The sequence below is a fragment of the Curtobacterium sp. VKM Ac-2887 genome, assembly GCF_015350935.1.
In the GTDB taxonomy this organism is placed as follows: Bacteria; Actinomycetota; Actinomycetes; order Actinomycetales; family Microbacteriaceae; genus Curtobacterium.
The window spans coordinates 1-55564 of the sequence record NZ_JADKSB010000010.1 but is presented as its reverse complement, the minus strand read 5'-3'; the positions used below and the strand labels follow the sequence as shown (position 1 = coordinate 55564).

Below are 55564 nucleotides of genomic sequence, written 5' to 3'. Positions count from 1 at the left end.
GTCGCGCCCCCGGCGTCGAGGGAGCGGCGCACGATGCGGTCCTTCGCGCCGTCGGCTCCCGGCACGAGGGCGAGGACGTCGGTGCTGCCGGTCCGGATCGCGGCGGTGAGGTCCGCGGTGGCACGCTGCCCCGGAGCCCGGACGTTCGCGACCGTCACCGTGTAGTCGCGGTCGTAGGCCAGGGGTCCGGCGAACTCGACCGCGATCGTGTTGCCGCTCGAGGTCACGGTGTGCGCGGCCGCGGGGCTGACCCGGACGTCGTCGGCGGACACCTGCTGCAGTGCCTGGTTCGCCGTCAGGATCACCCGCTGCGCCGGACGGGACACCAGGCCGGTGGCGTCGTACGACACGTCGCGCAGGCGCGGCCCCTGGTGCGACCCGACGACGGCGGCGAGCGCGGCGACGACCGCCAGGACGAGCACGACGGCGAGGTACCGGCGGTGGAACCGGCGCGTGACCGGGCGGCGGTCGGTGCGCTCAGTACTCGTGCCCGTCTCAGTACTCGTGCCCGTCTCAGTACTCATACGGGTCCTTCGGCTGCGCGATCTCGGTGACCTTCGCGGCCTTGATGACGATGCGGGCGTCGGCGGACTGGTCCGGGTTCGCCGCGAGTGCGCCGGTCACCGTGACCCACTGCCCCTCGTCGGGCTCCGCCTCGGTACGGTCGCCGCCCTCGGTCACCACGCCGAGGCCGACTGGCTGGGCGTCCACGGCGCAGCAGCTGATCACGAACCGGGTGAGCGTGAACGAGCCGTCCTGGCCGGGGACCACGAAGCCGGACAGCCGCACCTGCTTGCCGACGAGCGCAGTGGTGTCGGTGGTCTGCCGGATCAGCGCCGCCCAGTCCTTGACGCCGTACTCCGAGGTGTCGACGCCCTCGCTGCCGAGCAGGGAGACCGCCGCCTCGGAGCCCGTCGCGTTCGACAGGGTCGCCGAGTCCACGCTCCGCTGCTGCGCGGTGCGGGCGGACAGCGTCGTCGGGGGCAGCACCAGCATCGACACGGTGACCCCGACCGTGACGATCGCGGCCGCTCCGCCGAGGGCGAGGCGGACAGCGCGACCACGGCCGGGCCTGCGCCGCCCGTGGTCGTGGTCCGGCTCGTGCTCGTGCTCGTCCGCGTCGTCACCGTGCGTGTGGCCGTGGCCGCGTGCGATGACCACCAGGCCCGCGATCGAGGCGGGCACCGCGACGGCGGCGAGCACGATCGTGAACACCGAGTAGCGCGGGTTGATGTACAGGTCGAGGTGCCCGACCAGTGCCAGCCACAGCGTGCAGAGCGCCACGGCCAGCACCGACCCGAGGCCCAGGTACGCGGGCGCGTTGCTGCGTGCATCAGACGAGGACATTCATCACCAATCCCACGGCGCCGGCGAACAGGACGCACACGACGGCGAGCAGCACCAGGAACCGGACCCGGAACGTCGTGCGGAGCAGGGCGATCATCTTCACGTCGATGATCGGCCCGATGATCAGGAAGGCCGTGATCGACCCGGGCAGGAACGTCGAGGCGAACGACAGCGCGAAGAACGCGTCGACGTTCGAGCAGAGCGACACCGTCATCGCGAGCAGCATCATCGCCGCGACGGAGAGCACCGGGTTCGAGCCGATCGCGACGAGCGTGGAACGCGGCACCGCGACCTGGATCGCCGCAGCGAGACCGGCGCCGACGAACAGGGCCGGCATCATGGTTGCGGTCTCGCCGCCGAACTGCGCGGCGCTCTCCCGCCAACGGTTCCGGCTCCGTGGTGCGCCGATCGCAGCGCGGCAGCGGGCCTCGAACGCAGGCAGCAGCAGGTCGGCCGGACGGCGGTGTGCGGCGACGATCCAGCCGACCAGGTTCGCGATCACGAAGCCGCCGACGATCCGGACCGGCAGGATCCAGCCGGACCAGCCGAACGCCTGCGCGGTGCTGATGATCACGAGCGGGTTGAGGATGGGGGCGGCGACCAGGAACGTGACGGCCTCGGCAGGGGTGAACCCGCGCATCATCAGGCCGCGGGCGAGGGGCACGTTCCCGCACTCGCACACCGGGAACAGCATGCCGATCAGCGAGATCACGGCGCGGCGGCCGAAGGCGTTCTGCGGCAGGACCTTCTCGAGCGCACCGACGGGCACCCACACCTCGACGACGATCGACAGCACGATGCCGAGCACCACGAACGGCAGCGACTCGACCACCACGCTGATCGCCAGCGTCAGGAAGTCCTGCACGACGTCCGGCAGGCCGGCGGTCCCGATGCTCGGGGACAGCAGCCGGATCCCCAGGAGCACGACGACGGCGAGCAGCACGAGGCCCGGGCCCGTCAGGGAACGGGAGCGGGAGCGCTGCTGCGGCGGCGTGGTCGTCGTCACCCGGAAAGGATAGGCGACGCGTGCTGCGTGGCGGTCCGCGCGCGGCCGCCTGCGCACCGTGCGAGCTCGTTCACCCCGTGCAGGGTTGCTCGCTCGGTGCAGGCCTGGAGCGCCGCACGGAGCCACCAACAACGCACGGGTTCGCGAACCCAGCACCGTGCACGTGCTCCACCGCCAGCCACAACGCCGCACCGGCCCGCGAACCCAGCACCGTGCCGCAGTCAGACCCGGGCGATGCCCGCCACGTGCCGGTCGAGCGTGTCGATCGCCCACGAGGCGTCACCCCCGGGATCGACCCGCACGATGTGCATCGCGAGCCCGTCCACCAGGGCGTGCAGCCGCCGGGTCTCGTAGGGCACGTCGGCGTCCGGCACCCCGAGCGCCCGCAGGATCCGCCCGCACCACTCCCGCATCTCGTCGACGACCCGGTCGTGGAACGGCCGCAGCTCGGTGTCGGTCAGCGCCGCCGTGCCGAGGCCCAGGTAGACGTCGAGCTCGATGCGTCGCTCCTCGTCGAGGGGCAGGAGCTCGAGCAGGACCGCGTGCGCGTACGCCGTGCCCCGCAGGTCCGCGGGCACGGCGTCGATCCGGGCCGCGGTCGCGTCGAACACGAGCTCGAGCGCGTGCGACCGGACGCTCGCCTGGGTCGGGAAGGTGTAGCGGACGGTGCTCGGCGGCAGTCCGGCCTCCGCCGCGACGTTCCGGACGCTGAGCGCCCCGAGTCCGTCGCGGGCGAGCACCCGGCACGCCGCTTCGGACACGGTGCGGCGCCGCCGCTCGACGTCCATGCTCCTGGCCACGACGCCATACTCGCACAGTCGTACGAACTCGTGCTACCGTCGAAGTCGTTGTCGCACAGTCGTGCGACTATGCCACCGAAGGAAGGGAACATCGTCATGGCCTGGGTCATCCTCGTGCTGAGCGGCGTGCTCGAGGCCGTCTGGGCCACCGCCCTGAGCGCCTCGAACGGCTTCAAGAAGGTCGTGCCGACGATCGTGTTCATCGCCGGCATGGCGCTGAGCATGGTCGGGCTCGCGTTCGCGATGAAGTCGATCCCGGTGGGCACCGCCTACGCCGTCTGGGTCGGCATCGGCGCCTCGCTGACGGTCGTCGTGTCGATCCTGCGCCGGCAGGAAGCCGCGTCGCTCGCACGCCTCGGCCTCGTGTTCGGCCTGGTCGCCTGCGTCGTCGGCCTCAAGGTGGTGAGCTGAGGTGGCCTGGATCGTCCTGTTCCTCAGCGCCACGCTCGAGACCGTGTGGGCGACCGCCCTCGGCGAGAGCGACGGCTTCACCCGACCCGGCCCGACCGTCGTGTTCGCGATCACGATCGTGATCAGCCTCGTCGCCTTCGGCTACGTCCTCAAGCACATCCCGATCAGCACCGCGTACGCCGTGTGGACCGGCACCGGTGCAGCACTGACGGTGCTGTGGGGCATGGCCACCGGCGCCGAGCCCGTCACCCTGCTGCGCGTGCTGTTCATCGCCGGGATCGTCGGCTGCGTCGTCGGCCTGAAGCTCGTGCCGGCCCGCCCGGTCGCCGAGCCCACCGCCCCTCTCGCTAAAGCGACAGATCTCCGCCGATGATCGGCGGGCAACTGTCGCTTTCGCGAAGGTGACGGCAGCGCCATCCGCAGGACTGTCGCTTTCGCGATTGGCGCTCTGGACGCGCGCCGGGACGGACGGGAGGCCCGGTGCCAGCTGGCGCCGTGCCTCCCGTCCGCATGTGGTCGCGTGAACCCCGCATCGTGAGCAGAAAAGGTCGGGTCACCTCGCGGGACCCGACCATTCCTGCTCACGAACCGAGCGCTGAGAGCGTCAGACGGAGGCGCCCGTCCACTCGTCCTCGGCGGCGACGTGGTCGCTGCCGACCGTGCCGGCGGCGAGCGCCGCGGCGGCGCGCTCCGTGTGGCTCGGCGGGTTCGACGGCACGTCGGACGGACGGCCCTCGTCGTTCAGCTTGCGGAGCTCGGGGACGATGTCCGTGGCCAGGATGTCGATCTGCTCGAGCACCGTCTTGAGCGGCAGCCCGGCGTGGTCGACCAGGAACAGCTGGCGCTGGTAGTGGCCGACGTGGTCCTTCATGGCCGCGTACCGGTCGATGACCTGCTGCGGCGAACCGACCGTGAGCGGGGTCTGGGCGGCGAAGTCCTCCATCGAGGGGCCGTGCCCGTAGACCGGGGCGTTGTCGAAGTAGGGCCGGAACTCGTTGACCGCGTCCTGCGAGTTCTTCCGAGCGAAGAACTGCCCGCCCAGACCGACGATCGCCTGGTCCGCACGGCCGTGACCGTAGTGCTCGAAGCGCTGGCGGAACAGCCCGACCATCTGCTCGGTGTGCTGGATCGGCCAGAAGATGTTGTTGTGGAAGAAGCCGTCGCCGTAGTACGCGGCCTGTTCCGCGATCTCGGGCGTGCGGATCGAGCCGTGCCAGACGAACGGGGGCACGCCGTCGAGGGGGCGCGGCGTCGAGGTGAAGCCCTGCAGCGGCGTGCGGAACTTGCCCTGCCAGTTGACGACGTCGTTCTCCCAGAGCTGGCGGACGAGCGCGTAGTTCTCGATCGCCAGGTTGACGCCCTGACGGATGTCCTGCCCGAACCACGGGTAGACCGGGCCGGTGTTGCCGCGACCCATCATGAGGTCCATGCGGCCGTCGGAGATCACCTGGAGCATGGCGTACTCCTCGGCGATGCGCACCGGGTCGTTCGTGGTGATGAGCGTGGTGCTCGTCGAGAGCGTGATGTCCTTCGTCTTCGCCGCGAGGTAGGCCAGCAACGTGGTCGGCGACGATGCGACGAACGGCGGGTTGTGGTGCTCGCCGGTGGCGAAGACGTCGAGTCCGGCCTGGTCGGCGTGCTGCGCGATCGTGAGGATGTCGCGGACGCGCTGCGTGTCGTCCGGCGTGGTGCCGGTCGTGGGGTCGGTCGTGACGTCACTGACCGTGAAGATGCCGAACTGCATGTTGCGCCGCCTTTCGCGATATCGATGCGTTTGCATCGACTTGCTGGGTACAACGTAGCGTACGCCGGTGCATTCCCACCAGACGTCAGCGAGCTGCGGACAGCGCTGCGGGGTCGGTCCGGGCCGCGTGGTGCATGCCGTCGAGGAACCACACCGCGGTCACCACCGCCAGGACGCTCGCGCTCGAGGCCAGTCGTCCGGCCATCAGGATCGCGGCGTGGTCGTGAGCGCCGTCCCCCGTCAGGCCGACGACGAGCGCGGCGACGCCGACGGCCAGCGTGACCCCGGTGGCGACGAGCAGGACGACGCTGACCACCCGGCGCGGACCCCGACGGCCGTCCCGGTCACCTCGGAGTCCCCGGTCGACCCTCGGCCCGAACGCCCGGACGACGCCGAGCCAGAACATCGCGATCGCGCACGCCCCGATGATGTCGCTCACCCGGTGCCAGCCGTAGACGACGGTCTGGTTGGCGACGAAGACCGCGTAGGCGGCACCGAGCAGCGTGACGATCGGCCGGAAGCGACGGGGCGTGACCATCAGGACGGCGAACAGTGCGGCCAGCGCGATGGTCGCGTGGCCCGAGGGGAACGAGTTCGGCGTCGTCGACTGGGCGATCTCCGGGCGCTCGGCGATACGCTTGACGAGCGTCGAGGTGGCCGCCGACGCGAGCACCACTGCACCCGCGCCGAGCCCCACCGAGAGCCGTCGCCTGGCGAACGCCACCGCGACGATCACGACAACGAGCAACAGGATCACCGGCACCGAGATGACGTTGAGCGCAGTGTCCGAGCTGAACAGGTCGGACTCACGGACCCCGCCGAGCGCGGCGTCCTCCATGCGCTGCCCCACCGGCGTCAGCACCGCGGCCGCGTAGACGGAAGGCACGATCACGAACCCCAGAGCCGCCAGCACACCCCACCGCAACCGCCGCGAGACGCTCGGTCCACGCGACTCCGGTGCATTGCGCTCGGGTGTCAAGGTCACCGGGCTGGTCCTCCTCGGAGTGGTCGTCGTCGGTCTCGTCGCACGCCTGGTGACGGCGCTGCGATTCGGACGGTCGGGGTCGGACACGATACCGTTGGCTCACCGGCCGGAGGCTGGGAACCGCGCGGCCGTCACCCGCGGATCCCGCGCTGTGCCGCTCAGTGCCGCGCCGCTCAGTCCGGCGGGCACCGCCGGACTGACGCACGTCGCGTCGGCAGTGTACGAGGAGGAGACCGAAGTGGCCATCAAGGAACCGGGCATCACCGCCTCACCGAACCGCGGGCTCGCGCTCACGGTCGGTGGCGTCCTCGCACTCTGGGGCATCCTGGGCTTCTTCTTCGCCGCCGACGGCGACCCCGGCTTCTTCAGCCGCCAGGGCGGGATGCTCTGGAACGCCTTCGGGGTGAACCCGCCGCTCGCCCTCATCTGGGTGCTGCTCGCCGCGGTCCTGCTCATCACCGGGCTCGGCACCACCATCGGTTCGCGGAACGGCAACCTGGTCGTCGGCGCCGTGCTCGTGGTGCTGGCCGTCTACGGCTTCGTCTTCGTGAACACCTCGGCGAACATCTTCGCGCTGAACACCACCGACAACGTGTTCCACGCGATCGTCGGGGTCATCCTGCTGCTGACGGCGCTCGGTGCCGACAAGGAGAACCTCCGCGCGCTGCGTGCGGCGGCTCGCGCCTGACGCACCGACACGCTCCCCGACGCCCGTCTGCCGCTCCGGCAGGCGGGCGTCGTCGTGTGTGCGTCAGGCGTCGTCGCCGGAGTCGGGGTCCGGCGCAGGCTCCGGCTTCCGGGCTTCGAGTGCCGTCGCGACGATGCGCGGCGCCTCGGACATGAAGCGTCGGACGTCCGTGTCGACGATGATGTCCTGCGGCCGCAGCGGCCGGGTCAGGTACAGCCCCTCGAGCGACGTCAGCCGTGACAACGCGACGTACGTCTGTCCGGCGCTGAACACCCGGTTGCCCAGGTCGACCACCGCGCGGTCGTAGGTGCTGCCCTGCGACTTGTGGATCGTCACCGCCCAGGCGAGCCGCAACGGGAACTGCTGGAACTCACCGACGGTGTCCTTCTTGAGTTCCTTCTTGTCGGCGTCGTAGGAGTACTTGAACTTCTCCCACACCGACGGCTGGACCTCGAAGGACTCTCCGTCGACGTCGACCCATACCGTGTCGCGGATCGCCGTGACGATGCCGAGGGTCCCGTTCACCCACCGCTGGTCGGCGTCGTTGCGCAGGAACATCACGTGCGCGCCGGGCTTGAGCTCGAGGGCTTCGTCGGCCGGGAAGTTCCGCCCGCCGAAGTCGCCGTTGACGTCGGCCTTCGCGGTCTTCACCTTGCCGGGCAGCCGTTCGAGCGCCGCCTTGTTGATGCGCGCGACGGTGTCGTTCCGGGTGGCGAGGGTGATGGCGTCGTCGGGCGAGGGTCGTGCGCCCGCGGTGTTCAGCTGGTCGGCGATCTCGGCGGTGACCCGGCCGTGCCGCACCGCCGTGAGCATGGCGGCGAAGGCGTCGTCGCGCTGGCGGTGCACGGTGGCGAGCTCGATGATGTTCAGCTTCGCCTCGAGCCACACCTTGGCGTCGAAGAACCACATCGACCGGTAGTGGTCGGTGAAGTAGGCGCGTTCGTCGGCACCGCCCGGGACCGGCGGCAACTGGTACGGGTCGCCGAACATGACCACCTGCACTCCGCCGAACGCCTCGAACTGCCGCCCGCGGGCCTTGCGGAGCGAGCGGTCCATCCCGTCGAGCAGGTCGGCGTTCACCATCGAGACCTCGTCGATCACCAGGGTGTCGATGGTGTTGAGGAGCTTGCGGGTGTCCGGTCCCTGGCGCAGCTCGGCATCGGCGATGAGCCCGATCGGCAGGCGGAACAACGAGTGGATCGTCTGGCCACCGACGTTCAGGGCCGCGACCCCGGTCGGTGCGCAGATCACGACCTGCTTCTCGGTGTTCCACGACAGGTGGTTGAGCAGGGTCGATTTGCCCGTGCCGGCACGACCGGTGATGAAGACGTGGTCGCGGGTGTGCTCGATGTACTCGAAGACGGCCCGCTGCTCGCCGCTGAGCTCGACGCTCATCGTGCGTCCTGCTCGAGGGTCCGCGCGTCCGCTCCGAGCGTGCGCGCCGCCGATCCAGCGCGCCGCAGCTGCACGAGCACCACCACGACGACCGCCACCAGGAGCAGCACTCCGGCGGCCGCGAGCACGAGCCCACCACGGGCCTGGTCGACGAGCGGATCGGGGCCCCACGTCCGCCCCATCGCCCCGAACCACGACGCCTGCAGCAGTCCGAGCGGCCCGCGCATCGCGACGCCGAGCGACACCGCTCCGGCGGCGACGACCGCGGCCCCGACGATCCGGACGACCGCCGCACCGCGGGTCGGGTACCGCTGGCCGGCCGCGACCGGTGTGAAGAGCGTCGGCATCGCCAGGAGCCCGACGAGCAGGAAGCCCACGTCGATGACCGTGCGCCCCGTGGAGTCGCTCACCGACCAGCGGACGGCATCGGTGGCAAAGTACGCCCACCACACCGCTGCGGCGAGCAGGAACGCCGGGAAGGGCTGCACCAGGTAGCGGACCGCGGCGTTGTCGACCAGCACACCGGTCCACTCGCGCACGCCGGTGCTGTCATCGTCGCGCGGGTGCACCGCGGCCCGGATGAGCACCACCGGAGCCGCCGCCCACACCAGCGCCGGCACCACCAGGCCGAGCAGCACGTGCGCGCCGACGTTCGCCGACACCAGGAACCGGTCGTACTGGTGCAGCGAACCGGACGTCGCGACCACGAGCGAGATGATCGCGAGGGCCGCCGCCACCGAACGGCGCACCGGCCAGTGGACCCCGGCGCGGCGCAGGCGCACGACACCGGCCGCGTAGGTCGCAGCGAGCAGCACGGCGGCCATCAGCCAGAACAGGTCGATGTTCCACTGCGTCAGCCAGCCCCAGGCCCCGGGCGCGTGCGGCAGCAGGTCGTCGGTGAGCAGCTCGGCGGGGCTCGGGTCGGTCGTCTTGCTCAGCGCGATCTGGTCGACCGGGGTGGCCGTGCGTCCGAGCGCCGCGGCGAAACCCGATGCGACGCCCATCACGGCGAGCTCGACCACGATCAGGGTCCAGAACGGGCGGTGCCGTGCCGGCGCCTCGGTCAGGGAGCGGATCGCACGCCGACGCTGCACGGCACCGAGGACCCCGATGGCGACGATCGCGCCGATCTTGACCAGCACGAGGGTGCCGTACGGCGTGAACAGGTTCGACAGGGCACCCACGCGGATCTGTGCCGAGGCGACACCCGACACCGCCACGAGCACGAAGCACCCGAGCGCGATGCTCGAGTACCGCGCGACGACCACGGCCAGGCGGTCACCGGGCAGCACGCCGCGCAGGAGCACGAGCATGGTCAGGCCACCGACCCAGAGCGCGGCGCCGACCAGGTGCAGGCCGAGCGCGGTCACGGCGGCGTCGTGGCTCGCGGTGCCGGCGGCGTGGCCCTGCTGTGCGAGCGGGATGAGGCCGATCATCGAGACACCGGCGGTCAGGGCGACCATGCCCCGGGAACGGACGGCGAAGCAGAGCACCGTGACGGCGGCGGCGACGAGCACCGTCACGAGCCAGGCGAGCCCGAGGTCCGTGCCGGTGAGGAACACGCCCATCGACTGGCCGAACTGCTCGTCGATGCTGATCTTCGAGCCGGCGACGCTCAGGAACGTGAAGAAGGTGGTGACCGCGGACGACACCGTCCAGAGCCCGCTGGCGGCGGCCGCGACGTCGATGGCGCGGTTCCACTCCGGGCCGGAGCGCGAGAGTCCGACGGTGGCCAACGCGAGGCCGCCGATCGTCGCAGCGGCGGACAGGTCCACGACCAACCGGGAGATCGGCAGACCGAACCGGACCAGGGCACCAGGGTCGGCGATCAGCGCTGCGTTCGCACCACCGCCGATGACGAGTGCCGTGAGCAGCGCCACGAACCCGACGAGCAGGAGCACGGCGGGACCGGCGATGCGCGCGATCCGATTCACCCGTCAAGCCTAGGCGGTGCCCACCCGGCCACCGAACCGGCGGGGCCGACCTGTGGGAACCGGCACGGGCCTCCCGGTCGACGCGACAGGACGAACGCGACCCGACGCACCGAACGCACCCCGGGAACGACGAAAGGGACGGCCGAAGCCGTCCCTCCCGATGCGCGGAACAGTCTTACTTGACCGCAGCCTTGAGCTTCGAGCCGGCGCTGACCTTGACCGAGTCGCTCGCGGCGATCTCGATGGCCTCACCCGTCTGCGGGTTGCGGCCGGTGCGGGCGGCGCGGTGCGTCTTCTCGAAGGCGATCCAACCGGGGATCGTGACCTTCGTGCCGTCCGCGACGGACGACGAGACGACGCTGAAGAGCGCGTCGACGACGCCGTTGACGGTGGCCTGGCTCTGGCCGGACTCGGCGGCGACGGCAGCGACGAGCTCGGTGCGGTTCAGTGACTTGTCAGCCATGGATGTCCTCCTCGGACTTCTTGCAGTATCGGTCGGACGGACGTGCCGTCCGGCGCCCGGAGCGGTTGCCCCGTGCCACGGTGCCAGTGGGCCGAGGGCCCGGCGGAACCGGAGTTGAACCTACCAGCCACATCGGACGTTTTCAGCCGACTCGCCCGGATTTCCGGGCTTGTCGCGGGTCCAACGGGGCAGATGTGACCCCTGAGGCACCCTTGTACCCCGGACACAGCGAACGCCCCGCCACCAGGAGGTGACGGGGCGTCGGGTACTGCGAGTGCTTACCAGGAGCTCTTCGTGATGCCGGGGAGCTCTCCACGGTGGGCCATGTCGCGGAAGCGGACACGGCTGATGCCGAACTCACCCAGGTGGCCACGGGGGCGGCCGTCGATCGCGTCGCGGTTGCGGTAGCGGATCGGGGATGCGTCGCGGGGCAGCTTCTGCAGGCCCACGCGAGCGGCCTCACGCGACTCGTCGGAGCCGTTCGGGTCCACGAGGGCCTTCTTCAGCTCGAGACGACGCTCGGCGTAGCGCGCGATGATGACGGCACGCTGGTTGTTCTTCGCGATCTTGCTCTTCTTCGCCATGCTTAGCGCTCCTCACGGAAGTCGACGTGCTTGCGGATCACCGGGTCGTACTTCTTCAGCACGAGACGGTCGGGGTTGTTCCGACGGTTCTTCTTGGTCACGTACGTGAACCCGGTGCCCGCCGTCGAGCGGAGCTTGATGATCGGACGGATGTCCTGACCCTTTTTCGCCATCAGATCTTCTCCCCACGGGCGAGGACGTCCTTGACGACGGACTCGATGCCCCGTGCGTCGATGACCTTGATGCCCTTAGCGCTGACGTTGAGCGTCACGTTGCGACGCAGCGACGGCACGTAGTACGTCTTCTTCTGCACGTTCGGGTCGAAGCGGCGCTTCGTCCGGCGGTGCGAGTGCGAGATGTTGTGACCGAAGCCGGGAACGGCGCCGGTCACCTGGCACACTGCTGCCATGGTTTCCTCCTGAGGTACCGTGCGACCGGACGGCCGCACCCAAGTTCACTTGCCTGGTGCGCACGCGCAGGACCACCGGAGTGGTGCATGCGAGGGGGTTGTGCACACCGCCCAGGCCCGCAGCCCCTGTCGAAGGGGGAACGGACACCACGCGACCGCGGCGTTCGCGACGGTCGGAGGGCTTGGAACAACGGGTCCGCCACGCGGACGTGGAGGACCAAGGGAAGAGCTTACGCGAGCTCCGGGCGTGTCGCAAGCGCACGCACCATGAGCTCCCCGAGTTCGCGCGGCGCCGTGAACATCGGCCAGTGTCCGGTCTCGAGTCCGACGATGCTGAGCTCCTCGGTCGCGACGAGTTCCGCGGCCCAGGTCTGGTGGTCGGCCACCATCGTCGCGAGCTCGGTCGCCGGGATCTCACAGGTGATCACCGTCGCGGGGATCGTGTGCCGGGCGGCGTCGGCGTAGTGGAACCGGTCGGACGGCACGGCGGCCGGCTCCGGGATCGCGCGGTGCTCGAAGGACTCCCGCAACGCCGGCGTCATCCCGCGCACCGTGGCCGGCTCCCAGACGTCCCACGAGGGCAGCGGCACCACACCGTCCACCACGGGCAGTTCGTCGTTCACGCAGCCGCCGGCGGGACCGGGGAACGTGTCGACGTAGAGCAGGTGCGCGACGAGCGAGGGTCGCTGGTCGGCGGCCATGTACGCGATCGGTCCGGCGCCGGAGTGTCCGGCGAGCACGACGGGCTCGTCCGGGCTGGCGACGTCGTCCAGGCGCTCCACGAGCGCCGCGACCTGCTCGTCGAGCGTGTCGCCGTCGCGGGTGATCGCCTCGACCGTGTGGCCCGCCTGCAGCAGCACCGGGGCGACGTCGTCCCACGCGCTCGCATCGAGCCAGAACCCGGGGACCAGGATGACGTGCATGGCGCGGACGCTACTCGCCGTCGGCGTCGCCGGTCCGCGGTCCGGCTGCGGCGGCAGATGCCGTGCACACCGCGCACTCGCCGAAGATGTCCACGACGTGGCTGGCATTCGTGAACCCGTTCGCGGCGGCGACGTCCTGCGCCCACTGCTCGACGGGGTCCGCCTCGATCTCGACGGTCCGGCCGCAGTTCCGGCAGATCAGGTGGTGGTGGTGCGCGTCCGTCGTGCACGCCCGGTACAGCGATTCGCCGTCCTGCTGCAACGAGTCGGCGTCACCCTCGGTCGCCAGGTCGGCGAGCGCCCGGTAGACGGTGGCGAGGCCGATGGTCGAGCCCTCGTCCCGCAGGTGCTGGTGCAGCGCCTGGGCGCTGACGAACCCCTCGGTGGAGTCGAGGGCACCGCGCACCGCTTCGCGCTGCCACGTGTTCCGCTTGACCTTCTGCACGGCGTTCATGCTGGTGCACCCACCTTCGTTTCGGCTGACGTTCCGGACGGGAGGCCCGGTGTGCCCCCGCCACGCTGGTCGCGGCGGACGACCCGGTCGCGTCCACGGCGGTCGCGCCGGGCCCCGACGATCCGGCAGACCACCCAGATCGCGAACGAGATGGTCGTCACGTAGGGGCTGATCGGCAGGCCGCCGCCGAGTGCCAGCAGGATGCCACCGACGACCGACACCACGGCGAACACCGTGGAGAGCACCGGCACGACGACCGGGTGCGAGCTGAGCCGCAGGGCCGCGGCGGCCGGGGTGACGAGCAGCGACAGCACGAGCAGCGCGCCGACGATCTGTACCGACACCGCGGTGGCCAGGCCGAGGACGAGCATGAACACGATCGCGAGCGTCCGCACCGGGATGCCGGCGGCCGCGGCCACGTCGGGGTCGACCGACGCGAACATCAGCGGCCGCCAGATGACGAGCAGGGTCGCGACCACGATGGCGGCGATGACGATGAGGAACGTCAGCTGCGGGTTGTCCACCGACACGATCTGGCCGGTGAGCAGCCCGAACTTGTTGGCCGCACGTCCCTTGTAGAGCGCCAGGCACAGGATGCCGAGCCCGAGACCGAACGGCATGAGCACGGCGATGATCGAGTTGCGGTCACGCGCCCTCGAGCCGAGCACCCCGATGAGCAGCGCCGCGATCACCGACCCGACGAGCGAGCCCGTGACGACGTTGACACCGAGCAGCAGGGATGCGCTCGCGCCGGCGAACGACAGCTCCGAGATGCCGTGCACCGCGAAGGGCATGTTCCGGGCGACGACGAACGGGCCGATGAGCCCGCCGACGATGCCGAGCACCGCGCCGGCCCAGATCGAGTTCTGCACCAGGGCCACGAGCTCGCCGTAGTCCTGGAACGAGAAGACCGTCGACAGGACGTCCATCAGATCCGCCCTTCGTCCGACGCCGGGGCGTGCGGGTCGACCTCGCCGTGGTGGTGGTCGTGCGCGTCGTTCGCGCCGACGATGACGATGCGTCCCATCGTGCGGACGACGTCGACGGGGGTGCCGTACAGGTCGCTCAGGACGTCGGCGCGCAGGACCTCGTCGGGGGAACCGATCCGGAACCGGCCGCCGGCGATGTACAGGACTCGGTCGACGACGTCGAGGATCGGGTTCACGTCGTGCGTCACGAAGAGCACCGCGGCACCCTGCTGCCGACGCTGCAGGTCGATGAGCTCGGTGACGCCGCGCTGGTGCCGCAGGTCGAGTGAGATGAGGGGTTCGTCGCACAGCAGCAGTGCCGGGTCGGCGGCGATGGCCTGACCGACGCGGGTGCGTTGCTGCTCGCCGCCGGACAGCTCGGCCACCGGGGCGTCCGCGAACGCGGTGGCGCCGACCTCGTCGAGGATGCGGTCGATGCGGGCGCGGTCGGCCTTCGACGTCGGCAGGACGCCCCACCGGTGGCCCGTCACACCCTGCGCGATCATGTCCCGCGCGCGCAGGGGGGTGCCGGCCTCCATGAGTCGCTGCTGCGGGATGTAGCCGATCTTCCGGTGCCCACGACGGACGGGCTGGCCGAGGAACGACATCGTGCCGCTCGTCAGGCGCTGCTGCCCGAGCACCGTGCGCAGGAGCGAGGTCTTGCCGGCGCCGTTCGGGCCGAGGACCGCGACGAACTCCCCCGGCGCGATGTCCAGGTCCAGGTGTCCCCAGAGCTTCCGTTCGCCGAAGGACAGCCCGGCGTCGCGCAGGGCCAGGACCGGACGGGCCGCAGCCCGGTCGTCCACCGAGGTGGTCGCCGGGCTGTCGGTCGCCGCTGCTGCGGTCGAGGTCGTCACTTCTGGAGCGCTGCCTTCACCGCGTCGATGTTCGCCTGCTGCCACGAGACGTAATCCTGCCCCTTGGGGAGCGTCTCCGTGACACCGACCACCGGGACGTCGTCCTGGTCGGCGGCCTTCTTGACCTGTTCGGTCTCGGCGCTCGAGGTCTGGTCGTTGTAGGCGAGCAGCGCCACGCTCTTGCCGCTGAACAGCGCGAGGGTGTCCTTGAGGGCTGCCGGCGGGACGTCGTCGCCCTCCTCGATCGCCTCGGAGAACGCTTCGGGGGTGACGTTGTCGAGACCGATCGCGTCGAAGAGGTAGCCCGGCACCGGCTCGGTGTACGCCACCTCCTCGCCGTCGTACGTCTTCTTCAAGTCGGCGGTCTGGGACTCGAGGCCCTCGAGTTTCGTCGTGAGCGCGTCGGCGTTCTGCTCGAACGTGGTCTTGTCGCCCGCGTCGAGCGCGGACAGGCGCTTCGTGACGTCGTCGACCAGCTTCACCATCGTCGGGTAGCTGTAGAACACGTGCTCGTTGAAGTCGGCGTCGCCACCCTTGTCCAAGCCGGACAGCTTCACGACGTTGATGGTGTCGGCCTTGGTGTCCGAGGCGTCGGCGAGCGTGGTCATGAAGTCGTCGTACCCGCCGCCGTTCTCGATGAGCAGGTCGGCCTTCGACACCGCGAGCTGGGTGCGGGCGCTCGACTCGAACGAGTGCGGGTCCTGCGAGGGGTCGTTCAGGATGCTCGTGACCGACACCTGGTCGCCGCCGATCGACTGGACGATCGAGCCGTAGACGTTGGTCGAGGCGACGACGGCGATCTTCCCGTCGCTACTGGCGTTGCCCGAGGCCGAGGAGGTCGCGCAGCCCGTCAGAGCGAGCGCGGCGGCGCCGGCGACGAGCGGGAGGGCGAGGAGGCGGTTGTGCATGCTCCGACGGTAGCGCTTGCTGATAACGATTGTCAAAACCGGTATCAGCGCTCTGGTGGTGACGACAGACGGACAGGAGGCGCGGTGCCAGCTGGCACCGCGCCTCCTGTCCGTCACGTGGTGACGTCTACGGCTTGGTGGCCGCGTCGATCGTGTTCTCGGCGATCGTGTCCTCTTCACGCCCGGGCGTGCGGAGGTTCCACTTCTTGATCACGAAACTGAACAGGAAGTAGTACACGACCGCGTAGCCGAGGCCGATCGGGATGAGCCAGATCGCTCCGTCCGCCTTGCCGAAGTTCAGCACGTAGTCGATCGCACCGGCCGAGAACGAGAACCCGTCGTGGATCCCGAGGGCGTTGACCAGCGCCAGCGAGGTCCCGGTGAGCACCGCGTGGATGATGTACAGCGGGAACGCCACGAACATGAACGAGTACTCGAGCGGCTCGGTGATGCCGGTCACGAACGAGGTGAGCGCGGCCGAGATCATGATGCCGCCGACGAGCTTGCGGTTCTGCGGCTTGGCGTTGCGCCAGATCGCGAGCGCACCGGCCGGCAGCGCGAACATCATGATCGGGAAGAAGCCGGTCTGGAAGATACCAGCGGTCGGGTCGCCGGCGAGGAAGCGCGGGATGTCGCCGTGCACGATGTCGCCGGCCGCGTTCGTGAAGCTGCCGAGCTGGAACCACGGGAAGAAGTTGAGCAGCTGGTGCAGGCCGATCGGGATGAGCATGCGGTTCGCGAACCCGAAGATGCCGCCACCGATCACGGCGTTGTCCGCAACGGCGGTACCGGCTGCCGTGAGCGCGATGTCGAAGTAGCGGTAGACGAATGCCATGAGCACGGCGATGACGAGACCAGCCGCAGCGGTCAGGATCGGGACGAGGCGACGACCGGAGAAGAAGCCCAGGAAGTCGGGCATCTTCGTGCGGTGGAACTTCTCCCACATGACCGCCGAGACGAGCCCCATCACGATGCCGCCGAGGACGCCGAAGTTGATGGTCGCCTGGTCGCCGTTCGCGTCCTTGACCCCCGCGAGCACAACCGGGGACATGACTGCGAACACCTGGTACATGACCATGTAGCCGACGACGGCGGCCAGAGCGGTCGTGCCGTCCGACTTCTTCGCCCACCCGATCGCGATGCCGACCGCGAAGAGGAGCGGCAGCCAGGTGAAGATGGCCTGGCCGGCAGCTGAGATGACCCCCGCGCCCGTCTCGAAGCCCGGGATCGCGCCGAGCAGATCGGGCTGCCCGATGCGGTTCAGGATGCCCGCGGCCGGCATGACCGCGATCGGCAGGAGCAGGCTCCGTCCGAGGCGCTGGGCGTTGGCGAACAGCCGGGACTGCTTCTTCGGCTTCTTCTTCTCCGGCACGTCCGTGGCAGTGGTGGCGCTCATCGGAGGTCCTCTCGTCATTGGGTGGAGCTGTCGGGGTGAGTTGAGTCGTGCAGCCAGCGCAGGTAACCTCGGCGGTGTCGCCAGGTCCGGTCCTGTCCGGTCATGACCAGTTCCGTAGTCTGAACCGAGACCGGTCCCGTGTCAACCTGGTACGAGAACCCTTAACGAGGAGGAAACGATGGCCGACATCAAGGCAGCCGACATCATCGCCGCGCTCGGCGGTGCCGACAACATCGAAGAGGTCGAGGGCTGCATCACGCGCCTCCGTGTCGAGGTGGAGGACGGCGACCTCGTCGACAAGGCCGCGCTGCAGGCTGCGGGCGCCCAGGCCGTCGTCGGCGGCGGCACCGGCTGGCAGGTCATCGTCGGCACCATCGCCGACAACCTCGCGCAGGACATCCAGGACGAACTGTGACGGCGGTCCGCACGCCGTTCGCCGGCCCGGTCGTCGCCCTCGCTGACGTGCCGGACCCGGTGTTCGCCGGCCAGCTCGTCGGCGCCGGTGTGGCCGTGGACCCGACGGGCGTCGAGGGCGCGGTCACCGCGGTGGCCCCGGTCGACGGCACCATCGTGAAGCTGCACCCGCACGCGTTCGCGCTGCAGGGCTCGGCGGGCACGGACGTCCTCGTGCACGTCGGCATCGACACCGTGAAGCTCGCGGGCGAGGGCTTCGAGCTCCTCGCCACCGAAGGCTCGACGGTCACGGCCGGCGACCCCGTCGTCCGGTTCACCCCCTCGGTGATCTCGGCCGCCGGCTACTCGCCGATCTGCCCCGTCGTGGTGCTCGGCTCCGCGCCGGACACCGTCGACCAGGGCACGGTGGGCACCTCGGTGCTCGACGGCGACACCCTGTTCGAGGTCTGACCCGGGCCTCCCCGGTTCTTCCTTGCCGAAGCGACTCTGTGCTGCGGAACGTTCGCAGCACAGAGTCGCTTTCGCGTTCGTGCCGGACTACGCGACCGCCGGGGTCGCGGTGACCTCCATCTGCACGCGGTAGCGGTCCGAGCGGTACCAGCTGCGGGTGTGCTCCACGGGGCGCTCCCCCGCGTACGACACCCGGTCGAACTCGAGCACCGGGGCACCGGTCTTCGTGCCGAGCAGGGTCGCGACGTCGTCGGCGGCCGGGTTCGCAGCCACCGTCTGCTGTGCCCGGTCGATCGGGGTGCCGTACTCGTTCGCGATGATCGAGTACACCGACCCGGACAGGTCGTGGTCGAGCAGCCCCGGGAACGCATCGGCCACGAGCCAGGCGTCGTCGATCGACACCGGAGCGCCGTCCGCCATCCGGAGTCGCTTCACGTGGAAGGCCGACACCTCGGCGTCGAGTCGCAGTGCCGCCACGGTGTCGCTCGGCGGCACGCGTTCCTCGCGCACCAGGACCACCGTCGTCGGGACGTGGCCCATCGCGCGCATCTCCTCGGTGAACGACGCGAGGTGCAGCGTCGACTGCACGGGGCGGTGCGCCACGAACGTGCCCTTGCCGCGCACGCGCTCGAGGTAGCCCTCGTTGACGAGCTGTCCGAGGGCTTCGCGCACGGTGATCCGTGAGACGCCGTACTCGGCGATGAGCTGGCGTTCGGACGGGATGGCGGCGCCGGGGGCCAGGCGGGCGGTGGCGAGGTCGAGCAGGATGCGCCGCAGCTGCTGGTGCTTCGGTTCGGCACCCTCGGTGATGCGGCTCGTCATGCGTCCCTCGTGCTCCGTTGCTGGTCCTGGGTGGTGGTCATGCGCGGACATGACCAGTTCCCATCACAGTAGCGAGTCGACCTCGGAACGCCAACGTGCGTGACGTTCCGCGTGGACCGGCGGGAGGGTTCAGGCGTTGCGGACGAGCCAGGCGAACTGTTCGTCGGAGAGCAGCCGGTCGGTCCAGACCTGCCCCTCGACCCCCGCGGCGGAGGACGTCTGCACCCCGGGAGCCCCCTGCCACACGAGTGACAGCCCGGCCCGACGGAGCACCGCAGCCGACGCCGGGTTGTTCGTGAGCACGCGACCCGTCACGGGGACGTCCGGCGCGGTCTCGGCGGCGGCTCGCACGGCAGCGAGGGCGATCTCGGACGCGAAGCCCTGCCCCCAGGCCGCGGGAGCCAACCGGTACCCGAGGTTCCAGACCCCACCGGCGGTCATGTCGACCCCGCCGACCCCGCCGAACGCGTGGTCTGCAGCCGTGCGGACAGCCCACGAACCGAGTCCGTGTCGGGCCCGACCACCGATCTTCCGCTGCACCAGGTCCACGCTCGAGCTCCGGGCGACGTGCCGACCACTCGGCAGGTGCTGCCAGGTGCGGGCGTCGGCGAACACCGCGTGCACGTCGTCGATGTCGGCCGGCGTGAGCGGGGTGAGCAGGAGGCGATCCGTTCGGATCTCCTGCGAGGGGGTCAGGAGCTGGTGGACCATGCCCCGATCATCCCCCGCACCACCGACATCCGTGTGAACACCACGCGACGATTGCGGAAGGCCGCAGATGGTGAGCAGAAATGGTCGAGTGGCTCGAAGCCACCCGACCATTTCTGCTCACGAAGCGGAACGACCGACGCGCCGGCCTCTGAACGCCACTCAGTCGAGCAGGAGCGCGGGCTCCTCGAGCACCGAGGCCACGTCGTGCACGAAGCGCGACGCCACGTCACCGTCGACGACCCGGTGGTCGAACGAGGCGCCGATGGTCGTCACCATGCGCGACCGGACCTCGCCGTCGACGACCCACGGTTTCGGCTTGATCGTGCCCATGGCGACGATCGCGACCTCGCCCGGGTTGAGGATCGGGGTGCCGGTGTCCATGCCGAACACGCCGATGTTCGTGATCGAGACCGTGCCGTTCGCCATCTGCTTCGGCGTCGTCTTGCCGTCACGGGCGGTGAGGGTGAGTTCCTCGAGCGCCTGCGCCAGCTCGAGCAGCGACATGTCCTGCGCGTCCTTGATGTTCGGCACGATGAGCCCGCGCGGGGTCGCTGCGGCGATGCCGAGGTTCACGAAGTGGTGGACGATGATCTCGCGATCGGTCCAGGTCGAGTTCACCGAACGGTTGCGGCGGACGGCCCAGATGACGGCCTTCGCCACGATGAGCAGTGGCGAGACCTTGACGCCGGCGAACGTCGGCGACGCCTTGAGCCGCTTGACGAACTCCATCGTGTGGGTCGCGTCGACGTCGACGAACAGCGACACGTGCGGTGCGGTGAACGCCGAGGTGGTCATCGCGGTCGCGATGGCCTTGCGGACGCCCTTGACCGGGATCGTCTCGCTGCGCACCTCGCCCCACTCGGGCGTCTCGATGTTGCGGAAGACGCTGGCCTGCTTCGCGTGCCGGATGACGTCGTCGCGGGTGACCTCGCCGGCGAACCCGGTCGCGACGATCTCGGTCAGTTCGACACCGAGGTCCTTCGCGAGCTTCCGGATCGGCGGCTTCGCGAGCACGTTGGTCGCGAGGGTCTGCTTGCGCGCGGGCGCGGAGGCCAGACCGGCAATCGCCTCGGCGGTGGTGTCCTCACCGGGATCGCTGGCGGCTTCGGCCGCTGCTTGCGCATCCACACTGGAGGCACGGCTCGCCTCGGCCGCGAGGGCTGCGGCCCGGCGGGCGCCCGGCTTGCGCCGCGACGGCGACGAGGTCGCCGAGCCGTAGCCGACGAGGACGGCGCCGGAGGACTCGTCCGTCCCGACGACGGAGGCGCTGTCGGCGACGGGCTGCACCGATGCTGCCGGTGCAGCTGTGGGCGCGGCAGCGACGACGGGAGCAGGTGCAGCAGCAGGTGCCGGGGCCGCCGCGGGGACGGGCTGGGTCTGCGCGACCGGAGCCACCGGGGCGGGCGCTGCCGGCGGGGTCGGGGCGACCACGGGCGAGGTCGGGACGCTGTCGGCGACCGGTGCCGGGCCTCCCGACTGAGCAGCTGGAGCGGCGACCGGCGCACCGGACGCGACCGACGCGTCGGACTCGACACGGATGATCGGCTTGCCGACCTCGACCGTGTCGCCCTCGGACACGAGCAGCCCGGTGACGGTACCGGCGAACGGCGACGGCAGCTCGACGAGCGACTTCGCGGTCTCGATCTCGACCAGGACCTGGTCGACGGTGATCTCGTCCCCGATCGCGACGCGCCACTGCACGATCTCGGCCTCGGTGAGGCCTTCGCCCACATCGGGCAGGGGGAATTCGGCGACGGCCACTGACGGCTCCTTCGGCGTTCGGACGAGTTGGGTCGGTCGAGCTGGATCAGTACGCGAGGGCGCGGTCGACGGCCTCGAGGACGCGGTCGGCGTCCGGCAGGTGCAGGTGCTCCAGCTTCGAGACCGGGAACGGGATGTCGAACCCGGACACCCGCAGCGGCGGCGCCTGCATCGTGTAGAACGCCTTCTCGGCGACCGTGGCGGCGATCTCGCTGCCGACACTGACGAAACCGGACGCCTCTTGCGCGATGACCAGGCGACCGGTCTTGCGGACCGAGGTGAGGATCGGGTCCCAGTCGATGGGCGAGATCGAGCGGAGGTCGATGACCTCGCAGCTCGTGCCCTCGGACTCGGCGAGCTCGGCGGCCTGCATGAGGGTCGCGACCATCGCACCGTGGCCGACGAGGGTGACCTCGGTGCCGGTGCGCGCCACACGCGTGGTGTGCATCGGGACGTGCCCGTCGACGAGGTCGACCTGGCCCTTGGGCCAGTAGCGCGACTTCGGTTCGAGGAAGACGACCGGGTCCTTCGAGGCGATCGCCTCTTGGATCATCCAGTAGGCGTCGTTCGGGGTGCTCGGGCTGACCACGCGCAGACCGGGGGTGTGCGCGAAGTACGCCTCGGGCGACTCCTGGTGGTGCTCCACGGCACCGATGTGGCCGCCGTAGGGGATGCGGATGACGACGGGCAGCGACATGTGCGCCGGCAGCCGGTTCGCCATCTTCGCGAGCTGCGAGGTGATCTGGTCGAAGCCGGGCCACACGAAGCCGTCGAACTGGATCTCGACGACGGGGCGGTAGCCGCGCAGGGCGAGGCCGATCGCGGTGCCGATGATGCCGGCCTCGGCGAGCGGGGTGTCCCGCACGCGCTCGGGGCCGAACCGGTCCTGCAGGCCCTCGGTGATGCGGAAGACGCCGCCGAGTTGGCCGATGTCCTCGCCCATCAGCAGGACCTTGTCGTCCGCCTGCATCGCCGCGGCGAGCCCGGCGTTGAGGGCCTTCGCCATCGGCAGGGTCGGGGTGGGGTCGCTCGGGACCTCGCCGGCGCCCGGGTGGGACCGCAGCGTGTAGTCGAAGAGCTGCTCGGTGGTGCTCATGCGTGGGCGCCCCCTTCGAAACCGGCCTCGTACTGTTCGAGCCAGGCCTTCTGCTCGGCGACCAGCGGGTGCGGCTCGCGGTAGACGTTGTCGAACATGACGTCGACGGACGGCGGGGTCAGCGCCACGGTGCGGCGGCGGACGTCGGCGGCGATGTCCTCGCCCTCTTCGTCGAACGCGGCGAACTGCTCGTCGGTCGCGCCCTTCGAGCGCAGGTACGCCTCGGAGCGGACGATCGGGTCGCGGCGGACCCAGTCCTCGAGTTCGCCGTCGGCACGGTACCGGCTCGGGTCGTCCGAGCTGGTGTGCGCGCCGATGCGGTAGGTGTCGGCCTCGATGAAGGCCGGACCCTGGCCGCTGCGGGCGTGGTCGGTGGCGACGACCGAGGCCGTGTACGAGGCGAGGATGTCGTTGCCGTCGATCAGCACGCTCGGGATCCCGAAGCCGCGGGGACGGTCGACGAGCGGCGTCGGCGACTGCACCGACACCGGCACCGAGATCGCCCAGTGGTTGTTCTGCAGGAAGAAGACGACGGGGGCCTTGGTCGACGCCGAGAACACGTACGCCTCGTTCACGTCGCCCTGGCTCGTCGCGCCGTCGCCGAAGTAGACGACGGAGCACGCGTCACGGTCGGGGTCGCCCGTGCCGACGTCGCCGTCGAGCTTCTGGCCGAGCGCGTAGCCCGTGGCGTGCAGGGTCTGCGAGCCGATCACCAGGGTGGAGATGTGCGTGTTGCCGCGCTGGTCCGGGTCCCATCCACCGTGGGTCTGCCCGCGGTACATCGCGATGATCTCCATCGGCTCGACACCGCGCTGCATCGTGACGGCGTGCTCGCGGTACGAGGGGAAGACGTGGTCCTGGGCGCGCAGGGCGAAGGCGGAACCGGTCTGCGCCGCTTCCTGCCCGTGACTCGGCACCCAGAGGCCGAGCTGGCCGGTGCGCTGCAGGTTGTGGCCGGCGTGGTCGAACCGTCGGGTGAGGACCATGCGGCGGTGCATCGCCAGCAGGGTCTCGTCGGGGATCGCCCGCGCGGCGGCGGCGAACTCGGCGTTCTCGTCGGACTCCACGAACCGACCCTCGGGGTCGAGGAGCCGGACGGTGGTCGTCGCGGGAGCCGCGGCGCGGAATGACATGCGGGCCAGCGTAGCGGCAGGCATCAGTCGGCCACCTGGAGGTCCCCCACAAGCGAGCGGGCCGTTTCGAGGAGCGTTTCCACAGCCTCGTGCTCGCCGATCGAGATGCGGATGCCCTCCGGCGGGAAGGCCCGCACGATGATGCCGGCCTCCTCGAAGGCGGCGGCCGCAGCGACCGTGCGGTCCCCCGTCGGCAGCCAGACGAAGTTGCCCTGGGCGTCCGGCACGGCCCACCCCTGCTCGCGCAGCTCGGTGACGATGCGGTCCCGCAGCGCGGCGATCTCGGAGACCCGCTCGAGCAGTTCGCCCTCGCGTTCCAGGCTGGCCAGTGCGGCCGCCTGCCCCTGGGCCGTGACGGAGAGGGGGATCGCGCACGCGCGGACCGCCTCGAGCACGTACACCGGGCCGAGGGCGTAGCCGACGCGCAGCCCGGCGAGACCGTACGCCTTCGAGAACGTCCGGAGGACGACCAGGTTCGGGTAGCGGGCCAGCAACGGGTGCCCGTGCACGGCGGCCTCGTCGGTGGCGAACTCGGCGTATGCCTCGTCGAGCACGACCAGCACGGACTGCGGCACCGCGGCCATGAAGGACGCGAACTCGGACTCGGTCACGATCGGGCCGGTCGGGTTGTTCGGCGTGCACACGATCACCATGCGGGTGCGGTCGGTGACGGCGGCGGCCATCGCGTCGAGGTCGTGGCCGCCGTCCGGCCGGTTGGGCACCTGCACGCTCGTGGCACCCGCGACGGTGACGACGCCGGGGTAGGCCTCGAACGACCGCCAGGCGTAGACGATCTCGTCGCCCGGGCCGGAGGTCGCGCGGGCGAGCTCGTGCAGGATCGCGACGCTGCCGGGGGCGACGTGCACCTCGTCGGCGGTCAGCCCGAAGCGGTTCGCGAGCGCGGCACGGACGGCCAGGGCGGTGGCGTCCGGGTAGCGGTTGAACGCGGTCTGCGCCTGCACGGCCTGGACCACCCCGGGGAGCGGTGGGAACGGGTTCTCGTTGCTCGACAGCTTGAAGGCGTCGTCGGCAGCCTGGCGTCCCTGCTTGTAGGCGGGGAGGACCGCGATCTCGGGCCGGATGTGCACACGCTCGTCAGTCACCTGCACAGGCTAACCCGCGGCCGTGCGGGCAGTGTCGGTGACTGCGCGGGTGTCGGAGGGCATCATGGGTGCATGCGATTCCTCGTCCGCCTCGTCGTCAACGCCGTGGCCCTCTGGCTCACCACGCTCATCGTCAGCGGCGTCTCCGTCACCGCGTTCGGCGACGGCGGGACCACGGCGACCGTGCTCACCTACCTGCTCGTGGCCTTCGTGTTCGGGCTCGTCAACGCCGTGATCGGCACGCTGATCCGGATCGTGGCGTTCCCGATCTACATCCTGACCCTCGGGCTCATCTCCTTCATCGTGAACGCGATCCTGCTGCTCATCGTCGCGGGCATCTCGGACGCGTTCGGCTTCGGGCTCGAGGTCGAGTCGTTCGGCTGGGGCATCGTGGGCGCCTTCGTGCTCGCCGTCTTCGCCTGGCTGATCGGGCTGTTCGTCCGTCCGGTGCTGAACCGCCAGCGGGCGTGACCCGGACGGACCTCGCGGAGGACCCCTCCCTGCGTCATGATGTGACCATGGCCCCGGACGTCGACGCCCCGTTCCGCGTCTCGTTCGTCTGCAGTGGCAACATCTGCCGGTCCCCCATGGCCGGCGTCGTCTTCGCGCAGATAGCGGCGGACGCCGGGCTCGCCGACCGCTTCCACGTCGAGTCGGCCGGCACCGGTGACTGGCACGTCGGCGAACCGGCCGACGAGCGCACGATCGCAGCCCTCGCGGCACGCGGATACGATGGCAGCAGGCATCGCGCCCGTCAGTTCGACCCGGACCGGTTCCCGGACCTCGATCTGGTGGTCGCACTCGACCGCTCCCACGAACGCGTCCTGCGATCGTGGGCACCGACCATGGACGACTCCGCCAAGGTGACGCTCCTGCTGCGGTACGACGACGCCTGGCCCCAGCAGCCCGACGTGCCGGACCCGTACTACGCGGACCGGCACGAGTTCGACCGAGTGCTCTCGACCGTCGAACGGGCCTGCCGGGCGCTCTTCCACCAGCTCGAGCCGGCCGTCCGTCAGGGAGCCCCATGACCCCCCTTCCCCCGCAGCCGATCAGCCCGCTCGACGGGCGCTACTACCCGATCGTGCACACGGTGGGCGAGCACCTCTCCGAGGCCGGGCTCAACCGCGCGCGCATCGTGGTCGAGGTCGAGTGGCTGGTCTTCCTGACCGACCACGCGATGTTCACCACCTCGCCGCTCAGCGTCGACGACAAGGCCGCGCTCCGGCGCATCGTCGAGACCTTCGGCCACGACCAGATCGCGGAGCTCGCCGAGATCGAGGCGACGACCCGCCACGACGTCAAGGCCGTCGAGTACTTCGTCCGCCGCCGGCTCTCGGAGCTCGGGCTGGACGCGATCGCCGAGCTCACCCACTTCGCCGCCACGAGCGAGGACGTCAACAACCTGTCCTACGCCCTGACCGTGCGCGACACCGTCGACCAGGTCTGGCTGCCGACGTACCGTGCCGTGCTCGAGAAGCTGCGGACCCTCGCCGTCGAGCTGCGCGCCGTCCCGATGCTCTCCCACACGCACGGGCAGCCCGCGACCCCCTCGACGCTCGGCAAGGAGCTCGCGGTCGTCGTCTACCGGCTCGAGCGCGTCCTGGCCCAGATCGAGGGCGGCGAGTACCTCGGCAAGTTCTCCGGCGCGACCGGCACCTTCTCGGCCCACCTCGCCGCCGACCCCGAGGCCGACTGGCCGACGCTGTCGCGCGAGTTCGTCGAGGGCCTCGGGCTCACCTGGAACCCGCTCACCACGCAGATCGAGTCGCACGACTGGCAGGCCGAGCTGTACGACCGGATCCGGCACGCCAACCGCATCCTGCACAACCTGGCGACCGACGTGTGGACCTACATCTCGATGGGGTACTTCACGCAGATCCCGGTCGCCGGTGCCACCGGGTCGTCGACGATGCCGCACAAGATCAACCCGATCAAGTTCGAGAACGCCGAGGCGAACCTCGAGATCTCGTCGGCGCTGTTCTCCACACTGTCCGAGACCCTCGTGACGAGCCGCCTGCAGCGCGACCTGACCGACTCCACCACGCAGCGGAACATCGGCGTCGCGTTCGGGCACTCGCTGCTCGCGCTCGACAACCTGCGCCGCGGCCTGGGCGAGATCTCGGTGAACGAGGCCAAGCTCGCCGACGACCTCGACCACAACTGGGAGGTCCTCGCCGAGGCGATCCAGACGGTCATCCGCGCCGAGGTCACCGCCGGGCAGTCGAACATCGAGGACCCCTACGCGATGCTCAAGGACCTCACCCGCGGCAAGCGGGTGACCCAGCAGGACCTCATCGTGTTCGTGAACGGCCTGGACATCTCGGACGGCGCGAAGGCCCGGCTGACGAACCTGACGCCGGCGACGTACACGGGCCTGGCGGACGAGCTGGTCGACCACCTCGACGTCTGACGTCGGGCGCCAGACGTCCGACGTCGGACGTCCGACTTCCGACGTTCCCGGACATCCGCGTGACGCGCGACGGTTCCTCACGTAAGCTCGCGACGGACACTGGGGGGACCGCGACGTCGCGGAGCACGGAACCGGGTCCGCGCTGCACCCCGCTCGGGTGTTCGAACCGGAAGAACCCATCCATGCGCCGTACCACCATCGCCACCGCCGCCGCGGTGACCGCGCTCGCAGCCGCGCTCGTCGCCCTCCCGGGCGTCGCCACGGCCGAGAACGCGCCGAGCCCGACCCCCACAGCGTCCCAGCAGTCCATCACGGGCACTGCGGGCGAGGGCACCGCTGCGAAGGCCTCGCCCGAGAGCCGTGCCGCGACGCCGGCCGGCACCGAGTGGGTCGCCGCGGACGACCTCACGACCTGGACGAGCGGCGCCTTCCCGGCGAACTGGTTCACCACGGGCGGCACGCCGACGTTCGGCGCGAGCGGCGCGACGCTGCCGACCGGCACGCTCCTCGCGCACGCCACGACCGGCAGCGCCGCGACCGACCTCACCGATGTCCGCAGCACGGTGAAGGCATCGCGGGAGGGCCTCGGCCTCGGCACCGCCGACCTCATCGCGTCGGGTGACGCCCGCTACGCACTGGTGGTCGACACCGCTGGTTCAACCGACAACGCCCCGGGCGACGGCGTCGTCCTGACCACCTCGGCCACCGGACCCACCGCCGTCGACGGCACCTGGACGGCCACGCTGCCGGTCGGCACCATCGCCGCGGGCACCGCGGCGACCCTCGCTGCCTTCCAGGCCCAGTTCGCGGCGACCACCCCGGACGCCACCATCAACGCGTACGGCGCGGTGACGCTCACCGGGACCGGCACGGTCACGGGGATCTCCCGGAACCAGGACAACACCTACTTCACCCCCGAGCCGACCGGCACGATCCGGGTGCAGACGCCGACCACGCAGTCGTCGCTCCGCGACCCGGGTGTGCAGGTCACCGCGACCGGCTTCCTGCCGGGTGAGAAGGTGCTGCCCGCGATCCTGCTGCCGGACCTCGAGTACGTCGGTGCGGACCAGGTCTTCACCGCCGACGCGGACGGCAACGTCTCCGGGACCGCCACGTTCAGCGCCGACATCCCGGCCGGCGACGTCGCCCTCATCCTGAGCGGGGACGACAGCGGCATCCTGGTCAGCTTCGCCGTGACGATCGTGGCCGACCCGACGACACCGGGCACCGACCCCACCCCGGTCGACGACCCGGCTCCCGTCGCGGTCCCGGTCCCGGGCAACGCGGCCTTCACCGGCTGATCCGCAGCACCGACCGAACCGACGTCCTCCGCGGCGTCCGACGGCGTCCGGCGAGTTCCACGCCGGGCGCCGTCGCCACGTCCGAACCGAGGAGCCGCACCGTGCCCCGACCGTCGTCGTCCCGCTTCCGCCCCGGGGTGCTCGCCGCTGCCGTGGCGATCGCCGTCGCTGCGGTGATCGTCGTCCTGGCGATGCGCCCGTGGTCCGCTCCGGCCGCCGCGCCCACCTCGGCGCCCTCGCCGGTCGCATCGAGCACGCCGACAGCGAGCGCGACCCGGGGACCGACGCAGACGCCGACGCCGACCGCGAGCCGCGGCCCGGTGGACGCGGTGCACGCCCCGGCGACGTCGACGGTCGCTGCGGTCCGCGGCGCGTCGATCGCGGTGCACACCGCCCCGGGCGGCGCGGTCACGACCACGCTGCCGAACCCCCAGGCCTCCGGCGCCCCGCTCGTGTTCCTCGTGGTGGCGCAGCAGGACGGGTGGGTGCAGGTGCAGCTCGCGCAGCGTCCGAACGGCAGCACCGGCTGGGTGGAGAAGACGTCCGTCGACCTGTCCGCCGACCCGTACGCGATCGTGGTGACGACGTCGACCAACACCCTCGACCTCTACAAGGCCGGCAAGGTCGTCGACAGCTACCCCGTCGCGACCGGTACCGGTGGGACGCCGACGCCGACGGGCCGCTTCGCCCTGACCGAGCTGCTGGCGCCGACGAACGCCGGGTACGGCCCGTACGCCTACGGCACGACGGCGTTCTCGGACGTGCTGAACTCGTTCGGTGGCGGCCCGGGACAGATCGGGCTGCACGGCACCGACGACACCTCGAGCATCGGTACCGCCGCATCGCACGGCTGCATCCGCATGCACAACGCCGACATCACCGCGCTCGCGGAGCTCCTGCCGCTCGGCACCCCGATCCAGGTGCGCTGACGCCCCTGGCGCTCACCGAGTGAGCAGAAGAGGTCGAGTCGCGGCGCGGCACCCGACCGCTCCTGCTCACGAAGCGGGTCTGCCGCAGCGCCCACGCGGCCGGGAGGCACGGCGTGCGCCCGGCAGTGGGCGCGACCGTCTCAGGTGGTGACGTCCAGGGCCTCGGCGACCAGCGCCTCCAGGACGGTGCGCACCACGGGGCGGACCGCACGGTCGGGGCGGACCAGCGCCTCGATCCGGCGCCCCGCCCGCACGTCGGCCAGCTCGGCCAGGTGGAACCGGCCGGACGCCCGCGTGCCCGAGGTGTAGCGGGGCACGAGCGCGACGCCGTGGCCCGCGGCGACCAGGTTCTCGATGACGGGCAGGTGGATCGTCCGGAAGGCGACGCTCGGCGGAGCGTCCGACGCCGCCGCCATCGCCTGCAGGACCCGGTCGATCGGGTACCCCTCCGGCACGCCGATCCAGGTCTCGCCGACGACCTCGTCGATCCCGACGCGCTCGCGACCGGCGAGCCGGTGCCCCGGCGGCAGGGCCACGTCGAGCGGTTCACGCAGGAGCGGGACCGTCTCCACCGATCCCTGGTCCGCCGGCCGCACCCCGTCCGAGCGGTGTCCGACGGCGATGTCGTGGTCGGCGGCGAGGGGTGCGAACTCCCCCTCGCTGACGTCCACGTCGACGAGCGTCAGCTCGATGCCGGGGTGCGCGCGCATCCGGGTGAGGACCCCGGGCAGCAGCAGTTCGGCCGCCGACGGGAAGATCGCGAGGTCGACGCTGCCCGTCGCGCCGCCCAGGTGCTCCTGCCAGGCGGCGTCGACCCGGGCGATCGCCGTGGCGACGCCGGTCGACAGTCCGGCGAGTACGTCGCCGTGGGCGGTGAGCCGGACGCCGCGGCCGATGCGCTCGACGAGCGGGACGCCCACCTGCCGCTGCAGCGTCTGCAGTTGCTGCGACACCGCGCTGGGCGTGCGGTGCGTGGCCTCGGCGACGGCGGTGACGCTGCCGCGCTCGGCGAGTTCGCGCAGGACGGCGAGCAGGTGCACGTCGAAGTCGATCATGCAGGGAGGCTACAACGTCGGTTGCGAACAATTCGCTGGTCCTACACCTTCGGAGCCGCCACGATCGGAGCATGACCACCCGTGACCGCCTCCTCGCCCTGGTCGTCGCCGTCGTCTGGGGCCTGAACTTCCCCGCGACCGCGCTCGCCCTCGAGCACTTCCCGCCGTTCCTGCTCGCGGCCCTGCGGTTCACGATCCTGGCGATCCCCACGCTGCTGTTCGTGCCGCGGCCGAAGATCCCGTTCGGGCGGCTGCTGCTCGTCGGGTTCGGGCTCGGGGTGCTGCAGTTCTCGTTCCTGTACCTGAGCATGGCGTCGGGGATGCCGTCCGGGCTCGCCTCGCTCGTGCTGCAGGCCTCGGCGCCGTTCACCGTGGTGCTCGCCGGGGTGTTCCTGCGCGAACGACTCACCGGACGACAGGTCATCGGTGTGACGATCGCAGTCGCCGCCCTCGGCCTGATCGCCCTGCACCGCTCGCAGACGGCGGCCCTGCTGCCGGTGGTGCTGGCGCTGTGCGGCGCGCTCGGGTGGGCGATCGGCAACGTCGCGACCCGACGAGCAGGAGCCGCGAACCCGCTGCACCTGACGCTCTGGTGGTCGGTCGTGCCGCCGATCCCGATGGCCGTGCTGTCGCTCGTGGTCGAGGGGCCGGACCGCATCGGCGCCGCACTCGGCACGGCCTTCACCGCCGAGGCGCTGCCGGCCGACCTCGGCCTGCTCTACATCGTGCTCGTCGCGACCCTGGTCGGCTACGGGATCTGGTCGCGACTGATGGCGACCTACCCGTCGAGCACGGTCGCCCCGTTCTCGATGCTCGTGCCGGTCGTCGGTGTGCTCGCGTCGTGGGCGGCCTTCGGCGAGGTTCCCGACCTGGTCGAGGTGCTCGCCGGCGCCGTCGTGGTCGGGGCGGTGCTGTGGTCGTCGCGACCGGCACGCGCGTCGGGTCCGGCGCACTCGTCGCCTTCCGGGGTCCCGGTGCCGACGCCGGTCGACGGGATCCCGGTACCGGTGCTCAGCCCCGGTGCTGGCGACGCTCCGCGATGATCCCGGCGAGCGCACCGCGCAGGTGCGGGTACCGGAACTCGTACCCCGCCTGGGTCAACCGCGTCGGCACCACCCACCGGCTCTTGAGCACCAGTTCGGTCTCGGTGCGGATCGCGAAGGACCCGACCTCGAGCATCCACCGCGGCGTCGGCAGTCCGAACCGGCGACCCACGGCGTCACGGATCGTCGCCATCACGGTCCGGTTGTCGGACGGGTTCGGGCTCGACACGTTCACCGCTCCCTCGATCTCCGGGTGGTCGCGGACGAACCGGATCGTGCCGAGCACGTCGGCGATGTGCACCCAGCTGAACCGCTGGCGACCCCGGGTCGGCCGGTGGTGGTGGTACGTCCCCGCCCGCAGCCGGGAACGCGTCGGCACCCAGGCGCCGTCGTACTGCGGCCCGCCGAGGCCCGCCTGCGCCAGCCGGAGCAGCGGCACGAGGGCGCTGCCGTCGCCGAACACGATCGCCATCCGGAGCGCCACCCGACGGGTCGACGGCAGGTCGGCGCCGAAGAAGGCGTCCTCCCACGCACGCGCCACCGAGACCGAGAAGCCCTCGCCGAGTTCGCCGGTCAGTTCGTCCTGGGGGCGGTCGTCGGCGTGGCGGTAGATCGTCGCGGTCGAGGCGTTGAGCCACAGCGGTGGGGGCTGCTCGGCGGTGCGGATCGCCTCGGCGAGCTCGAGCGTGGTGTCCACCCGGGAGCGCATGATCTCGGCGCGGTTGCGTCGGCCGTACCGGCAGTTGACGCTCTTGCCCGCCATGTTCACGACGAGGGCTGCACCGTCGACGAGCTCGCGGATGCGCAGGGTGTTCCCCCACACCGCGTCGCCCGTCCGGCCGACCGTGACGACCTGGTAACCCTCTTCGGTGAAGGCGTCCCGCAGGTACTGCCCCACGAACCCGCTCGCGCCCGCGATCACGACGCGGCCCTTCTGGTCGCTCATCTCATCCCCGTCCTGTGTCCGGCGCGATCTCGTACCGGAACGCCCCCTCGTACCGGTACAGCGTGCCGAGCACCGGCGCCGAGAGCACCAGGGACACGCGCTGCAGGTCCGCTTCGTCATCGAATCGTTCTGTGAGCAGGACCCGCGGTGCGATGCGGGCCGGAAGGCGCACCTCGCGTCCCAGCGCACGGAACGTCACGCGGGTGGAGACCAGGCGCAGGGCGCCCGCGTCCGGCCCGTGCGCGTCGACCTCCGCCCGGAGCCGGGCGCTGACGCGCCCGTGGCGACCGAGGTGGTCGACCAGGCCGTCCGGTTCGGCGGTGATGGCGTCCACCATCGTGCGGCTGCCGGAGCGGAACCGGAAGGTGCGGTGCGCGCGGACCGCGACCCGGGCCTCCCGAACCGCCTGCCCGCGACCGACGCGAGCCGGGCGGTTCTCGACCGTGAAGGGGACGTCCCGCTCCCAGACCGGGAACATGACGGAATCGCGGGCGAACACCGCGAGCAGCGGCCGGAACCACCGGCGGGGCGTGCCGACGACGTCGAAGACACCCTCACCGCGCCCGACGTGGCCGGGCGGGATCGCGCCGAAGTACGCCGACAGTCGCGGATGCAACCGGGCCAGCACGTCGGATGGTGTGGACAGCTCGTAGGGCGACCGGGTCACGTCCCGATCCTGGCATGTCGTCGGTGCGGATCCCTACGATGTGGCACATGGGTCACGACCACGGCGCAGGGCACTCGCACGGGCACGCATCCGAGCGCGCGCTGCTCATCGCGTTCTGCATCTCGGCGACGATCCTGCTGGCCGAGGTCGTCGGCGCGGTCGTCACCGGTTCCCTCGCGCTGCTGGTCGACGCGGGGCACATGGTCGTCGACACCGGTGGGCTCGGCATCGGACTCGTCGCGACCCGGCTCGCCCGCCGCAGCCCGACGACGCAGCGCACGTGGGGCTTCCAACGTGCCGAGGTGCTCGGTGCCACGGCGCAGGCGGCCATCCTGCTCGCGGTCGGCGTCTTCGTGATCATCTCGGCGATCCAACGGCTGTTCGTGCCCGCCGAGATCCACTCCGGGCCGCTGCTCGTGTTCGGGATCATCGGCCTCGTCGGCAACCTGGTGGCCTACGGCGTGCTGCTGCGGGCCTCGGGCGAGGGGTTCACCTCGCGCGCCGCACGGCTCGAGGTCCTCAACGACACCCTCGGTTCGGTCGCCGTCATCGCCGCCGCGATCGTGCTCATGCTGACCGGGTGGGAGCGCGCGGACTCGGTCGCCGCGATCCTGATCGGCCTGCTCATCCTGCCGCGGGCGATCCGGCTGCTGCGCGAGACCGCGAACGTCCTGCTCGAGTCGACGCCTCCGGGGCTCGACCTCGACGACGTGCGGGGACACATCCTCGAGCTCGAGCACGTCATCGCGGTGCACGACCTGCACGCGACCCTGGTGGCGACGGGGGTCCCGAACCTGACCGCGCACGTGGTGGTGGACGACGAGTGCTTCTCGACGGCGCACGCTCCGCGGATCCTCGACGAGCTGCAGCAGTGCGTGGCGGAGCACTTCGACGTGCCCGTGGAGCACTCGACCTTCCAGCTGGAGCCCGCGTCGCACCGGCGGCACGAGCACGAGGTACACGCGTAGGGATGCCGTGTGGGTGGCTGGCTCGTCGCACCCGCCGCACCTGTCGACGCGGAACGACTTCGTCGACGTCGTACGACATCGGCTTCGTCATTCGTTGCACGCGCGCACTGTTGCCGGTGCCCCGAGACGACATCCTCGCCGTCGTACGACATCGAGAGTGTCGTTCGGGGTCGGCGGACGCACTCACCCGCGCCCGCCCGCCCGCGTCAGCAGTCGTCGGTGCGCGTCGGGTACGCCGTGATGACGCGGTCGGTGGTGGCGGAGACGATGACCTTCACGAACGGGTCCGCATCCGGACGCGACCCGTCGTCGAACCGCACCGGTGCCGCGTAGCAGACCTTGCCGTCCCCGGCGTCGACCGGGAATCCTGCTCGCGGTGACACCAGCGCCGTCTGCACGGCCGTGAGCATCGCGTCGTCCCAGTCGCGGGAACCGTGGCCCGCGACGACCTCCTGCCAGTCGGCAGTGTGCCGCTGCCGGATGTGCTCGTAGCCCTGTGCCGACGTGCCGCACTGCAGGGTGACCTGGCCGAGCGCCGCGGTGTCGTACTGGGCGACGGCCGCCTGGGTCGTGGAGTCACACCGCGCCAGGGTGGCGTCGCCGGGCAGGTCCGGCCCGGTGCGTTTGATCGTGACGGTGCCGTCGCCGGAGGCGGTTGCCGCGTCGGTCGGCGTCCCGGAGCGCGATCCGGCACCGATGGTCGGGTCGTCCGCGCCCTGCCGCGCCGTCAGGAACAACCCGCCGACGAGGAGACCGGCGGCCACCACGGCCGCGATCCCCGTGATCACGGGACGGTTGCGGTTCTGGGGCACGCGCCCAGTATGCCGGGCGCGCGACCCGGACGACGGAACCGTGTTCCGGGATGCGACGGGCGGACGGGAGGCCCGCCCCGCGTCAGGCGCGCGCGGCCAGTCGGGTGCCGGCGATGACGGCCAGGACGGCGACGAGCACCACGTACCCGATCAGGACGGGCAGGGTCGGGATCACCAGGAGCGCCGCCCCGACGGCCACGACCGGCACCGTCAGCCCGGCGTAGGCGATGAGGAACGTGGCCGCGAGCACCCCGCCCCGACGCTCGGGACCGACCAGGGCTCCGGCGCTCGCGATGCTGGCCCGGAAGAGCAGCCCGACCCCGGCGCCCGCCACGACGCCACCGCCGATGAAGCCGGCGACCTGCAGCAGGACCGCGGCGACGGCGAGCACCGCCAGGCCGCCGACCAGGAGCACCATGCCGAGCCGGATCTGCGTGCGCTGCGTGAGTCGGGCGAACACGATCTGCGAGACGGCGCTCGCGGCGAACACCCCGAAGGTCGTCGCACCGGCCGCCAGCCGGTCGGTGACGTGGAAGGTGGTGCCGAGGAACGTCGGGGCGACCGAGGTGAAGAGCCCCTGGACCGCGAGGGCCGCGAACGCCGCGGCACCGGCTGCCCAGAACGCGGCGGCCTTGCCCTCCGGTGCCTGCATGCGCTGCGGGCGGTAGGGCACGCGGGTCTCGGGGCGGGCGACGGTCTCCGGCACGACGAGGACGAGCACGAAGGCCACGGCCAGTGCGACGACGAACACGACGTACGGCACCATGAGCGGCGCTCCGACGAACTCGGCGAGCGCACCCCCGACGAGGGCGCCGAGCGACAGCCCGCCGAGGTTCACGGCACCGGCGGCGACGCTCGCGCCCTTCGCCGAGTCGGACGAACCGGTCGCACGGACCCGGAGCTCACCGAGGTGGGCGGTCGCCGTGGCGGTGAGCGTCCCGACGCCGAGGCCGGTCACGAGTCGCGCGACGATGAGGCCGGTGACGTCGTTCCAGACCAGGAACAGCACGGCGGCGACGAGCTCGAGCGCGATCGACACGAGGATGAGCGGCTTCCGCCCGTGCACGTCGCTGAGGTGTCCGGCCAGGTACAGGGACCCGACGACCCCGACGCCGTACGCGGCGAAGATGATCGTGGTGGTGAACGTGGGGAAGCCGTCCCGTGCCTGGTAGATGACGTACAGCGGTGCGGGGACCGTCGCGAAGGCCATCACCGACAGGAACGCGAAGGCGACGGCCCAGAAGCCGAAGCCGTGACGCCGACGGGTGTGCGCACGACGGCCACGGGGGGCCGGGACACGCTCGCTCGCGGGAGCGGATGCTGTGGCGGGGAGAGCGCCCGTCGGGGTGTCGGTCACGGTTGACATGTTCCGATGATCGCGCGCCCCGAGCATCGAGTCCAACGGATGCTCTTGATGCCGTCCATCGATCGGATCGATGATGGGGTAATGGAGACCCGCCTGCTCGAACAGTTCGTGACCGTCGCCGCCGAGGGCAGCGTGACCCGCGCGGCCGAACGGCTCTGGGCGGCGCAGTCGACAGTGTCGGCCGGGATCGCCTCGCTCGAGCGGACCTTCGGCGTGCGGCTGTTCGACCGCACCGGACGGCACCTCGTGCTCACGACCGCCGGGGAGGACCTGCTCCCGCACGCCCGCGCCGTGCTGGAGTCGCTCGACCGGATGCGCGACCTGGCGACCGTGGACGACGCCGACCTGCGCGGACGGGTGCGGCTCGGCATCTTCACGAGCATGGACATCGTCGACCTGACCGGCGTGCTGCAGCGGTTCCGGCGGCGGCACCCACTCGTCACCGTGGAGCTCATGACCTCACCGTCGGGCACGACCGGGCTCGTGCAGGACCTCGTCGCCGGGCGGCTCGACCTCGCGTACACGGGGCTGCCGACGGTGCCGGCCGGAGTCGTGGTCGAACCGCTGCGCGAGATGCCGTTCCGCGTCTTCACGGCGTCGGACCACCCGTTGGCCGGGCGCCGCTCGGTGTCGCTCGCCGACCTCGCGGACGAACCCTTCGTCGACACCGCGCACGGGTTCGGCAACCGGATCATCCTGGACGGCGCACTCGAGCGGCTCGGGATCCGACGGCGGATCGTCGCCGAGATGAACGACATGCCCGCGGTCATCCGGTTCGCCTCGGCGGGGCTGGGGGTCGGGGTCGTGCCGGACTCCGGAGTGCGGCACGACGGCGCGGTCCTCGAGCTCGAGGACGCGGTCGAACCACTCCGCATCGGCCTGGCGATCCGCACGAGTCCGGAGCCGAACCGTGCGGTCCGGACGCTGGCGCGCGACATCGTGGCCGCGCGCGTCGTCTGACGCGGCGCCGGTGGGTGGACCCCACCGACGGACAGGAGGCACGGGGCGGGTCCGCCACGAGCCTCCTGGCCGTCAGTCCCCCCACACCTCCCCGACGACCGCACCCAGCAGGTTGTCGGTCGGGAAGCCGATCTGGTCGACGACGACGGAGCTGTCGCCGCGGACGTACAGGGTGTACGCCTTGGCGACGCCGCCGTCGAGGGTCGCTCGGAGCTGACACAGTGTGCCGTCCGGACGCTCGGTGCAGGTGCCGCCGGCCTCGTCACCGAACGTGTCGACCTGGTTCCGGGTCTGCTCTGCGGTCGTGGTGGAGACCGTGACGTACAGCGCCCCACCGTCCGCACCCGGCGCCCGCCATTCACAGCTGAGTCCGGTAGCGGCGGTGCCGTCGCCACCGTCACTCGCGCCGTCGATGTCCTGCTCGGTCGCGGTGATGTCCCCGAAGAACCGGGAGTACTCCGACGCCGGCACGACCGCGCGGCAGTCCGTCGGGATCGTGGCGGTGGTGTTCAGGGGCGTCGACGTCGCGGTGGGGCGTGGCGTGCCGGTGATCGGTGCGGAACTCGGGGTGGTGGCCGTCGGCGAGGGCTCGGGCGCCTGCGTCTGGGTGGGCGCGGCGACCGGGGTGTCCTGCTGCGAGAGCGTCAGCGCGACGGCTCCGGTAGCGGTACCGACGGCGAGCAGCGCGACGACGCCGATGACCACACCGGACCGACCACGACGGCGCTTCGGGCGCGGGGTGGCACGTTCGAGGACGTGCTGCTTCATCGAGACGAGCATGCGCTGCAGGTCGTCTCCCTCGGGAGGCTCAGTGTTCATCGTGCATCACCACCTTCTTGAGTCGGCGTCGATTGCGCGAGACGCGCTGGGTGACTGCCCCGACGCTGAGGCCCAGCAGCTCGGCGGCCTCGGCGTAGGAGTGCCCCTCGAGCAGGCAGAGCTCGCAGATGCGGCGGTCGACGTCGGGGAGCGCGGCGATCTCGGCCCGGACCCAGCGCAGGGTCTCGCGGGCCTCGTCGTGCTCGGCCGGCGACGAGAGGTGCTCGGGGAGCTCGTCCGCGCGGCGGCGGGCCTGCTTGCGCCCGGTGTTGAAGGCGTGGTTCCGGCAGACGACGAGCAGCCACGGCAGCACGGTGGCCGCCGGGAGCTCCAGCGCCACCGCTCGCTGCCACAGGGTCAGGAACGTGTCCTGCACGATCTCCTCGACGTCCGACCGGTCGTCGACGAGTGCCCAGGCGTACCGGGTGAGCGTGGCGGCGTAGCGGTCGAACACCCGTGCGAGCGCATCGGTGTCCCCCTGCGCGATCGCACGGACGAGCGCCTCGTCCGTGTCGGTCGTCACGTCCACATCCCACCTCCTTCACCCAGAGGTGTCGGCAGGACCCGCGATCCTGACAGGACCGTGGCGGAAACGTGATCTCGGGCGTGTCCGACCGCGGTGCGATCGGCGGCGACCGCCGTGGATCAGTGGAAGTCGTCGCCCTCGCCGTCGCCGGGCGTCTTGTGCCCGCCGAGCATGTCGTTGTCGTCCTGGTCGCTCGTCGACGCGAGCTGGAGCATCGCCAGCACCACGACGACGACGATGAACGCGACGCCGAGGAAGATCACGGCCAGCTGCAGTTCCCGCGTCGAGAACAGCACGACGAGTCCGGTGAACACCGCGATGATCGCGGAGATCCCGAGGAGCTCGACCGGGCGCAGACGGTCACGACGGCTGGGGGTGGTCATGCGTGTGGTGCTCCGTCCGGGGCGACGGACGGCGTGGCCGTGCCCCACTTGTGCGAGAGGCCGGCGATCACGTGGAAGACCGCCGTGATGGCGAGGTAGGCGCCGAGCAGGCCGACCAGGACGATCGAGGCGTCGAGCGTGCCGGTGACCTGCTCCACACCACCGAGCTGCTGCGAGTAGTCCGGCGGGGTGATGAGGAACGCGATCGCGAGCAGCAGGGTGAGCGCGCCGATCGTGGTCCAGTCCCGCGCGAAGGGGGAACGACGACGAGCCCGCAGACCCTGTGCCAGCTCGAGCGCACCGGTGAGCACCGCGAAGGCGACGATGACCGAGATGAACGCCGGCAGCCCGAGGCCGTTGCCGGCGAACCCGGCGACGGCGGCGAGCAGGGTGATGACGGCCTGCAGCAGCGTGGTGCGGCGGGACCGACCGTCGAGCGGGAGCCGCGCGACGCCGGCCCACAGGAGTACGAGCCCCTCGACCAGCGCGAAGCCCGCGAACAACAGCAGGCCGTAGCCGGCGGCGTGGTTCGTCGAGAAGGTGATGACGAGCGCGACGACCGCGGCGGGCACAGCCCGGAGGATCGGGATCGGCCAGTACCGCGCGCGTTGGGTCGCCTCGTTCACGGTGGTGGCGTCGTCCACGGTGTCGGACACGGGACCTCTTTCAGGCATGCGGATCGTGAGATCGATCCTACCGCCGCGGTGGCAGCCGACCGACCGCCGGGGGTCCGCAGCACTGAGGATGCTCGAATGCCGGCCGGGGTGGCGTCGCCCGGACGACGCCACCCCACCGCTGGATCAGGACCGTGGCTGGTCGTCCGTCACCACCGAACGCCGTCCACGCCGACGCGCGAGCCACCAGCAGGTCGAACCGGCCGCGACGACCACCGCGGCGAGCGCGGCGACCAGCCCGAGGTCCTCGACGCCGGTGTAGGCGAGGGCGCCCCGTGCGGCCTGCGGCGCCGCGTCGGTGACGGGGCCACGGGGACCCCGGTCGCCGTCGCCGTCGTCACCGCGGGGAGCATCCGGCACCGATGCCGCGTCGTCGGGGTCGGGCGCCAGGGTCGGGGACGGGGTCGGCGCGGGACCCTCGTCGTCCTGGTCGACGACGATCGCGACCTCGGTCGACGGGTCGCCGCCGTCCGGGTCCGTCGGGGAGGTCGCCGTGGCCACGTTCACCACGTCGGAGCCGTCCCCCTGGTACTCCGGATCGAGCACGGCCCGGAGCCGGAAGTCGTGGGTCTCCCCCACGGCGAGCGCGACGTCGGAACGGCAGGTCACCCGCTGCCCCTCGGCCGTGCAGCCGTCGTCGGACCCGACGAACCGCATCGCGTCGGGCAGGTCGTCCGTCGCGCCGACCTGCTGGGCTACCGATGGCCCACGGTTCCGTGCGGTCACGGTGTACACGACCTCGTCGCCGGGCTCGACGGTCGTGGGTGAGACGGACTTGTCCGTCTCGACGTGCGCCGCGGCCACGGCCGTGACGACCGTGGTGCTCGCCCGCGAGGCGTTGTCGGCTTCGTTCGTGTCGGACATCGACGACGGCGGTGCGATGGTCGCGACGCTCTCGAGCGGCCCCTCGGCACCGTCGGCGATGCGCCCCTCGACGGTGACGACGGCCGATCCGCCGCGGGGCAGGGCGAGGTCCGTCTCGACGTCGCCCGCTCCTGACGCGACGGCGCAGCCCGAACCCGCTGCCGGCGCGCAGGTCCAGGTGGCGTCCTCGATGCCCTCGGGGACGTCCACCCGCAGTGGGCTCGGCTCGGCGTCGTTCGGACCGGGGTTCCGTGCGGTCACGGTGTACCGGACGGTGCTGCCGGCGACCGAGGTCGCGGGCAGGTCGTGCTCCACGGACAGGTCCGCCGGCTTCCGGACCCGGAGGGCGTCGATCTCGTGGGTGTTCACGTGGCTGCCGGTGGCGCCGGCGAACCCGAGCCGCAGCGTGCTCGGCATCGGCACCTGTCCGTCGCCGTGCAGCGGGACCCCGTCGAGCACGGTGCGCATCACCTGACCGACCTGCAGCCGCACCGTCAGCGTGAGCTCGCCGTCCTCGCCCGGCAGCAGCGTGACGCGGACCGTGCGCGGCGTCGAGCCGGTCGTCACGGTGCCCCCGGGTGCCGGAGCCCCCGCGACGTAGCGGTAGCCGTCGTTCCCGTTGCCGGACCCGCGGACGACGACGTGGTCGGCCTGCGCCCTCGGCCCCGAGCCGTTGATCCGCGACGAGAAGTTGCCGTAGTGGTCGATCGCGATCGCGGCGAACCCACCAGGGACCCCGGGCAGGTCACACGCCTGTCCGCCGCCCTCGGTCTGCGTGCTCCGGCAGGCGTACCCGAGGCCGGCGCCGAACGCCCCGACCCCCTGCACGGCGGCGCCGTCGGCGAGGAAGAGCAGCAGGCCGTCAGCGCCGGGGTCGTCCTTGTCGGTGTGCATCGCGTAGTCGAACGCGATCTCGAGCCCGGTGCCCGACGGGAACGTGTCGTTCGTCGACCACGCCCCGGCCTGGTTCCGGACGTCGTCGGTCAGGCGGAGACGGCCGTCGACGATCGCGGCGTCACCGCTCAGGGTGCCACCGGCCGCGCTGGTGAACGAGTTGTCGTAGGGGAAGTCGAGTGTCGCCGCACTCGAGCCGGTGGGCAGGATCGCAGGAGCCGCGAGGACGGCGAGGGCGGTCAGCGCGGTGCACACCGTCGCGAAGCGACGGGCAGCCCGCGACCGGAGCGGGTCCGGGACGGATGTCGGAGCAGTGGGTTCTGTCATGTCCCGATCGTCGCGATCGAGCGGTCACCGCAGGTCGAGCCGAAGCCGATCTGTGGATCGCAGCCACGGGCCTCCTGGCTGTGGAGGAAGAGCTGTGGAGGAAGAACGGCCAGAGATGGTCCGCTCAGGCCAACCAGACCGTCGTCTCGCCCGGCAGCACGCCGGCCGCGTCACCGAGCGGCCCGGACGCGACCACGACGTCACCCGACGGCAGCGGCACGGGCGTCGTGCCGAGGTTCGTGACCGACCGCCACCCGTCGTGCCGGGCGAAGGCGACCACGTCGTCGGGGGCGTCCAGCCAGGTGAGCTCCTCCCCCTGCTGCAACCGGCGACGAGCGTCGAGCGCTGCCCGGTACAGGGACAGCGTCGATGCCGGATCCCCGTCCTCCGCCTGCACCGACGACGCCCCGAAGTCCGCGGGCTGCGGCAGCAGCGGCGCGACGTCCCCGAAGCCGAACGACGGTCCGGAGGTCGTCCACGGGATCGGCACACGGCACCCGTCCCGGCCCTTGACGGTGTGTCCTGAGCGCAGCCACTTCGGATCCTGCAGCTCGTCACGCGGGATCGCGGCGGCTTCGTGCAGGCCGAGTTCCTCGCCCTGGTAGACGTACGACGACCCGGGCAGCGCGAGCATCAGCAGGGTCGCGGCGCGGGCTCGGCGCAGGCCCCGCTCCCGGTCGAGCTCGGGCGTAGTGCCGTCCGTCAGCAGCCAGGCATCGGTGTCGGTGTCGTCCGGCAGGCCGTACCGGCTGGCGTGCCGCACGACGTCGTGGTTCGACAGCACCCAGGTGCTCGACGCACCGGACTGCTCGGACGCCGCCAGGTTCCGCTCGATGATGCTCCGGAACGCAGCGGCCTCGAACGGCGCCTCGAGCAGGTCGAAGTTGAACGCCTGCCCGAGTTCGGTGGGCCGGGCGTACAGGACGCGTCGCGGTGCCGGTGCCCAGGCCTCGGCGACGGCGGCCCGGGGCGGGTCGTACTCGTCGAGCACGGTGCGCCAGGACGCGAAGACCTCGTGCACCTCGTCGCGGTCGTACAGCGGGTCGGAGCCGTCGAGCGGCAGCGCGTGCTCGTTCGATGCGCGGTACGGCGTCGACAGGTCCTTCGCCAGGCCGTGTGCGACGTCGACCCGGAAGCCGTCGACCCCGCGGTCCGACCAGAAGCGCAGCGTGTCCTCGAAATTCGCACGGACCTCAGGGTTGGACCAGTCCAGGTCGGGCTGCTCGGGTGCGAAGAGGTGCAGGTACCACTGACCGTCCGCGACCCTGGTCCAGGCGCTCCCGCCGAAGTTCGACACCCAGTCGCTCGGCGGCAGTTCCCCGGACACACCCGCCCCGTCGCGGAAGACGTAGCGCGCCCGTTCCGGCGAGCCCGGCGCGGACGCGAGTGCCGCCCGGAACCACTCGTGCTCGTCCGAGGTGTGGTTCGGCACGATGTCCACGATCACCCGCAGGTCGTGCTCGTGCGCGGACCGGAGCAGGGCGTCCAGGTCCTCGAGCGAGCCGAGTCGCGGATCGACCGCCCGGTAGTCGGCCACGTCGTACCCGCCGTCGGCGAGGGGCGACGGGAAGAACGGCGAGAGCCAGAGGGCGTCGACGCCGAGCGCCGACAGGTAGGGCACGCGGCTGGTGATGCCCGCGACGTCGCCCAGGCCGTCGGCGTTCGAGTCCGCGAAGCTGCGTGGGTAGACCTGGTAGACGACGGCATCGCGCCACCAGTCCGGGTTCGTCGTGCGGGGCGTGCTGGCCGGCGTCCGAAGCGTGCTCACGTCGCCACCGTACCCAGCGGTCTGGGAATAGCACGCCGTACGCTCGGATTGGTTGTCGCAGACACCTTTCCGTCCCAGAACAACGTCTCGAACCAGAAGGATCACCATGACGAACGTCCTCGCACTCGTCGGCAGCCTCCGCGCCGACTCCATCAACCGCAAGCTCGCCGAGGCCGCGGCGCACCACGCGCCGGAGGGCATCGAGGTCACCACGTTCGACGGCATCGTCGACCTGCCGTTCTACAACGAGGACATCGACGGCGACACCCCGCCGGCCGCAGCGGTCGCCTTCCGCGACGCGATCGCCGCCGCGGACGCCGTCCTGCTCGTCACCCCCGAGTACAACGGCACGATCCCGGCCGTGCTGAAGAACGCCCTCGACTGGGCATCGCGTCCGTTCGGCGCCTCGCCGCTGTCCGGCAAGCCGCTCGCCGCCATCGGTTCCGCGTTCGGGCAGTACGGCGGCGTGTGGGCCCACGACGACGCCCGCAAGGTCGCCGGCATTGCCGGCGCGAAGGTCCTCGAGGACGTCAAGGTCGCGATCCCGCAGTCGGTCGTCCGCTTCGCGGAGACCCACCCGCGCGAGGACGCCGAGGTCACCTCGCTCGTCCAGGGCGCGCTGAACGCACTCGCCGACGCCTCGACCGAGCAGGCCGCCGCGTAGAGCGACCGGGTGCGGTCGACCGCACCTCAGGACGGACGGGAGGCCCGTGGCGACCCCGCCACGGGCCTCCCGTCCTGCACGCGGGAACGAAGCAGGCACACCCACAGGAAGTCGCTAGACGGCCTCCATACGAGACGGACTAGCCTGTGGCAATGGCAACGCAGGAGATCACCGAGGCGTCCGGGTACTGGTTCCCCGACGACGACGCGACCCAGCGCGGGGTCGCCGTGCTCAACGCCCTGCGTCGCTACCGGGCCGCCGAGACCGCGATGCGCCGCCGCACCCGCGACTCGATGGGCATGGGCGAGACCGACCTGCTCGCCGTGCGCTTCCTGCTGCAGTCGCAGCGCTCGGGCCGCAGCATCAGCCCGAAGGACCTCGCCGCCTACCTCAAGATCTCGTCGGCCTCGACCACGATCCTGATCGACCGCCTGGTCAAGTCGAACCACGTGCGCCGCGACCCGCACCCCACCGACCGTCGAGCGCTCGTGATCACCCCGACGACCGAGACCGACGACGAGGTCCGCGCGACCCTCGGCATCATGCACCGCCGGATGATGTCGATCGCCGAGGGACTGCCCGCGTCCGAGGCACGCATCGTCGCGTCGTTCCTCGAGCAGATGCGCGGCGCCGTCGACCAGGTCGACCCGGCACCGGCCCACTGACCGGCGCGAACACACCCGGTGGAACGCCCGGGGGACAGTGCGGTTCCGTGCGCACTGAGAGTGGTCTCGGCCGCACCGCGTAGACCGGAAGGGTCACCGACGCGAAAGGAGCCACCACCATGCACGCTTCGGACAAGATGGCCAAGAACCTCCAGGCGGTCCTCGTGGACCTCATCGACCTGCACCTCCAGGGCAAGCAGGCCCACTGGAACATCCTCGGCACGAACTTCCGCGACCTGCACCTGCAGCTCGACGAGATCGTCGACGCCGCACGCGAGTTCGCCGACGACACGGCGGAGCGCATGCGCGCCCTGTACGCCGTGCCGGACGGACGCTCGAGCACGGTCTCGGCGTCGAGCCACCTCGACCAGTTCCCCGAGGGCGAGATCACGACGCACGACGCCATCGACCAGGTGACGCTCCGCCTCTACCAGGCGACCGGCACCATGCGCGACGTCCACGACGAGGTCGACGAAGAGGACCCGACGACCGCGGACCTGCTCCACGGCTTCATCGAGCGCCTCGAGCAGCTCGCGTGGATGGTCTCCGCCGAGAACCGCGCGCCGAGCACGCCGCTGGCCTCCGCCACGACGCCTGCCGTCGCCGACGCCTCGGCGCACGCCTAGGGGACCGAGTGGACCTCGGCATCCAGGGCAAGACCGCGCTCGTCTTCGGTGCCGACTCCGGCATCGGCTGGAACACGGCTCGCATCCTCCTGGCGGAGGGTGCGACCGTGGTCGTGAGTGACCTCGACCAGGCGCAGCTCGACAACAGCGCCGACCAGCTCGAAGCGCCGCTCGGCAAGCTGCACGCGTTCGCGGCCGACGTCACGAGCGCGGCGAGCCTGGCGGACCTGCACGGCAAGGTGCGGGACGCCGTCGGCGCGATCGACATCCTGGTGCAGTCCTCGGGCGTCACCGGCGCCCAGGGACTGTTCCACGAGATCGACGAGCAGGGTTGGGCCGACACCATCGACGTCGACCTGATGGGTCCTGTCCGCATCACGCGCGAGTTCATCGGCGACCTGCGGCAGGGCGGGTGGGGCCGGATCGTGTACCTCGTGTCCGAGGACGCCTCGCAGCCCTACGACGACGAACTGCCCTACTGCGCCGCGAAGGCCGGGGTCCTGTCGTTCGCGAAGGGCCTGTCGCGCACCTACGCGCGGGAGGGCGTGCTCGTGAACACCGTCAGCCCCGCGTTCATCCACACGCCCATGACGGACGCGATGATGAACAAGCGGGCGAAGGAGACGAACCAGAGCTTCGACGACGCGATCACGAGTTTCCTCGACGAGGAACGTCCCTACATGGAGCTGAAGCGCCGCGGTGAGCCGGAAGAGGTCGCGAACGTCATCGCGTTCCTCTGCTCCGACCTCGCGAGCTTCGTCAACGGCTCCAACTACCGGGTCGACTCCGGCTCGGTCGCCACGATCTGACGCCGGGAGGCACCGTGACCGACTACCGATACCTCATCATCGGCGGCGGGATGGTCGCCGACGCCGCCGCCCGCGGTGTCCGCGAGCTCGACGCCGACGGCACGATCGGCATCCTCAGTGAGGACGTCGACCGGCCCTACGCCCGCCCGGCCCTGTCGAAGAAGCTGTGGACCGACCCGGACTTCAGCTGGGACGAGAAGGTCGACCTGCACACCGAGGAGACCGGGGCGTCGTTCGTCCTCGGCACCGCGGTGACGGGGATCGACCGTGCATCGAAGACCGTGACCACGGCCGACGGCCAGACCCACGGCTACGAGCGGCTGCTCATCGCGACCGGCGGCAAGCCCCGCGGGTTGCCGGGCCTGGAGCCCTCGGACCGCGTGCTCGACTACCGCAGCGCCGACGACTACCGGAAGCTCCGCGAGCTCGCCGACGCCGGGGCGCACGTGGTCGTCGTCGGTGGCGGCTACATCGGCCAGGAGATCACCGCGGGGGTCGTGCAGAACGGCGCCCGCGTCACCCTGGTCGACCCCGACGACATCGTGGGCGGCCGGATGTTCCCGGAGGACCTCGCGCGCGCGTTCCAACAGCGCTTCGTCGACGCCGGCGTGGACCTCCGGCTCGGACGTCGGGTCGAGTCCGGCACGCAGACGGCCGACGGGGTCACGCTCACGCTCGACGACGGCTCCGTGCTCGAGGCAGACGCCGTGGTCGCCGGACTCGGCATCGAGCCCGCCACCCAGCTCGCCGCCGACGCCGGTCTGACCGTGCGCGACGGCATCGTGGTCTCGTCGACGCTGCTCACCGACGACGACTCGGTCTTCGCCGCCGGCGACGTCGCCGAGTACCCGGACCGGATCCTCGGGACCCGTCGGGTCGAGCACGTCGACAACGCGCAGCAGCAGGGTCGGCAGGCGGGCCGGAACCTCGCCGACGCCGACGAGACCTACGACCACACGCCGATGTTCTACTCCGACGTCTTCGACATGGGGTACGAGGCGGTGGGGCAGGTCTCCACGAAGCTCCGCACCGTCGAGGACTGGCAGGACCCGACCGTCACCGGCGTCGTCTACTACCTGGACGACGACGACACGGTGCGCGGCGTGCTGCTCTGGAACGTGTGGGACAAGACCGACGAGGCCCGCAAGGTCCTCGCCGAGGCGAACTCCCTGACGTCGGACATGCTGGCGGGCCGCATCACGGCCTGACCGGCGCACGGGTCGCCCTGAACGCGACCGACGGGAGGCCCGGTGCCGGTTCACGGAACCGGCACCGGGCCTCCTGTACGTCGCCTGCAGTGCCCGGTGTCAGCGGTTCGAGTCGGCCTCGGGTGCGACGGCGTCGACCACCGCCTTGCGGTCGGCCGGGTCGACCGGCAGGTCGTCCCCGTCGGCCATCGCGACCGCGTGGGCGGACTTCGCCGCCTCGAGCGTCTCGTCGTCGTTCTTCGCCATGCCGACCAGTTCGACGAAGCGCGACTTCACGAGCATCCACGCCTCGCTCGGGCTCAGACGCGACAAGTCGGACGCCGTCGAGTCGTCGCGCACCCGCTGCAGCGAACCGACCCCGCGGTCCGGCAGCCGGTGGTCGACGTGTGCGACCGCAAGCCGCGCGACCGCGTCGGCCTGGGCGTGCATCACGGAGTGGGCGCCGTCGACGACCTCGCGCAGCACCGCGTAGGGGAACACCCGCGCGAGCCGGCGGATCCAGTCCCGCGGGACCATCGCGTCGTGCTCGCCGCGGACGATGAGGGTGCGCGCCTGCACGTGGGCCGCGCGCTCCTCGATCGGGAACACGATCATCCGGGGCAGCACCTTCGAGAACCAGTGCCATCCGCACAGCGCGTACGCCGTGATGCCGTGCCACCGGACCGCCGAGGGCTCGTGCAGGGTCGACCGCAGGAACCGGAACGCGGACTGGCGGACCGTGCGCGCGTGCGAGTCGACGACCGGGCTGATGAGCACGAGGTCCGAGATCTCCGGGTGACGCGCCGCGACCTCGGTCACGACCTGGGTGCCCATCGAGTGGCCGACCAGGACCGGGTCGACCAGGCCGAGGTCGTCGATGACCTTCTCGACGGCGTCGGCGTACCGCTCGATCGAGACCTTCCCGCGGAACCGGGGAACGCCCGCGAAGCCGGGCAGGTCGAGGGCGTGCACCGGGCCGTTCTCGTTGAGGTGCGGGGCGAGCCGCTCGTAGTAGGTGGCCGCGATGCCGAGGCCGGCGACGAGCAGGAAGGCACGCTCCCCCGGCTCGCCGATCGAACTCACGCGGACGTACGTGCCGTCGACCGCGACCCGGTCCACCTCGACGGTGACGTCGGCGTTCTCGGCCTCCGCGAGTTCGCCGGCCGGGTCCGGGGTGGCTGCCGTGCGCTCGTCGTTCACGTGGGTCTCCTCGGGTCGGGCGAGCGCCCACGATACCCGCGGACACCGCCGCAGCGTGCGCTCCCGCCCGGTCAGCCGCTGAAGGTGTTCGCGGGGAACCCGTGCACCCGCGTCGGCACCGCCAGGATCGCCCCCGAGGACGGGTGCTGCTCCAGCTGTTCCTCGGTGAGGTTCTCCCGTGCCGAGGCGACGAACAGCGTCGACATGTCGGGGCCACCGAAGGCCACCGACGTCACGTTCGGGGTGGGCAGCTCCACGGTCTCGAGGTGCGACCCGTCGGGGCCGTACCGCTCCACCCGGCCGCCGCCGTAGATCGCACTCCACGAGCAGCCCTCGTCGTCGCGGACCAGACCGTCGTGGGCGTGGCCGACGACGAACGGTTCGAGCTCGCCGAGTTCGCCGTCCGGACCGTACGACCCACGGTAGATCGTCGATGCGCTCGTGTCGGTGACGTACATCACGGTGCCGTCGTCCGACCACTCGAAGCCGTTCGTCACGCCGAAGCCGCCACGGAGCACGCGCGTCGCACCGTCCGCCTCGACCGAGTACAGCGCCCCGTCGGGCTCCCCGGTCGTCAGGTTCATGCTGCCGACCAGGAACCGGCCGAACGGGTCGCACTTGCCCTCGTTGAACCGGAGCCCGGCCGTGGCGTGCTCGACGCGGGTGAGTTCACGCTCGACCACCCCGTGCTCGTCCGTCACGACGACGGTGTCCCCGAGCGCTGCGACGAAGCCACCGGAGGCCCGCGGCTGGAAGCTCGCGAGCGGCGGCGGGAGCAGGACCGTCGACACCACGGTGCCGTCGGACTGCGCGGTGACGAGGGTGCCGAGGGTGATGTCGGCCCAGCGGAGCAGCTGCGCCGACGGGTCCCACACGATGCTCTCGGCGAGGACCGCCCGGGCGTCGGAGAAGACGGTCACGGGCCCGGTCGTCGCGCTGGTGTTCATCGGACCGGTCTACCGGCGCCGGCTCCGTGCTCCCTCAGCGAAACACGGAATGTTCGGCTGTGGACTCTCCTCGCTGGCAGCGTGGCTCGATGATCTGTCCACTCCACGCCTGGGGCGACGAGAGCATCCGTTCCCACGGACTCGATGCGCCCGCCTACCTGCTCGGCGCCTCCGTCGTCGACTCCGACGACGTCGAAGCCACCCGCGAGGTGCTCGAGTCGCTGCGGCCGACGAACGGGAAGCTCCACTGGCACGACCTCCGTCGGCGTGAGCGACGACGGGTCGGCGAGGCCGTCGAGGCACTCGAAGCCCTGCACCTCGTCGTGGTCGCCACACCCGTGGATCTCCGTCGGGAAGAACGAGCACGAGCGGTCTGCCTGGAACGTCTCGGATGGGAGCTCGCTCGCCACGACGTGTCACTGCTCACGCTCGAATCACGTGCGAGCGCGCTCATCGCCCGGGATCTGCGAGTCGTGGAAGCACTCCGCGGCCGACGCGTCATCCCGAAGACCCTGCGGGTCGAGCACGGTGACCCCAGGAACGAGCCGATGCTCTGGCTCCCAGATCAGCTGCTCGGGATGTTCGGCGAGGCCATGACCACGGGAAAGCCGCTCTCGGATTCGATCGCCGACGGGCTCGAGACCTTCGAAGTCCGTCCGTGAGCGAACACCGGACGGCGCAAGAGCCGGGACCTGGTATACCCCAGGTGCACCGGCTCCGACTTCTCATCCCCCCAGCAGGAGGCGAGCAAGGTCAATATATCAGAGGCGGGCGTACCGCGCGCGGAAGAAGCTGTAGACGCCGAAGGCGAGGAACCCGATGCCGATCGCGACCAGGACGAACACGCCACCGGGCATCGAGCGCACCGCGTCGAACGCCGCGTCGAGGCCCGTCGCCTGCTCCGGGTCGCTCCGCAGTCCGGCCACACCGATGAGCACACCGACGATGACCACGGCGATGCCCTTGCCGACGTACCCGACGACCCCGAGCACCGTGACCACCCGGTCGAGCGTCCCGGACGGTCGGGTGATCTGCTTCCGGAACGTCCGCCGACACCCGATGACCACGAGCCCGATGCCGACCGCGACCGCGATCGCGCCGGCGAGGAGCAGCACGAACACCCCGCCGGGCGTCGCGAGGGTCTTCGCCGCGGCACTCTGCGACGAGCTGCTGGAACTCGACCCGGCGCCGAGGGCGTACGACGCCGACGAGTACGCGATGATGCCGTAGACCACGGCCTTCGCGACGTCCTTCGCCCGGGCGAGCCACCCACGCGTGCTGTCCGACCGGCCGCCGACGACGGCCTCGACGATCAGCCGCACGGTGAGTGCTGCCGTGCCGATCGCGATCAGCCAGAGCAGGAAGACCCCGCCCGGCACGGCAGCGATCTGCTGCAGTGCTCCGGACTGGTCGGTCTCACCGCCGGAGGACGCGTTGCCGATGCCGAGCAGGATCGCGAGGTACCCGATCAGCAGGTGGACGATGCCGCTGCCGACGAAGCCGGCGCGAGCGGTCAGCTCGAACCAGCGGCTGTCCGCCGCTCGTCGGACCTGTCGTCCGGTCTCCCGTGCTGCGTGCTCTGCTGTGTCGCTCATCCGGTCAAGCGTGCCCGACGCGGGCCGGTCTGTCCGGGCCGCGCCGGGCAGTGGACGCGGACCGACGTCGGACGGGCGGCGCGGGGCGGGCTGCACCCGCGCCTCCCGTCAGTCGCCCTTCACGTTGACGACCTGCCGCAGCGTGTGCCGGACCGACACGAGGTCCGACGCGTCCGCCATGACCTGGTCGATCGGCTTGTACGCGCCCGGGATCTCGTCGAGGAACGCGTCGGTGTCGCGGTACTCGATGCCGACCATCGCCTCCCGCAGCTGGTCGTGCGTGAAGGTCCGCCGTGCCGCGCTCCGCGAGAACAGCCGACCGGCTCCGTGCGGCGACGACTCGAGCGACGGCTTGTTGCCGAGGCCCTCGACGACGTACGACGCCGTGCCCATGGACCCGGGGATCAGGCCGGCCTGACCTGCCGTCGCCTGGATCGCACCCTTGCGGGACACCCACACGGACTTCCCCCAGTGCGTCTCGCGCTGCGTGAAGTTGTGGTGGCAGTTGATCCGCTCCTGCTCGTCGACGGGGGTACCGACGACCTCGGACAGCTGTCGCACGACGCGGTCCATCATCTCCTCGCGGTTGAGCAGGGCGAAGTGCTGTGCCCACCGCAGCTCGGCGATGTACCGGTCGAACTCCGGCGTGCCCTCGACCAGGTAGGCGAGGTCGGGGTCCGCCAGCTGGATCCACCAGCGCTCCATTAGCCGCTTGGCGATCGTGATGTGCCGCTGCGCGATCTTGTTGCCGACGCCCCGCGATCCGGAGTGCAGGAAGAGCCAGACCCGGTCCTGCTCGTCGAGGGAGACCTCGATGAAGTGGTTCCCGGAGCCGAGCGTGCCGAGCTGGTTGCGCCAGCCGCCGTGCGCCTGTGCGGGGTCGAACCCGGCGGCGTCGGCCATCGCCTCGAGCTCGGCGATCCGCGGCTCGGCGGTCGCGACGATCTTGCGGTTCGACGCACCCGCCGACAGCGGGATCGCGCGCTCGATCTGCTCGCGCAGCTCCTGCAGGTCGTCGGGCAGGTCGGCCTCGGTGAACTGGGTCCGGACCGCGATCATGCCGCAGCCGATGTCGACGCCGACGGCCGCCGGCATGACCGCGCCGAGGGTCGGGATGACGGAACCGACGGTGGCGCCGAGGCCGAGGTGGGCGTCCGGCATCAGGGCCAGGTGCGGGAACACGAACGGCATGCGTGCGGTCGTGCGGGCCTGCTGCTCGGTGTTGTCCTCGAGCATCGAGGCCCAACTCAGCAGCCGGTCGTTGATCTTCTTCATTGCTTCGTCTCGCTTTCAGGATGGCCGTCTGGACGGTCGTCTGGACGGTCTTCGATGACGGTCCGGGACGGTGTCCGGCCTGCGCTCCGGGCGACGTCGAGCGCGACGTGGCGAGGATGAGCAGGACGACGAACGCCCCGGGCCGGGTGGGCACGGGGCGTCGTGGGACGTTCCGTGCCTACGCGGGATAGCGGAGGGACCACTGCTGCTGCGGTTCGGGCAGCACGGCGGTCGCGTCGAGCTGGAGCTCGACGCGTTCCTCGTTGTGCTGCACGGCGCGCATGCGCGGTCCTTCCGGTGTGCCCGGGACGGGCGTTCCTGCCGGCGGCGTTGGTGCCGCTGGCGTTCCTGCCGGCGGCGTTGGTGCCGCTGGCGTTCCTGCCGTTGGGCAGGAGAGCGACAGTAGTGCGACACGCCCGGGATGCGCAACTCACCCGGGCGTGTCGCGGTCGTCCACAGTCGGGAGGTCCGTCCCGCGTACTCCACAGCGGGGTACGTCCGCCTGATGGTCGCGCCCCGGGCGCGGGCAGTCTGGGTGCATGACGGAGCGCACCGAAGACACCCTCGACGCGGTCGACACCCACGCACGCACCGACGGCTACGCCCCGCTCCGCACCTACGGAGCGATCGGCGATGGTCGGACCGTCGCGCTCATCGCCCGCGACGGACAGATCGACTGGCTGCCGATCCCCTCGATGGACTCACCGCCCGTGTTCGCGGAGATCCTCGACGCCGAACACGGCGGCCACGTGGCGCTCCGCCCGGTGGACCGATCGGCCGAGGTCACCCGCGAGTACCTGCCCGGCACCAACGTGCTCGTCACCACGTGGACGACACCGTCCGGGCGGGCGACGGTGACGGACGCGATGGTCACCGGGGTCGCCGGTCGCCTGCCGTGGGCCGAGGTCGCGCGCTGTGTCCAGGGGGTCAACGGGTCCGTGGAGTTCGAGTGGGCCGTCGTGCCCGGCACCCTGCTGGGGACCGCTGAGCCGAAGCGCCTCGACACCGCGAACGGCGCCGTCATCGGCATCGACGGCATCACGATCGCGATCGTCGAGCAGGGGTTCGACCCGGTGGACGACGACCGCCCGCGCTTCTCCGGCCGGTTCACCACCGGCGACGGATCGAAGCACATCCTGACCATCGTGGGCACGCACGACGAGCCGATCTTCATGCCGCGGCCGGAGAGTGCACTCGCCGCGATGGACCGCACGATCGACAACTGGGCGACCTGGTCGGAGGAGTTCTCCTACGACGGCCCCTGGGCCGAAGCGGTGCAGCGCAGCGCCCTCGCCCTGAAGTTGCTCATCTTCTCGCCGACCGGAGCGATCGCGGCGGCGCCGACCACGAGCCTGCCCGAGGACCGGACCGGCGGCAAGAACTGGGACTACCGGTTCGCCTGGGTGCGCGACCTGTCGTACACCGTGCACGCCCTGACCCGGTTCGGCCTGCGCGAGGAGACCCACGCGGCGGTGTCGTGGGTGATGCGCACCATCGCCGAGCACGACGAGGACATGCCGATCTTCTACGAGCTCGACGGCACGAAGAGCGACGACGTCGAGGAGCGCGACGTCCCCGGGTGGAACGGCATCGGCCCGGTCACGGTGGGCAACCGCGCTGGCGACCAGCTGCAGCTCGGGGTCTGGGGTGACGTCTTCGAGATCCTGCGCCAGTACGTGAACGCCGGCAACGTCCTGGACCGGAAGACCGCGGCCGTCCTGCAGCAACTCGCCGACGACGCCTGCCACCGGTGGGAGGAACCGGACTCGGGCATGTGGGAGCTCGAGGACACCCAGCACTACGTCACGAGCAAGATCGGCTGCTGGCAGGCCCTCGACGCCGCGGTGGACCTTCACGATGCCGGCATGATCGACGGGCCGCGCGCCAAGTGGGTCGAGAACCGCGAACTGATCACGCAGTGGGTCGCGGAACACGGCTGGGACGAGGAACGCGGTCACTACGTGATGTACCCGGGTTCGGATGCGCTCGACACGTCGATCCTGCTGCACGCGATGAGCTCCTTCGACCGCGGCCCGCGCATGGCGTCGACCATCCGGGCGATCGAGGAGCAGCTGCAGCGCGGACCGCTGGTGTACCGCTACTCGGGCATCGAGGACGAGGAGTCGCCCTTCGTCGCGTGCTCGTTCTGGCTCGCAGCCGCGATGGCCTGCACGGGCCGGATCGACGACGCTCGGACCCTGATGGACGAGATGGTCGGCCAGGCGAACGACGTCGGGCTGTTCAGCGAGATGATCAGCGAGGACGGCTCGTTCATGGGCAACCTCCCCCAGGGACTGTCGCACCTGGCGCTCATCCAGGCAGCGCTGACCATCGAGGAACTGACTGGCGAGGACGACCGCTCGGAGTGATCATGGAGGGGTCATGAACGACGTCGATGCACGGATGGACCGGCTCCGCAGGGCCGCTCGCTACCGTTACCAGCAGCTGGTCGACAGTGAGATCGAGCGGGGGTCGCTCGATCCGGACGAGGTGCGTGAGGAACGCCGCCTACTGAAGGCGGCCGACGTCGCCGCGCACGCTCGGGCGCAGATCGAGGAGGCCGAGCGCCGCGGCGTCTTCGAGGGCAATCCGTACCACGGCAAGCCCCTGCCCGGCAACGACGGGCAGCACGACCCGGACTGGTGGATCCGCTCCAAGATCGAACGCGAGGACATCCGCGGTATCGCTCCTCCCGCTCTCGCACTCCGCACCGAGGAGGCGGAACTCGACGACGCCCTCGACGCACTGTCGACGGAGGCCGACGTGCGCGATGTCCTGGTGGACTTCAACGCCCGGGTGAAGGAAGCCCGACGTCAGCTGCTCGGTGGGCCGCCGGTCGTGACGCCGCTGCGGGACGTCGACGACGAGTTGGTCGCCTGGCATGCCCGCCGGGAGGCCCGACTCGCGTCCGCCGCGGCGGCTGCGGCTGCTCTGACGGCCGCGTCTGACGACCGTCGCCGCCGGTGGTGGCGCCGGCGTCACTGAACGTGGTGAAGGGCCGTCCCGGTTGCCCGGGGCGGCCCTTCACGTGTGGTGCGGTGCTGCGTGTGGTGCGGGGTGTTACTTGATCTGTGCGGTGATGGTGGCGGTGCCGACGAGGAGGCCGCGCTTGACGGCGT

General features: G+C 71.1%; 60 protein-coding genes (1 of these 60 cut by a window edge). 21 read left to right on the top strand and 39 right to left on the bottom strand.

Going from position 1 to position 55564, the window contains the following annotated elements:
- From ITJ69_RS12910 to ITJ69_RS12895, 4 genes are all read right to left on the bottom strand, one after another.
- On the bottom strand, positions 1-524 hold the 5' portion of the coding sequence (locus ITJ69_RS12910) for a hypothetical protein (protein WP_194672947.1). It extends 919 nt beyond the left edge of the window; only the first 524 of its 1443 coding nucleotides appear in the window; its start codon is at positions 522-524; the stop codon falls past the left edge of the window.
- The gene (locus ITJ69_RS12905) at positions 514-1347 is read right to left on the bottom strand and encodes a TIGR03943 family putative permease subunit (RefSeq protein WP_194672946.1); all 834 of its coding nucleotides are present in this window, start codon (positions 1345-1347) and stop codon (positions 514-516) included. Before ITJ69_RS12905 ends, ITJ69_RS12910 begins: the two co-directional genes overlap by 11 nt.
- Entirely contained in the window at positions 1334-2353 is a 1020-nt protein-coding gene (locus tag ITJ69_RS12900) for a permease (RefSeq protein ID WP_123672144.1), read from the bottom strand. Before ITJ69_RS12900 ends, ITJ69_RS12905 begins: the two co-directional genes overlap by 14 nt.
- Before the next feature lie 221 nt (positions 2354-2574).
- Positions 2575-3153, bottom strand: coding sequence for a TetR/AcrR family transcriptional regulator (locus ITJ69_RS12895; RefSeq protein WP_323743099.1), 579 nt, complete (start codon positions 3151-3153; stop codon positions 2575-2577).
- A 96-nt stretch (positions 3154-3249) separates the two neighbouring features.
- On the opposite strand from ITJ69_RS12895, the gene ITJ69_RS12890 reads away from it, so the two are divergent.
- Positions 3250-3564, top strand: coding sequence for a DMT family transporter (locus tag ITJ69_RS12890; RefSeq protein WP_123293830.1), 315 nt, complete (start codon positions 3250-3252; stop codon positions 3562-3564).
- A gap of 1 nt (position 3565) precedes the next feature.
- On the top strand, positions 3566-3937 hold the full coding sequence (locus tag ITJ69_RS12885; protein ID WP_194672945.1) for a DMT family transporter: 372 nt from the start codon (positions 3566-3568) through the stop codon (positions 3935-3937).
- Between the two features lie 231 nt (positions 3938-4168).
- On the opposite strand, the gene ITJ69_RS12880 is transcribed toward ITJ69_RS12885, so the two are convergent.
- Positions 4169-5308, bottom strand: coding sequence for a CE1758 family FMN-dependent luciferase-like monooxygenase (locus tag ITJ69_RS12880; protein WP_194672944.1), 1140 nt, complete (start codon positions 5306-5308; stop codon positions 4169-4171).
- An 85-nt stretch (positions 5309-5393) separates the two neighbouring features.
- Positions 5394-6293: a phosphatase PAP2 family protein gene (locus ITJ69_RS12875; RefSeq protein ID WP_123937365.1), complete on the bottom strand. Its 900-nt coding sequence runs from the start codon at positions 6291-6293 to the stop codon at positions 5394-5396.
- Positions 6294-6531: 238 nt separating this feature from the next.
- Here ITJ69_RS12875 and ITJ69_RS12870 point away from each other — a divergent pair, with 238 nt between their 5' ends.
- Entirely contained in the window at positions 6532-6981 is a 450-nt protein-coding gene (locus tag ITJ69_RS12870; protein ID WP_165901145.1) for a DUF4383 domain-containing protein, read from the top strand.
- A 63-nt stretch (positions 6982-7044) separates the two neighbouring features.
- On the opposite strand, the gene ITJ69_RS12865 is transcribed toward ITJ69_RS12870, so the two are convergent.
- The 12 genes from ITJ69_RS12865 to ITJ69_RS12810 all read right to left on the bottom strand — a co-directional run bounded on the left by ITJ69_RS12865 (position 7045) and on the right by ITJ69_RS12810 (position 17272).
- The gene (locus ITJ69_RS12865) at positions 7045-8376 is read right to left on the bottom strand and encodes an ATP-dependent DNA helicase (protein ID WP_159570901.1); all 1332 of its coding nucleotides are present in this window, start codon (positions 8374-8376) and stop codon (positions 7045-7047) included.
- Positions 8373-10310 (bottom strand): cytochrome c oxidase assembly protein, encoded by a 1938-nt coding sequence (locus ITJ69_RS12860; RefSeq protein ID WP_194672943.1) that lies wholly within the window; start codon positions 10308-10310, stop codon positions 8373-8375. The genes ITJ69_RS12865 and ITJ69_RS12860 overlap by 4 nt, the downstream gene beginning before the upstream one ends.
- A gap of 175 nt (positions 10311-10485) precedes the next feature.
- Positions 10486-10773: an HU family DNA-binding protein gene (locus ITJ69_RS12855; protein WP_111085379.1), complete on the bottom strand. Its 288-nt coding sequence runs from the start codon at positions 10771-10773 to the stop codon at positions 10486-10488.
- Positions 10774-11051: 278 nt separating this feature from the next.
- On the bottom strand, positions 11052-11357 hold the full coding sequence (gene rpsN, locus ITJ69_RS12850; protein ID WP_111085378.1) for a 30S ribosomal protein S14: 306 nt from the start codon (positions 11355-11357) through the stop codon (positions 11052-11054).
- Positions 11358-11359: 2 nt separating this feature from the next.
- A complete protein-coding gene (rpmG, locus tag ITJ69_RS12845) occupies positions 11360-11530 on the bottom strand; it encodes a 50S ribosomal protein L33 (protein ID WP_017886456.1) in 171 nt (56 codons plus the stop codon).
- Positions 11530-11766, bottom strand: coding sequence for a 50S ribosomal protein L28 (gene rpmB, locus ITJ69_RS12840; RefSeq protein ID WP_111085377.1), 237 nt, complete (start codon positions 11764-11766; stop codon positions 11530-11532). The genes rpmG and rpmB overlap by 1 nt, the downstream gene beginning before the upstream one ends.
- 230 nt (positions 11767-11996) lie before the next feature.
- Positions 11997-12689: an alpha/beta fold hydrolase gene (locus tag ITJ69_RS12835; protein WP_123672148.1), complete on the bottom strand. Its 693-nt coding sequence runs from the start codon at positions 12687-12689 to the stop codon at positions 11997-11999.
- Positions 12690-12699: 10 nt separating this feature from the next.
- Entirely contained in the window at positions 12700-13143 is a 444-nt protein-coding gene (locus tag ITJ69_RS12830; protein ID WP_123293457.1) for a Fur family transcriptional regulator, read from the bottom strand.
- Complete coding sequence (locus ITJ69_RS12825) at positions 13140-14072, bottom strand: metal ABC transporter permease (RefSeq protein WP_194672942.1); 933 nt, start codon at positions 14070-14072, stop codon at positions 13140-13142. Before ITJ69_RS12825 ends, ITJ69_RS12830 begins: the two co-directional genes overlap by 4 nt.
- Positions 14072-14917 (bottom strand): metal ABC transporter ATP-binding protein, encoded by an 846-nt coding sequence (locus ITJ69_RS12820; protein ID WP_194672990.1) that lies wholly within the window; start codon positions 14915-14917, stop codon positions 14072-14074. The genes ITJ69_RS12825 and ITJ69_RS12820 overlap by 1 nt, the downstream gene beginning before the upstream one ends.
- A gap of 47 nt (positions 14918-14964) precedes the next feature.
- The gene (locus ITJ69_RS12815) at positions 14965-15876 is read right to left on the bottom strand and encodes a metal ABC transporter solute-binding protein, Zn/Mn family (protein ID WP_194672941.1); all 912 of its coding nucleotides are present in this window, start codon (positions 15874-15876) and stop codon (positions 14965-14967) included.
- 127 nt (positions 15877-16003) lie between these two features.
- Positions 16004-17272, bottom strand: a complete 1269-nt coding sequence (locus tag ITJ69_RS12810; protein WP_123293455.1) for a PTS transporter subunit EIIC — start codon at positions 17270-17272, stop codon at positions 16004-16006.
- 178 nt (positions 17273-17450) lie between these two features.
- Between ITJ69_RS12810 and ITJ69_RS12805 the strand changes: the two genes are divergently transcribed.
- A complete protein-coding gene (locus ITJ69_RS12805) occupies positions 17451-17687 on the top strand; it encodes a PTS transporter subunit EIIB (RefSeq protein WP_071293232.1) in 237 nt (78 codons plus the stop codon).
- Positions 17684-18136 carry a PTS sugar transporter subunit IIA gene (locus ITJ69_RS12800; protein ID WP_194648362.1) on the top strand — a complete coding sequence of 151 codons (453 nt, stop codon included), beginning with the start codon at positions 17684-17686 and terminating at the stop codon, positions 18134-18136. The genes ITJ69_RS12805 and ITJ69_RS12800 overlap by 4 nt, the downstream gene beginning before the upstream one ends.
- 87 nt (positions 18137-18223) lie before the next feature.
- Here ITJ69_RS12800 and ITJ69_RS12795 read toward each other — a convergent pair whose 3' ends face one another.
- From ITJ69_RS12795 to ITJ69_RS12770, 6 genes are all read right to left on the bottom strand, one after another.
- Entirely contained in the window at positions 18224-18958 is a 735-nt protein-coding gene (locus ITJ69_RS12795; protein WP_123293453.1) for a GntR family transcriptional regulator, read from the bottom strand.
- Between the two features lie 129 nt (positions 18959-19087).
- Positions 19088-19669, bottom strand: coding sequence for a GNAT family N-acetyltransferase (locus ITJ69_RS12790; RefSeq protein ID WP_194672940.1), 582 nt, complete (start codon positions 19667-19669; stop codon positions 19088-19090).
- A gap of 159 nt (positions 19670-19828) precedes the next feature.
- Positions 19829-21430 (bottom strand): dihydrolipoamide acetyltransferase family protein, encoded by a 1602-nt coding sequence (locus ITJ69_RS12785; protein ID WP_159570883.1) that lies wholly within the window; start codon positions 21428-21430, stop codon positions 19829-19831.
- Positions 21431-21476: 46 nt separating this feature from the next.
- The gene (locus ITJ69_RS12780) at positions 21477-22436 is read right to left on the bottom strand and encodes an alpha-ketoacid dehydrogenase subunit beta (RefSeq protein WP_111087054.1); all 960 of its coding nucleotides are present in this window, start codon (positions 22434-22436) and stop codon (positions 21477-21479) included.
- An 86-nt stretch (positions 22437-22522) separates the two neighbouring features.
- Positions 22523-23659: a thiamine pyrophosphate-dependent dehydrogenase E1 component subunit alpha gene (locus tag ITJ69_RS12775; protein WP_159570881.1), complete on the bottom strand. Its 1137-nt coding sequence runs from the start codon at positions 23657-23659 to the stop codon at positions 22523-22525.
- A 23-nt stretch (positions 23660-23682) separates the two neighbouring features.
- Positions 23683-24762, bottom strand: coding sequence for a histidinol-phosphate transaminase (locus tag ITJ69_RS12770; protein WP_123293828.1), 1080 nt, complete (start codon positions 24760-24762; stop codon positions 23683-23685).
- A gap of 72 nt (positions 24763-24834) precedes the next feature.
- On the opposite strand from ITJ69_RS12770, the gene ITJ69_RS12765 reads away from it, so the two are divergent.
- From ITJ69_RS12765 to ITJ69_RS12745, 5 genes are all read left to right on the top strand, one after another.
- Positions 24835-25233, top strand: a complete 399-nt coding sequence (locus tag ITJ69_RS12765) for a phage holin family protein (protein WP_111087052.1) — start codon at positions 24835-24837, stop codon at positions 25231-25233.
- A gap of 47 nt (positions 25234-25280) precedes the next feature.
- The gene (locus tag ITJ69_RS12760; protein WP_194648358.1) at positions 25281-25793 is read left to right on the top strand and encodes a low molecular weight protein-tyrosine-phosphatase; all 513 of its coding nucleotides are present in this window, start codon (positions 25281-25283) and stop codon (positions 25791-25793) included.
- Positions 25790-27175 (top strand): adenylosuccinate lyase, encoded by a 1386-nt coding sequence (gene purB / locus ITJ69_RS12755; RefSeq protein WP_194672939.1) that lies wholly within the window; start codon positions 25790-25792, stop codon positions 27173-27175. The genes ITJ69_RS12760 and purB overlap by 4 nt, the downstream gene beginning before the upstream one ends.
- Positions 27176-27357: 182 nt before the next feature.
- Positions 27358-28476: a hypothetical protein gene (locus ITJ69_RS12750; RefSeq protein ID WP_159570875.1), complete on the top strand. Its 1119-nt coding sequence runs from the start codon at positions 27358-27360 to the stop codon at positions 28474-28476.
- Positions 28477-28577: 101 nt separating this feature from the next.
- Positions 28578-29405, top strand: coding sequence for a L,D-transpeptidase family protein (locus ITJ69_RS12745; RefSeq protein WP_235035800.1), 828 nt, complete (start codon positions 28578-28580; stop codon positions 29403-29405).
- 140 nt (positions 29406-29545) lie between these two features.
- On the opposite strand, the gene ITJ69_RS12740 is transcribed toward ITJ69_RS12745, so the two are convergent.
- A complete protein-coding gene (locus tag ITJ69_RS12740; protein ID WP_194672938.1) occupies positions 29546-30460 on the bottom strand; it encodes a LysR family transcriptional regulator in 915 nt (304 codons plus the stop codon).
- Positions 30461-30531: 71 nt separating this feature from the next.
- Between ITJ69_RS12740 and ITJ69_RS12735 the strand changes: the two genes are divergently transcribed.
- Positions 30532-31503: an EamA family transporter gene (locus tag ITJ69_RS12735; protein WP_194672937.1), complete on the top strand. Its 972-nt coding sequence runs from the start codon at positions 30532-30534 to the stop codon at positions 31501-31503.
- Here the strand turns inward: ITJ69_RS12735 and ITJ69_RS12730 are convergent.
- Both ITJ69_RS12730 and ITJ69_RS12725 read right to left on the bottom strand, forming a co-directional pair.
- Positions 31472-32449, bottom strand: a complete 978-nt coding sequence (locus tag ITJ69_RS12730; RefSeq protein ID WP_159570866.1) for an epimerase — start codon at positions 32447-32449, stop codon at positions 31472-31474. The two genes, ITJ69_RS12735 and ITJ69_RS12730, sit on opposite strands and share 32 nt — an antisense overlap.
- 1 nt (position 32450) lies before the next feature.
- Positions 32451-33116: a DUF4166 domain-containing protein gene (locus ITJ69_RS12725; protein ID WP_194672936.1), complete on the bottom strand. Its 666-nt coding sequence runs from the start codon at positions 33114-33116 to the stop codon at positions 32451-32453.
- A 47-nt stretch (positions 33117-33163) separates the two neighbouring features.
- Between ITJ69_RS12725 and ITJ69_RS12720 the strand changes: the two genes are divergently transcribed.
- On the top strand, positions 33164-34084 hold the full coding sequence (locus ITJ69_RS12720) for a cation diffusion facilitator family transporter (protein WP_123339948.1): 921 nt from the start codon (positions 33164-33166) through the stop codon (positions 34082-34084).
- A gap of 206 nt (positions 34085-34290) precedes the next feature.
- Here ITJ69_RS12720 and ITJ69_RS12715 read toward each other — a convergent pair whose 3' ends face one another.
- Together ITJ69_RS12715 and ITJ69_RS12710 are read right to left on the bottom strand one after the other, a co-directional pair.
- Positions 34291-34896: a hypothetical protein gene (locus tag ITJ69_RS12715; protein ID WP_159570860.1), complete on the bottom strand. Its 606-nt coding sequence runs from the start codon at positions 34894-34896 to the stop codon at positions 34291-34293.
- Positions 34897-34978: 82 nt separating this feature from the next.
- Positions 34979-36262 carry an MFS transporter gene (locus ITJ69_RS12710; protein ID WP_194672935.1) on the bottom strand — a complete coding sequence of 428 codons (1284 nt, stop codon included), beginning with the start codon at positions 36260-36262 and terminating at the stop codon, positions 34979-34981.
- Between the two features lie 81 nt (positions 36263-36343).
- Between ITJ69_RS12710 and ITJ69_RS12705 the strand changes: the two genes are divergently transcribed.
- Positions 36344-37222, top strand: a complete 879-nt coding sequence (locus ITJ69_RS12705; protein WP_159570854.1) for a LysR family transcriptional regulator — start codon at positions 36344-36346, stop codon at positions 37220-37222.
- Between the two features lie 72 nt (positions 37223-37294).
- On the opposite strand, the gene ITJ69_RS12700 is transcribed toward ITJ69_RS12705, so the two are convergent.
- The 6 genes from ITJ69_RS12700 to ITJ69_RS12675 form a co-directional block, all read right to left on the bottom strand.
- The gene (locus ITJ69_RS12700; protein WP_159570851.1) at positions 37295-38041 is read right to left on the bottom strand and encodes a hypothetical protein; all 747 of its coding nucleotides are present in this window, start codon (positions 38039-38041) and stop codon (positions 37295-37297) included.
- A complete protein-coding gene (locus ITJ69_RS12695; protein ID WP_235035799.1) occupies positions 38031-38564 on the bottom strand; it encodes an RNA polymerase sigma factor in 534 nt (177 codons plus the stop codon). Before ITJ69_RS12695 ends, ITJ69_RS12700 begins: the two co-directional genes overlap by 11 nt.
- Before the next feature lie 122 nt (positions 38565-38686).
- Positions 38687-38950 (bottom strand): hypothetical protein, encoded by a 264-nt coding sequence (locus ITJ69_RS12690; RefSeq protein WP_111086912.1) that lies wholly within the window; start codon positions 38948-38950, stop codon positions 38687-38689.
- On the bottom strand, positions 38947-39606 hold the full coding sequence (locus ITJ69_RS12685; RefSeq protein ID WP_123339942.1) for a DUF308 domain-containing protein: 660 nt from the start codon (positions 39604-39606) through the stop codon (positions 38947-38949). The genes ITJ69_RS12690 and ITJ69_RS12685 overlap by 4 nt, the downstream gene beginning before the upstream one ends.
- Before the next feature lie 144 nt (positions 39607-39750).
- Positions 39751-41709, bottom strand: coding sequence for a lectin-like domain-containing protein (locus tag ITJ69_RS12680; protein WP_194672934.1), 1959 nt, complete (start codon positions 41707-41709; stop codon positions 39751-39753).
- A gap of 124 nt (positions 41710-41833) precedes the next feature.
- Positions 41834-43477 (bottom strand): glycoside hydrolase family 13 protein, encoded by a 1644-nt coding sequence (locus tag ITJ69_RS12675; protein ID WP_323743098.1) that lies wholly within the window; start codon positions 43475-43477, stop codon positions 41834-41836.
- A 106-nt stretch (positions 43478-43583) separates the two neighbouring features.
- Between ITJ69_RS12675 and ITJ69_RS12670 the strand changes: the two genes are divergently transcribed.
- From ITJ69_RS12670 to ITJ69_RS12650, 5 genes are all read left to right on the top strand, one after another.
- Complete coding sequence (locus tag ITJ69_RS12670) at positions 43584-44141, top strand: NADPH-dependent FMN reductase (protein ID WP_111086916.1); 558 nt, start codon at positions 43584-43586, stop codon at positions 44139-44141.
- Positions 44142-44293: 152 nt separating this feature from the next.
- Positions 44294-44806, top strand: a complete 513-nt coding sequence (locus ITJ69_RS12665) for a MarR family winged helix-turn-helix transcriptional regulator (protein WP_159570839.1) — start codon at positions 44294-44296, stop codon at positions 44804-44806.
- Between the two features lie 119 nt (positions 44807-44925).
- Positions 44926-45432 carry a Dps family protein gene (locus tag ITJ69_RS12660; protein ID WP_159570836.1) on the top strand — a complete coding sequence of 169 codons (507 nt, stop codon included), beginning with the start codon at positions 44926-44928 and terminating at the stop codon, positions 45430-45432.
- Between the two features lie 8 nt (positions 45433-45440).
- Positions 45441-46241 (top strand): SDR family NAD(P)-dependent oxidoreductase, encoded by an 801-nt coding sequence (locus ITJ69_RS12655; RefSeq protein ID WP_131844787.1) that lies wholly within the window; start codon positions 45441-45443, stop codon positions 46239-46241.
- A 14-nt stretch (positions 46242-46255) separates the two neighbouring features.
- Positions 46256-47449, top strand: coding sequence for an NAD(P)/FAD-dependent oxidoreductase (locus ITJ69_RS12650; RefSeq protein ID WP_159570833.1), 1194 nt, complete (start codon positions 46256-46258; stop codon positions 47447-47449).
- 99 nt (positions 47450-47548) lie between these two features.
- Here ITJ69_RS12650 and ITJ69_RS12645 read toward each other — a convergent pair whose 3' ends face one another.
- Together ITJ69_RS12645 and ITJ69_RS12640 are read right to left on the bottom strand one after the other, a co-directional pair.
- Positions 47549-48628: an alpha/beta fold hydrolase gene (locus tag ITJ69_RS12645; RefSeq protein WP_159570830.1), complete on the bottom strand. Its 1080-nt coding sequence runs from the start codon at positions 48626-48628 to the stop codon at positions 47549-47551.
- 71 nt (positions 48629-48699) lie between these two features.
- The gene (locus ITJ69_RS12640) at positions 48700-49575 is read right to left on the bottom strand and encodes an SMP-30/gluconolactonase/LRE family protein (RefSeq protein WP_194672932.1); all 876 of its coding nucleotides are present in this window, start codon (positions 49573-49575) and stop codon (positions 48700-48702) included.
- Between the two features lie 89 nt (positions 49576-49664).
- Here ITJ69_RS12640 and ITJ69_RS12635 point away from each other — a divergent pair, with 89 nt between their 5' ends.
- The gene (locus ITJ69_RS12635) at positions 49665-50237 is read left to right on the top strand and encodes a hypothetical protein (protein WP_159570824.1); all 573 of its coding nucleotides are present in this window, start codon (positions 49665-49667) and stop codon (positions 50235-50237) included.
- Positions 50238-50336: 99 nt separating this feature from the next.
- Here the strand turns inward: ITJ69_RS12635 and ITJ69_RS12630 are convergent, their stop codons facing one another.
- Positions 50337-51170 carry a DUF1206 domain-containing protein gene (locus ITJ69_RS12630; RefSeq protein ID WP_123293429.1) on the bottom strand — a complete coding sequence of 278 codons (834 nt, stop codon included), beginning with the start codon at positions 51168-51170 and terminating at the stop codon, positions 50337-50339.
- A 108-nt stretch (positions 51171-51278) separates the two neighbouring features.
- The gene (locus tag ITJ69_RS12625; RefSeq protein ID WP_194672931.1) at positions 51279-52445 is read right to left on the bottom strand and encodes an RtcB family protein; all 1167 of its coding nucleotides are present in this window, start codon (positions 52443-52445) and stop codon (positions 51279-51281) included.
- A 539-nt stretch (positions 52446-52984) separates the two neighbouring features.
- On the opposite strand from ITJ69_RS12625, the gene ITJ69_RS12620 reads away from it, so the two are divergent.
- A complete protein-coding gene (locus ITJ69_RS12620; RefSeq protein WP_132099406.1) occupies positions 52985-54814 on the top strand; it encodes a glycoside hydrolase family 15 protein in 1830 nt (609 codons plus the stop codon).
- A gap of 13 nt (positions 54815-54827) precedes the next feature.
- Entirely contained in the window at positions 54828-55430 is a 603-nt protein-coding gene (locus ITJ69_RS12615) for a DUF1992 domain-containing protein (protein ID WP_194672930.1), read from the top strand.
- Positions 55431-55564 lie beyond the last annotated feature (134 nt).

Excerpts from the sequence above, each read along its gene's own strand:
- ITJ69_RS12905 (WP_194672946.1), bottom strand. The coding sequence starts at position 1,347 with ATGTCCTCGTCTGATGCACGCAGCAACGCGCCCGCGTACCTGGGCCTC.
- ITJ69_RS12890 (WP_123293830.1), top strand. The coding sequence starts at position 3,250 with ATGGCCTGGGTCATCCTCGTGCTGAGCGGCGTGCTCGAGGCCGTCTGG.
- ITJ69_RS12880 (WP_194672944.1), bottom strand. The coding sequence starts at position 5,308 with ATGCAGTTCGGCATCTTCACGGTCAGTGACGTCACGACCGACCCCACG.
- ITJ69_RS12865 (WP_159570901.1), bottom strand. The coding sequence starts at position 8,376 with ATGAGCGTCGAGCTCAGCGGCGAGCAGCGGGCCGTCTTCGAGTACATC.
- ITJ69_RS12855 (WP_111085379.1), bottom strand. The coding sequence starts at position 10,773 with ATGGCTGACAAGTCACTGAACCGCACCGAGCTCGTCGCTGCCGTCGCC.
- rpsN (WP_111085378.1), bottom strand. The coding sequence starts at position 11,357 with ATGGCGAAGAAGAGCAAGATCGCGAAGAACAACCAGCGTGCCGTCATC.
- rpmG (WP_017886456.1), bottom strand. The coding sequence starts at position 11,530 with ATGGCGAAAAAGGGTCAGGACATCCGTCCGATCATCAAGCTCCGCTCG.
- rpmB (WP_111085377.1), bottom strand. The coding sequence starts at position 11,766 with ATGGCAGCAGTGTGCCAGGTGACCGGCGCCGTTCCCGGCTTCGGTCAC.
- ITJ69_RS12835 (WP_123672148.1), bottom strand. The coding sequence starts at position 12,689 with ATGCACGTCATCCTGGTCCCCGGGTTCTGGCTCGATGCGAGCGCGTGG.
- ITJ69_RS12830 (WP_123293457.1), bottom strand. The coding sequence starts at position 13,143 with ATGAACGCCGTGCAGAAGGTCAAGCGGAACACGTGGCAGCGCGAAGCG.
- ITJ69_RS12825 (WP_194672942.1), bottom strand. The coding sequence starts at position 14,072 with ATGGACGTCCTGTCGACGGTCTTCTCGTTCCAGGACTACGGCGAGCTC.
- ITJ69_RS12815 (WP_194672941.1), bottom strand. The coding sequence starts at position 15,876 with ATGCACAACCGCCTCCTCGCCCTCCCGCTCGTCGCCGGCGCCGCCGCG.
- ITJ69_RS12810 (WP_123293455.1), bottom strand. The coding sequence starts at position 17,272 with ATGAGCGCCACCACTGCCACGGACGTGCCGGAGAAGAAGAAGCCGAAG.
- ITJ69_RS12805 (WP_071293232.1), top strand. The coding sequence starts at position 17,451 with ATGGCCGACATCAAGGCAGCCGACATCATCGCCGCGCTCGGCGGTGCC.
- ITJ69_RS12795 (WP_123293453.1), bottom strand. The coding sequence starts at position 18,958 with ATGACGAGCCGCATCACCGAGGGTGCCGAACCGAAGCACCAGCAGCTG.
- ITJ69_RS12790 (WP_194672940.1), bottom strand. The coding sequence starts at position 19,669 with ATGGTCCACCAGCTCCTGACCCCCTCGCAGGAGATCCGAACGGATCGC.
- ITJ69_RS12780 (WP_111087054.1), bottom strand. The coding sequence starts at position 22,436 with ATGGCGAAGGCCCTCAACGCCGGGCTCGCCGCGGCGATGCAGGCGGAC.
- ITJ69_RS12775 (WP_159570881.1), bottom strand. The coding sequence starts at position 23,659 with ATGTCATTCCGCGCCGCGGCTCCCGCGACGACCACCGTCCGGCTCCTC.
- ITJ69_RS12765 (WP_111087052.1), top strand. The coding sequence starts at position 24,835 with ATGCGATTCCTCGTCCGCCTCGTCGTCAACGCCGTGGCCCTCTGGCTC.
- ITJ69_RS12760 (WP_194648358.1), top strand. The coding sequence starts at position 25,281 with ATGGCCCCGGACGTCGACGCCCCGTTCCGCGTCTCGTTCGTCTGCAGT.
- purB (WP_194672939.1), top strand. The coding sequence starts at position 25,790 with ATGACCCCCCTTCCCCCGCAGCCGATCAGCCCGCTCGACGGGCGCTAC.
- ITJ69_RS12750 (WP_159570875.1), top strand. The coding sequence starts at position 27,358 with ATGCGCCGTACCACCATCGCCACCGCCGCCGCGGTGACCGCGCTCGCA.
- ITJ69_RS12740 (WP_194672938.1), bottom strand. The coding sequence starts at position 30,460 with ATGATCGACTTCGACGTGCACCTGCTCGCCGTCCTGCGCGAACTCGCC.
- ITJ69_RS12735 (WP_194672937.1), top strand. The coding sequence starts at position 30,532 with ATGACCACCCGTGACCGCCTCCTCGCCCTGGTCGTCGCCGTCGTCTGG.
- ITJ69_RS12730 (WP_159570866.1), bottom strand. The coding sequence starts at position 32,449 with ATGAGCGACCAGAAGGGCCGCGTCGTGATCGCGGGCGCGAGCGGGTTC.
- ITJ69_RS12720 (WP_123339948.1), top strand. The coding sequence starts at position 33,164 with ATGGGTCACGACCACGGCGCAGGGCACTCGCACGGGCACGCATCCGAG.
- ITJ69_RS12710 (WP_194672935.1), bottom strand. The coding sequence starts at position 36,262 with ATGTCAACCGTGACCGACACCCCGACGGGCGCTCTCCCCGCCACAGCA.
- ITJ69_RS12705 (WP_159570854.1), top strand. The coding sequence starts at position 36,344 with ATGGAGACCCGCCTGCTCGAACAGTTCGTGACCGTCGCCGCCGAGGGC.
- ITJ69_RS12700 (WP_159570851.1), bottom strand. The coding sequence starts at position 38,041 with ATGAACACTGAGCCTCCCGAGGGAGACGACCTGCAGCGCATGCTCGTC.
- ITJ69_RS12690 (WP_111086912.1), bottom strand. The coding sequence starts at position 38,950 with ATGACCACCCCCAGCCGTCGTGACCGTCTGCGCCCGGTCGAGCTCCTC.
- ITJ69_RS12680 (WP_194672934.1), bottom strand. The coding sequence starts at position 41,709 with ATGACAGAACCCACTGCTCCGACATCCGTCCCGGACCCGCTCCGGTCG.
- ITJ69_RS12670 (WP_111086916.1), top strand. The coding sequence starts at position 43,584 with ATGACGAACGTCCTCGCACTCGTCGGCAGCCTCCGCGCCGACTCCATC.
- ITJ69_RS12665 (WP_159570839.1), top strand. The coding sequence starts at position 44,294 with ATGGCAACGCAGGAGATCACCGAGGCGTCCGGGTACTGGTTCCCCGAC.
- ITJ69_RS12660 (WP_159570836.1), top strand. The coding sequence starts at position 44,926 with ATGCACGCTTCGGACAAGATGGCCAAGAACCTCCAGGCGGTCCTCGTG.
- ITJ69_RS12640 (WP_194672932.1), bottom strand. The coding sequence starts at position 49,575 with ATGAACACCAGCGCGACGACCGGGCCCGTGACCGTCTTCTCCGACGCC.
- ITJ69_RS12635 (WP_159570824.1), top strand. The coding sequence starts at position 49,665 with ATGATCTGTCCACTCCACGCCTGGGGCGACGAGAGCATCCGTTCCCAC.
- ITJ69_RS12630 (WP_123293429.1), bottom strand. The coding sequence starts at position 51,170 with ATGAGCGACACAGCAGAGCACGCAGCACGGGAGACCGGACGACAGGTC.
- ITJ69_RS12625 (WP_194672931.1), bottom strand. The coding sequence starts at position 52,445 with ATGAAGAAGATCAACGACCGGCTGCTGAGTTGGGCCTCGATGCTCGAG.
- ITJ69_RS12620 (WP_132099406.1), top strand. The coding sequence starts at position 52,985 with ATGACGGAGCGCACCGAAGACACCCTCGACGCGGTCGACACCCACGCA.
- ITJ69_RS12615 (WP_194672930.1), top strand. The coding sequence starts at position 54,828 with ATGAACGACGTCGATGCACGGATGGACCGGCTCCGCAGGGCCGCTCGC.